Annotated in this window: 52 protein-coding genes, 1 tRNA gene and 1 pseudogene (1 of these 54 running past the window's edge); 23 read left to right on the forward strand and 31 right to left on the reverse strand. The window is 61.6% G+C overall.

What is annotated here, in order from left to right; all coding sequences use genetic code 11:
- Positions 1-395: 395 nt before the first annotated feature.
- The 4 genes from prpD to A9O65_RS03980 form a co-directional block, all read right to left on the reverse strand.
- Positions 396-1,880 carry a 2-methylcitrate dehydratase gene (prpD, locus tag A9O65_RS03965; protein WP_064701436.1) on the reverse strand — a complete coding sequence of 495 codons (1,485 nt, stop codon included), beginning with the start codon at positions 1,878-1,880 and terminating at the stop codon, positions 396-398.
- Between the two features lie 99 nt (positions 1,881-1,979).
- Positions 1,980-3,107, reverse strand: a complete 1,128-nt coding sequence (prpC, locus tag A9O65_RS03970) for a bifunctional 2-methylcitrate synthase/citrate synthase (protein WP_064700789.1) — start codon at positions 3,105-3,107, stop codon at positions 1,980-1,982.
- A gap of 38 nt (positions 3,108-3,145) precedes the next feature.
- Complete coding sequence (gene prpB / locus A9O65_RS03975) at positions 3,146-4,036, reverse strand: methylisocitrate lyase (protein ID WP_064700790.1); 891 nt, start codon at positions 4,034-4,036, stop codon at positions 3,146-3,148.
- Position 4,037: 1 nt separating this feature from the next.
- Positions 4,038-4,778, reverse strand: coding sequence for a GntR family transcriptional regulator (locus tag A9O65_RS03980; RefSeq protein WP_064701437.1), 741 nt, complete (start codon positions 4,776-4,778; stop codon positions 4,038-4,040).
- Between the two features lie 227 nt (positions 4,779-5,005).
- Between A9O65_RS03980 and pabB the strand changes: the two genes are divergently transcribed.
- Positions 5,006-6,364, forward strand: a complete 1,359-nt coding sequence (pabB, locus tag A9O65_RS03985; protein ID WP_064700792.1) for an aminodeoxychorismate synthase component I — start codon at positions 5,006-5,008, stop codon at positions 6,362-6,364.
- A gap of 119 nt (positions 6,365-6,483) precedes the next feature.
- A complete protein-coding gene (locus A9O65_RS03990; protein ID WP_064700793.1) occupies positions 6,484-7,104 on the forward strand; it encodes a phosphoadenosine phosphosulfate reductase domain-containing protein in 621 nt (206 codons plus the stop codon).
- An 83-nt stretch (positions 7,105-7,187) separates the two neighbouring features.
- Here the strand turns inward: A9O65_RS03990 and cysB are convergent, their stop codons facing one another.
- Positions 7,188-8,159: an HTH-type transcriptional regulator CysB gene (gene cysB / locus A9O65_RS03995; RefSeq protein WP_064700794.1), complete on the reverse strand. Its 972-nt coding sequence runs from the start codon at positions 8,157-8,159 to the stop codon at positions 7,188-7,190.
- A gap of 233 nt (positions 8,160-8,392) precedes the next feature.
- Between cysB and trxA the strand changes: the two genes are divergently transcribed.
- Positions 8,393-8,716 (forward strand): thioredoxin, encoded by a 324-nt coding sequence (gene trxA, locus A9O65_RS04000; RefSeq protein WP_064700795.1) that lies wholly within the window; start codon positions 8,393-8,395, stop codon positions 8,714-8,716.
- Between the two features lie 72 nt (positions 8,717-8,788).
- On the opposite strand, the gene A9O65_RS04005 is transcribed toward trxA, so the two are convergent.
- Positions 8,789-9,916 carry an AI-2E family transporter gene (locus A9O65_RS04005; protein ID WP_064700796.1) on the reverse strand — a complete coding sequence of 376 codons (1,128 nt, stop codon included), beginning with the start codon at positions 9,914-9,916 and terminating at the stop codon, positions 8,789-8,791.
- Positions 9,917-10,112: 196 nt separating this feature from the next.
- Here A9O65_RS04005 and A9O65_RS04010 point away from each other — a divergent pair, with 196 nt between their 5' ends.
- Positions 10,113-10,904 carry an SIMPL domain-containing protein gene (locus A9O65_RS04010; RefSeq protein WP_064701438.1) on the forward strand — a complete coding sequence of 264 codons (792 nt, stop codon included), beginning with the start codon at positions 10,113-10,115 and terminating at the stop codon, positions 10,902-10,904.
- Between the two features lie 51 nt (positions 10,905-10,955).
- Here A9O65_RS04010 and orn read toward each other — a convergent pair whose 3' ends face one another.
- Entirely contained in the window at positions 10,956-11,549 is a 594-nt protein-coding gene (gene orn / locus A9O65_RS04015; RefSeq protein WP_064700798.1) for an oligoribonuclease, read from the reverse strand.
- Positions 11,550-11,635: 86 nt separating this feature from the next.
- Here orn and rsgA point away from each other — a divergent pair, with 86 nt between their 5' ends.
- The 3 genes from rsgA (at position 11,636) to asd (ending at position 14,558) form a co-directional block, all read left to right on the forward strand.
- Positions 11,636-12,688, forward strand: coding sequence for a small ribosomal subunit biogenesis GTPase RsgA (gene rsgA, locus A9O65_RS04020; RefSeq protein ID WP_064701439.1), 1,053 nt, complete (start codon positions 11,636-11,638; stop codon positions 12,686-12,688).
- Between the two features lie 14 nt (positions 12,689-12,702).
- A complete protein-coding gene (locus tag A9O65_RS04025) occupies positions 12,703-13,530 on the forward strand; it encodes a sulfurtransferase (RefSeq protein ID WP_170825700.1) in 828 nt (275 codons plus the stop codon).
- 137 nt (positions 13,531-13,667) lie between these two features.
- A complete protein-coding gene (asd, locus tag A9O65_RS04030) occupies positions 13,668-14,558 on the forward strand; it encodes an archaetidylserine decarboxylase (protein ID WP_064701440.1) in 891 nt (296 codons plus the stop codon).
- Positions 14,559-14,653: 95 nt separating this feature from the next.
- Here asd and epmA read toward each other — a convergent pair whose 3' ends face one another.
- Both epmA and efp read right to left on the reverse strand, forming a co-directional pair.
- Positions 14,654-15,628 carry an EF-P lysine aminoacylase EpmA gene (gene epmA, locus A9O65_RS04035; RefSeq protein WP_064701441.1) on the reverse strand — a complete coding sequence of 325 codons (975 nt, stop codon included), beginning with the start codon at positions 15,626-15,628 and terminating at the stop codon, positions 14,654-14,656.
- Between the two features lie 144 nt (positions 15,629-15,772).
- On the reverse strand, positions 15,773-16,339 hold the full coding sequence (gene efp, locus A9O65_RS04040) for an elongation factor P (RefSeq protein WP_064700803.1): 567 nt from the start codon (positions 16,337-16,339) through the stop codon (positions 15,773-15,775).
- Between the two features lie 108 nt (positions 16,340-16,447).
- Here efp and epmB point away from each other — a divergent pair, with 108 nt between their 5' ends.
- Entirely contained in the window at positions 16,448-17,473 is a 1,026-nt protein-coding gene (gene epmB, locus A9O65_RS04045) for an EF-P beta-lysylation protein EpmB (RefSeq protein ID WP_064700804.1), read from the forward strand.
- A gap of 66 nt (positions 17,474-17,539) precedes the next feature.
- Here epmB and leuA read toward each other — a convergent pair whose 3' ends face one another.
- The 10 genes from leuA to pgi all read right to left on the reverse strand — a co-directional run bounded on the left by leuA (position 17,540) and on the right by pgi (position 29,989).
- A complete protein-coding gene (gene leuA, locus A9O65_RS04050; RefSeq protein WP_064700805.1) occupies positions 17,540-19,246 on the reverse strand; it encodes a 2-isopropylmalate synthase in 1,707 nt (568 codons plus the stop codon).
- On the reverse strand, positions 19,233-19,403 hold the full coding sequence (locus tag A9O65_RS17325; protein ID WP_170825699.1) for a hypothetical protein: 171 nt from the start codon (positions 19,401-19,403) through the stop codon (positions 19,233-19,235). The genes leuA and A9O65_RS17325 overlap by 14 nt, the downstream gene beginning before the upstream one ends.
- Before the next feature lie 147 nt (positions 19,404-19,550).
- Positions 19,551-19,907, reverse strand: coding sequence for a protealysin inhibitor emfourin (locus A9O65_RS04055; RefSeq protein WP_069383402.1), 357 nt, complete (start codon positions 19,905-19,907; stop codon positions 19,551-19,553).
- On the reverse strand, positions 19,904-20,929 hold the full coding sequence (locus A9O65_RS04060; protein WP_064701442.1) for a M4 family metallopeptidase: 1,026 nt from the start codon (positions 20,927-20,929) through the stop codon (positions 19,904-19,906). Before A9O65_RS04060 ends, A9O65_RS04055 begins: the two co-directional genes overlap by 4 nt.
- A gap of 90 nt (positions 20,930-21,019) precedes the next feature.
- Positions 21,020-21,880 (reverse strand): ion transporter, encoded by an 861-nt coding sequence (locus tag A9O65_RS04065; protein ID WP_064701443.1) that lies wholly within the window; start codon positions 21,878-21,880, stop codon positions 21,020-21,022.
- A gap of 10 nt (positions 21,881-21,890) precedes the next feature.
- The gene (gene serB, locus A9O65_RS04070; protein ID WP_064701444.1) at positions 21,891-23,102 is read right to left on the reverse strand and encodes a phosphoserine phosphatase SerB; all 1,212 of its coding nucleotides are present in this window, start codon (positions 23,100-23,102) and stop codon (positions 21,891-21,893) included.
- Positions 23,103-23,190: 88 nt separating this feature from the next.
- Positions 23,191-25,449 carry a DNA topoisomerase IV subunit A gene (parC, locus tag A9O65_RS04075; protein ID WP_064699395.1) on the reverse strand — a complete coding sequence of 753 codons (2,259 nt, stop codon included), beginning with the start codon at positions 25,447-25,449 and terminating at the stop codon, positions 23,191-23,193.
- 150 nt (positions 25,450-25,599) lie between these two features.
- Positions 25,600-27,480, reverse strand: a complete 1,881-nt coding sequence (gene parE / locus A9O65_RS04080; RefSeq protein WP_064701445.1) for a DNA topoisomerase IV subunit B — start codon at positions 27,478-27,480, stop codon at positions 25,600-25,602.
- A 140-nt stretch (positions 27,481-27,620) separates the two neighbouring features.
- Positions 27,621-28,247, reverse strand: coding sequence for a YqiA/YcfP family alpha/beta fold hydrolase (locus A9O65_RS04085; protein ID WP_175473441.1), 627 nt, complete (start codon positions 28,245-28,247; stop codon positions 27,621-27,623).
- A 56-nt stretch (positions 28,248-28,303) separates the two neighbouring features.
- Entirely contained in the window at positions 28,304-29,989 is a 1,686-nt protein-coding gene (gene pgi, locus A9O65_RS04090; RefSeq protein WP_064699397.1) for a glucose-6-phosphate isomerase, read from the reverse strand.
- A gap of 86 nt (positions 29,990-30,075) precedes the next feature.
- Between pgi and cmoA the strand changes: the two genes are divergently transcribed.
- A complete protein-coding gene (cmoA, locus tag A9O65_RS04095; protein ID WP_064701446.1) occupies positions 30,076-30,819 on the forward strand; it encodes a carboxy-S-adenosyl-L-methionine synthase CmoA in 744 nt (247 codons plus the stop codon).
- Positions 30,820-30,821: 2 nt separating this feature from the next.
- The gene (gene cmoB / locus A9O65_RS04100; protein WP_064701447.1) at positions 30,822-31,814 is read left to right on the forward strand and encodes a tRNA 5-methoxyuridine(34)/uridine 5-oxyacetic acid(34) synthase CmoB; all 993 of its coding nucleotides are present in this window, start codon (positions 30,822-30,824) and stop codon (positions 31,812-31,814) included.
- A gap of 109 nt (positions 31,815-31,923) precedes the next feature.
- Here cmoB and cysN read toward each other — a convergent pair whose 3' ends face one another.
- From cysN to A9O65_RS04130, 6 genes are all read right to left on the reverse strand, one after another.
- Complete coding sequence (gene cysN, locus A9O65_RS04105) at positions 31,924-33,351, reverse strand: sulfate adenylyltransferase subunit CysN (protein ID WP_064701448.1); 1,428 nt, start codon at positions 33,349-33,351, stop codon at positions 31,924-31,926.
- A 203-nt stretch (positions 33,352-33,554) separates the two neighbouring features.
- Complete coding sequence (gene cysD / locus A9O65_RS04110) at positions 33,555-34,526, reverse strand: sulfate adenylyltransferase subunit CysD (RefSeq protein WP_073292092.1); 972 nt, start codon at positions 34,524-34,526, stop codon at positions 33,555-33,557.
- Between the two features lie 114 nt (positions 34,527-34,640).
- Complete coding sequence (locus A9O65_RS04115; protein WP_064701449.1) at positions 34,641-35,372, reverse strand: metallophosphoesterase; 732 nt, start codon at positions 35,370-35,372, stop codon at positions 34,641-34,643.
- On the reverse strand, positions 35,372-35,818 hold the full coding sequence (locus A9O65_RS04120) for a DUF1249 domain-containing protein (RefSeq protein ID WP_064699403.1): 447 nt from the start codon (positions 35,816-35,818) through the stop codon (positions 35,372-35,374). The genes A9O65_RS04115 and A9O65_RS04120 overlap by 1 nt, the downstream gene beginning before the upstream one ends.
- Position 35,819: 1 nt before the next feature.
- Positions 35,820-36,467, reverse strand: a complete 648-nt coding sequence (locus tag A9O65_RS04125; RefSeq protein ID WP_064699404.1) for an NUDIX domain-containing protein — start codon at positions 36,465-36,467, stop codon at positions 35,820-35,822.
- A gap of 74 nt (positions 36,468-36,541) precedes the next feature.
- Positions 36,542-37,174 (reverse strand): TRAP transporter TatT component family protein, encoded by a 633-nt coding sequence (locus A9O65_RS04130; protein WP_064701450.1) that lies wholly within the window; start codon positions 37,172-37,174, stop codon positions 36,542-36,544.
- 184 nt (positions 37,175-37,358) lie between these two features.
- Between A9O65_RS04130 and greB the strand changes: the two genes are divergently transcribed.
- Entirely contained in the window at positions 37,359-37,898 is a 540-nt protein-coding gene (greB, locus tag A9O65_RS04135) for a transcription elongation factor GreB (protein ID WP_073292096.1), read from the forward strand.
- Positions 37,899-37,915: 17 nt separating this feature from the next.
- Here the strand turns inward: greB and A9O65_RS04140 are convergent, their stop codons facing one another.
- Together A9O65_RS04140 and A9O65_RS04145 are read right to left on the reverse strand one after the other, a co-directional pair.
- Complete coding sequence (locus A9O65_RS04140; protein WP_064701451.1) at positions 37,916-38,905, reverse strand: methyltransferase; 990 nt, start codon at positions 38,903-38,905, stop codon at positions 37,916-37,918.
- Positions 38,902-39,699 (reverse strand): methyltransferase domain-containing protein, encoded by a 798-nt coding sequence (locus A9O65_RS04145; protein WP_064699407.1) that lies wholly within the window; start codon positions 39,697-39,699, stop codon positions 38,902-38,904. Before A9O65_RS04145 ends, A9O65_RS04140 begins: the two co-directional genes overlap by 4 nt.
- A gap of 110 nt (positions 39,700-39,809) precedes the next feature.
- On the opposite strand from A9O65_RS04145, the gene A9O65_RS04150 reads away from it, so the two are divergent.
- From A9O65_RS04150 to A9O65_RS16890, 12 genes are all read left to right on the forward strand, one after another.
- Positions 39,810-39,886, forward strand: a tRNA-Arg gene (locus A9O65_RS04150).
- 165 nt (positions 39,887-40,051) lie between these two features.
- On the forward strand, positions 40,052-41,257 hold the full coding sequence (locus tag A9O65_RS04155) for a tyrosine-type recombinase/integrase (RefSeq protein WP_064701452.1): 1,206 nt from the start codon (positions 40,052-40,054) through the stop codon (positions 41,255-41,257).
- A 57-nt stretch (positions 41,258-41,314) separates the two neighbouring features.
- Positions 41,315-41,953, forward strand: a complete 639-nt coding sequence (locus A9O65_RS04160; RefSeq protein ID WP_064701453.1) for a hypothetical protein — start codon at positions 41,315-41,317, stop codon at positions 41,951-41,953.
- On the forward strand, positions 41,946-43,127 hold the full coding sequence (locus tag A9O65_RS16885) for a helix-turn-helix domain-containing protein (RefSeq protein ID WP_074749278.1): 1,182 nt from the start codon (positions 41,946-41,948) through the stop codon (positions 43,125-43,127). The genes A9O65_RS04160 and A9O65_RS16885 overlap by 8 nt, the downstream gene beginning before the upstream one ends.
- 302 nt (positions 43,128-43,429) lie before the next feature.
- Complete coding sequence (locus A9O65_RS04165; RefSeq protein WP_064701454.1) at positions 43,430-43,735, forward strand: helix-turn-helix transcriptional regulator; 306 nt, start codon at positions 43,430-43,432, stop codon at positions 43,733-43,735.
- The gene (locus A9O65_RS04170; RefSeq protein WP_064701455.1) at positions 43,732-43,983 is read left to right on the forward strand and encodes a hypothetical protein; all 252 of its coding nucleotides are present in this window, start codon (positions 43,732-43,734) and stop codon (positions 43,981-43,983) included. Before A9O65_RS04165 ends, A9O65_RS04170 begins: the two co-directional genes overlap by 4 nt.
- A gap of 450 nt (positions 43,984-44,433) precedes the next feature.
- Complete coding sequence (locus A9O65_RS17330) at positions 44,434-44,607, forward strand: hypothetical protein (protein WP_175473440.1); 174 nt, start codon at positions 44,434-44,436, stop codon at positions 44,605-44,607.
- On the forward strand, positions 44,600-44,881 hold the full coding sequence (locus A9O65_RS04175) for a hypothetical protein (protein ID WP_064701456.1): 282 nt from the start codon (positions 44,600-44,602) through the stop codon (positions 44,879-44,881). The genes A9O65_RS17330 and A9O65_RS04175 overlap by 8 nt, the downstream gene beginning before the upstream one ends.
- Positions 44,874-45,869, forward strand: a complete 996-nt coding sequence (locus tag A9O65_RS04180; protein WP_064701457.1) for a toprim domain-containing protein — start codon at positions 44,874-44,876, stop codon at positions 45,867-45,869. Before A9O65_RS04175 ends, A9O65_RS04180 begins: the two co-directional genes overlap by 8 nt.
- Entirely contained in the window at positions 45,862-47,640 is a 1,779-nt protein-coding gene (locus A9O65_RS04185; RefSeq protein ID WP_064701458.1) for a DUF927 domain-containing protein, read from the forward strand. The genes A9O65_RS04180 and A9O65_RS04185 overlap by 8 nt, the downstream gene beginning before the upstream one ends.
- A gap of 439 nt (positions 47,641-48,079) precedes the next feature.
- Entirely contained in the window at positions 48,080-49,009 is a 930-nt protein-coding gene (locus A9O65_RS04190; protein WP_064701459.1) for a hypothetical protein, read from the forward strand.
- Positions 49,010-49,613: 604 nt separating this feature from the next.
- Positions 49,614-52,238 (forward strand): ATP-binding protein, encoded by a 2,625-nt coding sequence (locus tag A9O65_RS16890; RefSeq protein WP_254783079.1) that lies wholly within the window; start codon positions 49,614-49,616, stop codon positions 52,236-52,238.
- A 27-nt stretch (positions 52,239-52,265) separates the two neighbouring features.
- Here A9O65_RS16890 and A9O65_RS04195 read toward each other — a convergent pair.
- From A9O65_RS04195 to A9O65_RS04210, 4 genes and pseudogenes are all read right to left on the reverse strand, one after another.
- Positions 52,266-53,267 (reverse strand): annotated as a pseudogene (locus tag A9O65_RS04195) (DDE-type integrase/transposase/recombinase).
- A gap of 261 nt (positions 53,268-53,528) precedes the next feature.
- Positions 53,529-55,511, reverse strand: a complete 1,983-nt coding sequence (locus A9O65_RS04200) for a sensor domain-containing diguanylate cyclase (RefSeq protein ID WP_064699765.1) — start codon at positions 55,509-55,511, stop codon at positions 53,529-53,531.
- 233 nt (positions 55,512-55,744) lie between these two features.
- A complete protein-coding gene (locus tag A9O65_RS04205) occupies positions 55,745-56,800 on the reverse strand; it encodes a hypothetical protein (RefSeq protein ID WP_064701460.1) in 1,056 nt (351 codons plus the stop codon).
- A 100-nt stretch (positions 56,801-56,900) separates the two neighbouring features.
- Positions 56,901-57,671, reverse strand: partial view of a porin gene (locus tag A9O65_RS04210; RefSeq protein ID WP_064701461.1) — the 3' portion only. Its footprint extends 342 nt past the window's final position; 771 of the gene's 1,113 nt are visible here — the last part of the coding sequence; its start codon lies beyond the right edge, outside the window; its stop codon occupies positions 56,901-56,903.

The raw sequence follows: 57,671 nt of genomic DNA on the forward strand, positions 1-57,671 counted from the left end.
CGTATTCTACCGATTCGATGCCTGGCGTCAAGCTCGATCTTCTCCGAGAGCGACGCACCTCATGGAGGCGACTTCGAATCGAGCCCTCAGCGGGCCCTGTAGCGAGTGGCGAGCATTTTACCGAAATCGGCGTTCCTGTCAACCGGCGAATTCCGAAGCGATTCGAAAAACCCTAAGTAAAACAGGCGCTTCCACCACCCTTCACCGCTTGCGACGTTGCCCGTCGCCGGCAGCGGATGCGTACTTTACGGATACAGCGCCGAGGACGCAAGCCCTGCAGACAAAAAATATAGCCCAGTCGCAAGCATCCCGCCATGGGCACGTCGTGCCTGGCAGGATGCATCACGGCCAAATGGGCACCCGGCACCGCCATGCCGGCCAGGTGTGGCGGGCCTTCAGATCACGAACAGGTCGACGAACTTGTTGACCGGCGTCTCTTCGAGCCTCGGCTGATCCTTGCACAATGCCATGATCGCCTCGCACCGCCCTCCCGGAAAACGGGTCGCCAGGTTGCGCTTGAACTTTTCTTCCAGCACCGGGATACCCTCGGCACGACGGCGACGATGGCCGATCGGGTATTCGACCTCGACCTTGTCGGTGGCACTGCCATCCTTGAAGAACACCTGGATGGCATTGGCAATGGAGCGACGCTCGGGATCGTAATAGTCGCGGGAGTAGCGCTCGTCCTCGACGACTTCCATCTTCTCGCGCAACTCATCGATGATCGGATGGGCAGCGTGGAAGTCATCTTCATAGTGCTCGGCCACCAGGTTGCCGAAGATGAGCGGTACTGCCGTCATGTACTGCAGGCAGTGATCGCGATCGGCGGGGTTGGCAAGCTTGCCGGACTTGGAAATGATGCGAATCGCCGAGTCATGGGTCGTCAGCACGATCCGGTCAATGTCGTCCAGGCGGTCCTTGACCTGCGGATGCAGGGTCACGGCTGCCTCGCAGGCGGTCTGGGAATGGAACTCGGCAGGGAAGGAAATCTTGAACAACACATTTTCCATGGTGTAGGTGCCAAACTCGCGCTGGAAGGTGAACTTGCGCTCTTCCAGAGGCTTGAGAGATAGATCCTTGTTGGAATGGCTGAAAGCCACGTCGTAGAACCCCCATTGCGGCGCACTCAGCACGCCGGGGATGCCCATCTCGCCGCGCAGGGCGATATCGGCAAGCCGCACGCCCCGGGACGTCGCGTCCCCTGCTGCCCAACTCTTGCGGGACCCGGCATTGGGGGCATGACGATAGGTTCGCAGGCTCTGGCCGTCGGCCCAGGCATGCGACAGGGCAGACAACAGCTGCTCACGATCGGCCCCCATCATCTTGGCCGTCACGGCGGTGGTGGCCACCTTGACCAGCACCACGTGATCGAGCCCGACGCGGTTGAAAGAGTTGTCCAGCGCCAGGATGCCCTGAATCTCGTGCGCCATGATCATGGCCTCGAGCACATCACGCATGGTCAGCGGCGCTTCTCCCTCGGCGACACGCTTCTGTGACAGATGATCAGCCACCGCCAGAATGCCGCCCAGGTTGTCGGAGGGATGCCCCCACTCGGCAGCCAGCCAGGTATCGTTGTAGTCCAGCCAGCGGATGATGGCCCCGATGTCCCAGGCGGCCTTGACCGGATCCAGCCGGAAGGAGGTGCCCGGCACACGAGCGCCGTGCGGTACAACCGTGCCTTCGACCAGTGGCCCGAGGTGCTTGGTGCATTCGGGAAAGCGAAGCGCCAGCAACCCACACCCCAGCGTATCCATCAGGCAATTGCGCGCGGTATCCAGCGCTTCGTCACTGTCGATGCGGTAGTCGAGCACGTAATCGGCGATCTTGCGCAGCTCAGCGTCATAGTCCGGACGGACATTGCTTTCGACGGTCTGGCTCATTGGGACGGTTTCCTCATTGTGAAAGGGATCGGGGCAGGCCTCGCCACCGTCGAGACGCACGGTGGCGATAACCGGGTAGCCGCCAAAAAGGCGAAACGATCAGTCGCGCTGCTCGATCGGCACCCACTCGCTCTTCTCGGGGCCGGTATAGTCGGCGCTTGGACGAATGATGCGATTGTTCTCGCGCTGCTCGAAGACATGGGCACACCAACCGGTGACCCGCGAGCAGACGAAGATCGGCGTGAACAGCTTGGTCGGGATGCCCATGAAGTGGTAGGCGCTGGCATGGAAGAAGTCGGCATTGCAGAACAACTTCTTCTCGCGCCACATGACGTCTTCGACGCGCTCGGATACCGGATAGAGAACGCTGTCGCCCACATCCTCGGCGAGCCGGCTCGACCAATGCTTGATGATGGCGTTGCGCGGATCGGACTCGCGATAGATGGCATGCCCGAAGCCCATGACCTTCTCCTTGCGCTCCAGCATGCCAAGCAGTTCACGCTCGGCCTCATCGGGCGACTGCCAATTCTCGATCATCGCCATGGCCGCCTCGTTGGCGCCACCGTGAAGCGGACCACGCAATGAGCCGATGGCACCGGTCACGCAGGAATGCATGTCGGAAAGCGTCGAGGCGCAGACCCGAGCGGTAAAGGTGGAAGCGTTGAACTCATGCTCGGCATAGAGAATCAGCGAGACGTTCATGACCCGGGCGTGCAGTTCCGAGGCCGGCTCATCACGCAGCAGGTGCAGGAAGTGGCCCCCCACGGACTCGTCATCGGTCTCGGTGTCGATGCGCACGCCATCGTGAGAATAGCGATACCAGTAGCAGATGATCGAGGGCAGCACGGCGAGCAGGCGATCGGCGGTGTCCTGCTCCTGCTCGAAACTCTCCTCGGTCTCCAGGTTGCCGAGCATGGACGCGCCGGTGCGCATCACGTCCATGGGATGGGCACTGGCCGGAATCTGCTCGAGCACTGTCTTGAGCGCGGCGGGCAGCCCTCTCAGGCCCTGAAGCTTGGCAACATAGGCATCGAGTTCGGCCTGATTGGGCAACTTGCCTTTCAACAGCAGGTAAGCCACTTCCTCGAAGCGCGCCTTGTCGGCCAGTTCCTTGATATCGAAACCGCGATAGGTCAAGCCGGAACCGGACTTGCCAACGGTGCATAGTGCCGTGGAGCCGGCGCTTTGGCCACGTAGACCGGCACCACCAATCGGTTTGTCTGCCATCTCGTGTCTCCTCGTGATGAACGGATTAGGCGAACGCCCTACTCGTTACCGTCGTTGCCGGTGAACAGGGCATCGAGCTTGCGTTCGAAATCGTGATAATTGAGGAAGTCGTAGAGTTCCTCCCGCGTCTGCATCTGGTCCACCACCTCACGCTGGTGACCGTTGTCGAGAATGCTCCGATACACGTTGAGCGCCGCGGCGTTCATGGCACGAAAGGCGGAAAGCGGATAAAGCACGATCCGGCAGCCCACCTCGGCCAGCTCCTGCTGCGAGAACAGCGGCGTCGCCCCGAACTCGGTAATGTTGGCCAGGATCGGCGCATCGACGCACTCGCAGAAGGCGCGATAATCGTCCAGGGTATGCACCGCTTCAGCGAAGATGGCATCGGCACCGGCCTCGATGCAGGCGTTGGCACGCTCGATGGCCGCCTCCAGCCCCTCCTTCTGGAAGGCATCGGTGCGAGCGATCAGATAGAAGTCCGGATCCATCCGGGCATCCGCCGCCGCCTTGATGCGGTCGACCATCTCCTGTCGAGAGACAATGGCCTTGTTGGGGCGATGTCCGCAGCGCTTCTGGGCTACCTGGTCCTCGAGATGCACGGCGGCCACACCGGCGCGTTGCATCTCCTTGACGGTACGCGAGATGTTGAAGGCCCCTCCCCAACCGGTATCGATATCCACCAGCAGAGGCAGATCGGTGGCACCACAGATGCGATGCGCATCCTCGACCACATCATTCATGGTGGTCATGCCGAGATCGGGCAGGCCGAAGGAGGCATTGGCCACGCCGCCTCCGGACAGATAGACCGCCTGGTGACCGACCCGCTCGGCCATCATCGCCGTATAGGCATTGATGGTCCCGACGACGGGCAACGGCCGATTGGCGTCCAGGGCAGCACGGAAACGCGCACCGGGTGTGGGGTGTGTCATGTCAATCTCCATTATGAGTCGGACGTGTCCTCTCGGACATTTCTCCGTCCTGATTCAAGGCAGCGGCGTAACGGTCGACGACGTTTTCCCGGGAGGCGCTGACGTGACGACGCATCAGCAATTCGGTAAGCTCGGCGTCTCCGGCCTCGATGGCATCGACGATGCGATGGTGTTCGACGAAGGCTCGCTGGGGCCGGGTGCCACTGGCGCTGAACTGGGTGCGATACATGCGGACCAGGTAATAGAGGTCATCGCACAACAGCCCCATCAGCATGCGGTTGTGGCTGCCCTGAACGATGCGGTAATGGAAGTCCAGGTCGCCTTCGCGCTGGTAATAGGCCTCCCCGCGACGCAGGTCCGATTGTCGCTCGTGCACGGCCAGCACCTCGCGAAGGCCGGCGATTTCCTCGGCATTCATGTGTTCGGCCGCCAGGCGTGCCGCCATGCTCTCCAGGGCCTCACGAACATCGAAGAGCTCCAGCAGCTCCTTGATCGACAGCTTCACCACCCGGGCGCCGACATGCGGCACCCGTTCGATCAACCGGTGCGCCTCCAGACGCCGCATGGCCTCTCTCAAGGGGCCGCGGGAAATCCCGTAGGCCTGCGACAGGCCGGGTTCGGTAATCTTGCTGCCCGGCGCCAGCTCACCCCGCACGATGGCATCCTGCAACTGTTGAAAGACCCGTTCCGCCAGGGTGCGGACTTCAGGCGTGGCGACCGTTCCGGGTAGGGCGTTGTTCATGGCAATTGTCGACAATAAGGTGAATGAAAGCACTCTAGCCAGCCCCCATTATCGGGTCAACACGCCGCCAAATGGAATCCCCTCCCCCTTTGGTTGTAGACAACCAAGCCGACCCTCGCAGAAATGTCGACAATGAATGCGTCGCGTTGATCCAGGCTGCCGGTTCGGCTGGGACAAATGCCGTCAAGGCGCCTAGAATATTGCGCCTGTTGAGGTAAGGCGCGCCCATGACATCACCACTCGAAATCACCCCACTGCCGTACCGGACCTCGCCTCTGGAGACCTTTGCGGTCCTGCGTCATCGCCCAGGTGCCGTGCTGCTCGACAGCGGCCGTCCCGAAGCCCCTGGAGGGCGCTACGACATCCTGTCGAGTGACCCACTGGAAACGTTCGAGCTGTCGGGCAACAGTCCGGCCACCGCCCATGAACGGAGCGCCCCCTTCCAGGCCCAGAAGGCTCTGCTGGAACGGCTGCCTCACGTGGTTCCCGACAGCGACCTGCCCTTTCTCGGTGGCTTGATCGGCTACTGGAGTTACGACCTGGGACAGCAACTCGAACCGATCCCCGGCAACGCCACGACGGTGGCCAAGCTACCGGCCAGCCGCGTCGGCCTCTATGACTGGGCCATCATCCAGGATCATCAACGCCATGAGGCCTGGCTGGTGGCCAGCGCTCCGCGGCGCGCCCAGGTGCTGGCATGGTTGAACGCCTCCCCGCCCGCGAGCGAGACCTTCCGCCTGACCGGCCCCTTCCAGCCCGAACAAAGCCGCGATGACTATCTGGCGCGTTTCGATGCCGTGCAGCATTACATTCGCGCGGGCGACTGCTACCAGATCAATCTCGCCCAGCGTTTCAGCGCCCCCTACAGCGGCGATCTGTGGCACGCCTATTGCCGTCTGAGGCGCGCCACGCCCACGCCTTTTGCCGGCTTCATCGCCTGGGGCGATCAGGGCATCCTCTCGCTCTCGCCGGAGCGTTTCCTGCATTGCGCCGATGGCCATGTGGAAACCCGGCCGATCAAGGGCACCCGTCCGCGCGGGCATACCGACGCCGAAGACCAGGCGCTCGCCGAGGCACTCACTTCCAGCGTCAAGGATCGTGCCGAGAACGTGATGATCGTCGACCTGCTGCGCAACGACCTGGGACGGGTCTGCCGCCCCGGCAGCGTCCGGGTACCGCAGCTCTGCGCCCTGGAGAGCTATGCCAACGTTCATCATCTGGTCAGCGTGGTCACCGGCGAACTGGACGCGGCACACTCGCCGCTCGATCTTCTCGCCGCAGCCTTTCCGGGCGGCTCCATCACCGGCGCCCCCAAGGTGCGCGCCATGCAGATCATCGACGAGCTGGAGCCTTCCGAGCGCAGCGCCTACTGCGGCAGCCTGGGCTATGTCGACGTGCGGGGCCGCATGGATACCTCCATCGCCATTCGTACCGCCGTGGCCGACGCTGGGCGACTGCACCTCTGGGGCGGCGGTGGCCTGGTGGCGGACTCACGCGGCGATGAGGAGTACACCGAGACGCTCGACAAGATCCGTCACTTGATGCAATCCCTGGCAACATCGGAAGAACAACACCACCAGGAATAAGAAAACACCACCCTTAAACCCCAAAGGAATAAACATCCAATGAATCGGTATTGGGGAAGCCGGTTGCAGCTCTGCTAGTGTGGCATCCAGATTGAATGTCACCATCCGGGAGCTTCCCTATGGAGCCGCAACTCGACGTCATCAACCGTGATCTCGGCAACGACCCCGAGGCCTTGATTCGCTGGTCCCTTCAACAGGGCAGCCAGCCTATCTGCACCACCAACTTTCGCCCCTTCGAGGCGGTCATCCTGCACATGGTGGCGCGTCAACGGCCGGATATTCCCGTCGTGTGGATGGACCACGGTTACAACACCGAAGCGACCTATCGCTTCGCCGATGCGCTCGTCAAGCGCCTCGGACTCAACCTGATCACCTATCTTCCGAAGCGCTCGCGGGCCCATCGCGAGGCGGTCGAGGGGCCGACGCCAGGCATCGACGATCCGCGTCATGCAGCCTTCACCGAAGAGGTCAAGCTCGAGCCCTTCAATCGCGCCCTGCGCGAGATGGCGCCGGATGTCTGGTTCACTGCGCTGCGCGCCGAGGACACACCGGAACGCGCTCGCATGGCGCCGGTGACGCGCAATGCCGATGGCCTGCTCAAGATCGCCCCCTTGCTACACTGGACGGCACGCGACATGTACCAGTACCTGCAGGCCCACGATCTGCCCAACGAATTCGACTACTTCGACCCCACCAAGGTCGAGGAAAAGCGCGAGTGCGGGCTGCACCTGCAGCACTGAGTCGACCTGCCCCGAACGCCAGCGCCCGTCCATATGGACGGGCGCTGGCGTTTTGACATGGCGACATCACGAATGGGGAAGTGTCACCTCACCGGCAACTCGATATCCCGGAACAACGCCTCCTCATGGCGAGGCCCGGCCTCCAGGGCAGCTTCCACCAGCTCGCGCTCCAGATGCCCGGCGAAGCCCTTGAGGAAGTCATACATGTAACCACGCATGAAAGTACCTCGCCGGATACCGATCTTGGTGGTGGAGCTGGCGAACAAGTGGCTGGCATCCAGCGCCACCAGATCATCGTCCTGGTCCGGGTCGAAGGCCATGTGAGCCACGATGCCCACCCCCATGCCCAGGCGCACATAGGTCTTGATCACGTCCGAATCGGCGGCGGTCAGCACCACATTGGGCGAGAGTCCCTTGGCCCGGAAGGCATCGTCGAGTTGCGAACGCCCAGTGAAACCGAACACATAGGTCACCAGCGGATGCTCGGCCAGGGCCTCCAGGGTCAGTGGCTCGACTTCCGCCAGCGGATGGCCCCGGGGCACCAGTACGCAACGGTTCCAGCGATAGCAGGGCAACAGCACCAGATCGTTGAACAGATCCAGCGACTCGGTGCAGATCGCGAAATCAGCCTGGCCGTCACTGACCATCTGGGCAATCTGGCGGGGCGTGCCCTGCTGCATGTGCAAGGCCACGTCCGGGTAACGGCTGGTGAATTCTCGAATCACCGGCGGTAGGGCATACCGGGCCTGGGTATGAGTGGTCGCGATGGCCATGCTGCCACGCCGCTCATCGCTGTGCTCCTGGGAGACATGCTTGATGTTGTCCGTCAGTCGCAACACCTGGCCGGCCAGCTCGATGATCGCCTCCCCGGCCGGCGTCACCCGAGTCAGGTGCTTGCCGCTGCGCGCGAAGATCTCGACACCGAGCTCATCCTCAAGCAGACGTATCTGTTTGGAAATGCCGGGTTGCGAGGTATAAAGGCTTTGGGCGGTCGCCGAGACATTGAGATTGTGGCGCGAGACTTCCCAGATGTATCTCAACTGCTGGAGCTTCATGACCCTCCCCCTTGCATGCCGCGACAGCAACGACAGTCCATTGCGACATAAAAAAATAGTTTATGATTACTTTATAGCATATCATTGTTGCCGTCACCTGAACGACCCGGCATGCCTCCCAAGTCGCACGCGGATTTGCCAGCATCCCGGTCGACCGCTACCATCGACCGACCAGCATGCTTGCATGCTCGATCTTCCGCGCGATACGCGCAACGTAGTAACTGGAGAATCCCATGGCCAATAACGTCGATGTCACCAACGCCAACTTCGAGCAGGAAGTCCTCAACGCCGAGACCCCGGTCCTGCTGAAGTTCTGGGCTCCCTGGTGTGGTCCCTGCAAGGTCATGGCACCGGTGGTCGACGAGGTCGCCGAGGAGCGCGAAGGCAACCTCAAGATCGTCAGCATCAATGTGGACGACGCGCCGGAAATCGCCGCCGAGCAGGGCGTACGAGGTGTCCCCACCGTGATGCTGTTCAAGTCCGGCGCCAAGGTCGCCTCTCTGGTCGGAGCTCAGTCCAAGTCACAGTTGATCCAGTTCATCGACCAGAACGCCTGATCGACTCCGGGTCAGCTCAGCGACACGACGCGCCCCGGGCCTGCCCTGGGGCGCGTTCGTTGCATGTGACGCTCAAGCGCTCGTCTCTTCCCCTGTTTCGCCCTTGTCATCATTATCATCACGTCTGGAGGGCGGCTGGTCGGCCTTCTCGATAGGTGACGTGCCCGGCCCCAGCAAGTGGGCGATCCAGCGCGTCTGCGGATGACTGTCCAGGGCGATCTTGAGGGTCATCGTCAACACGACCGACAAGAGCATGCCCACCACGCCGAACACCCAACCCCAGACGACCAGTGACAGAAAGGCCACGAAGGTGGACAAGCCCAGCGCTCGCCCCATCACCCTGGGCTCGATGATATTGCCGAGCACGAAGTTGACGCCCAGGTAGGCACCACTGAGGATCAGCGCCTTGACGAGACCACCGTCAGGGGACACCAGCAACAACAGGACCGGCGGCACGGCAGCGATCGCCGAGCCGATGTTGGGAATGTAGTTGAGCGCGAACGCCAGCACCGCCCAGAGCAACGGGAATTCCACGCCCACCAGTTGGCAGGCCACCCAGATCAAGGCGCCGGTCGCCAGGCTCACCAGTGTCTTGACCGCCAGGTAACGTTTCAGGGTCATGCTGAATTCCTGAAAGCGACGCAGGCTCGGGGCGGGATTGGCGAGTGCGCGCGACAACTTGTCGCGGAAGTTCAGCGTCTCGAAGAGCAGGAACATGACCAGCAAGGCCACCACCACGCTCTGCATCATCAGGTTGCCCACCTGGCCGAGCAGCGCCGGAATCCAGTCGCCGAACCTGTCGGCATCGAACAGGCCGGACAGCCAGCCAGTGTCGATGGCCAGCCCCAGGTTGGCCAGCCCATCGAGAATGCCGAGATAGTACTGGTAGAGCTTTTCCTCGATGCCCGGCAGTTCCTCGACGAAGGTCCCGAAGCTGTTGACCAGCAGAATGCCCAGCAGCGAGATGAAGCCCCCGATCACCACCAGGGTTAACCAGACCGACAACCGCCGGCTCAGGCCCAGGCGATGCAGCCACTGCACCGGGGCCGTGCAGACCACCGCGATGAACAGCGACAGCAGCAGGGGAACCAGCAACCCCGCCCCGACCCGCATGCCGGCGATGATGATGACCAGGGCGGCCAGCGCCAGCGTCAGATTGAGAGGAATGCTACGCTCGAAATCGTCATCGGGTCGCGCCATGCCCGCCATACTCCACAGGTGATAGGAGTGCTCATGATGCCGCCTGCCTTGTCAGGGTACAAATGCGCCGACGCCAGGTTGCGGTCGTGGATCGTGCAGCAAATACGCAACTCGACATCGGCACTCAGACATCAGGGAACCCGACCCAGCTCCGTGAGTTCCAACCACAGACCTTAACCGCGAAAAGGAAAGCGCCATGTCTCTCGTTCGTCGACACTCGCTACTACCGGGCGCCCTGCTCTCCGCCCTGCTGCTCGCCACTCCCCTAGTGGCCGCCGCGCAACAGGACACTCCCCGCAACCGGCTGGATGTGCAGGCTCGGGCCGAACTTCAGGTCGTACCGGATGAAGCCACCCTGAGCGCACGCCTCTGGGAACGCACCCCGGCCATCGCTCAGCGCGAGGAAGCCAAGGCCGATCCCGAGGCGCTGGCCGAGGCACGCAAGCGCCTCGAAGAGCGTGCCGCCACCCTGATCCAGACCCTGGAGGATGCCGGGCTGGAACGTGACGCCATCAGCGCAGGATCGCTGCGCGTGCAACCCGAGATCCTGCAAGGCCAGCGTAAAGAAGAGTCAGAGCCTACACCGCTGGTGCGGACGCGCCTGGAGCGCCCCTTCCAGATCGAGATCAGTGATCTCGACGATCTGCCGATGATGCTCGATGCCCTCACCGAGGCCGGCGTCAATGCCCTCGACGGCGTGACCTACGACCTCTCCGACCGCGAACAGGCCACCGACGAGGCACTGACCAAGGCACTGGAAAAGGCACGCCACAAGGCAGAGCTGATGGCCCGGACCCTGAACGTGACCCTGGGTCCGGTGATCAACGTGAGCGAGAATCAAGCCCCGGTGTTCCAGCCCCGCATGATGGCCATGAGCGCCGATGCCGTCCAGGAAAGCGCCGGCGGCGCCAACGCGGAATACCGCCCCGGCACCATCACGCTCGATGCCATGGTCAATGTCAGCTGGGAAATCGAATCCGAGCAGTAAACGACCGTCGACGGGCAAGTCCTCCAGGGGCTTGCCCGCCCCGCCGAGGCGTCACTCCTCCTCGTCGCTGTCCTCGTCATCCAGGCGCAGGAACGTACGGCGATAGTGCGCCAGCTCGGCAATGGATTCCTTGATGTCGTCCATCGCCAGATGCACGTTGCGCTTGCCAAAGCCGACCAGTGCCCCCGGGTTCCAGCGCTTGGCCAGTTCCTTGAGCGTGGAGACATCGAGATTTCGATAGTGGAAGAAGGCCAGCAGCTCGGGCATCTCCCGCTCCAGGAAACGCCGATCCTGATGCACGCTGTTGCCGCACATGGGCGATGTGCCAGGCGTCACATGCTCGTGCAGAAACGCCAGGGTACGCCGCTCGGCCTCGGCGGTATCGATGTCGCTGGTGCGCACCCGCTCGGTCAGCCCCGAGCCGCCATGGGTCTTGCGGTTCCAGTCGTCCATGGCCTCGAGCAACGCATCGGGCTGATGGACGGCAAGTACCGGGCCCTCTGCCACTACGTTCAAATCGGCATCGGTCACCAGCGTGGCGACCTCGATGATGCGCTCGCGCTCGGGATCGAGCCCTGTCATCTCCAGATCGATCCATACCAGGCGCTGGGCACGGGGATCTTGCGTATCGTTCATTGCAGCCATGAGGGTTCCTCGCTGGACGGCCGGCTGGCGACAGCCAGGCCCGTTGGTGAGTACAATGCCGTCATTGTACCGACCTTCGGGCCACCATGAGCAAACGCAAGCTGAGCCGCCAGCAGCGCTGGCGCATCGAGAAGACCCAGGCCGAACGCGCCCGACGCGCCAAGCAGCGCGACGATCACGATACCGAACGGCTGGCCGCCGGCGAATACGGCCCCGAACAGCCCGGCCGGGTGATCGCCCACTTCGGCCACAGCCTGGAAGTGGCGCCGGCAGACGGCGGCGCCACGACACGCTGCCACCTGAGAGCCAACCTCGAAGGGCTGGTCACCGGCGACCGGGTGATCTGGCGAGCCGGAGAGGACGGCAGCGGCGTGGTCGTCGCCCGGGAGCCGCGCGATACCGTGCTGGAGCGCCCCGATGCCCGGGGCCGCCTCAAGCCGGTGGCAGCCGGCATCGACCAGATCCTAATCGTCTTCGCCGTGGAGCCGGAGCCCCATGCCAACCTCATCGACCGCTACCTGGTCGCTGCCGAAGCCACCGGCATTCCTCCGGTTCTGGTGCTCAACAAGATTGACCTGCTGCCCGATGAGGGCGGCGAGTTGCGCTCCCTGCTGGATCGCTATGCGACACTCGGCTACCCAGTAGTGACCACCACCACGGCCACCCGCACAGGTCTCGAGGCTCTGCAGCGCCAGTTGAAAGGCCGCACCTCGGTATTCGTCGGCCAGAGCGGCGTTGGCAAGTCCTCGCTCATCGACCGCCTGCTGCCCGATGAGGAGCTGCGCATCGGCGCCCTGTCCGAGGACAGCCGCAAGGGAACCCACACCACGACCACGGCGCGGCTCTACCGCTTCCCGGGCAGCGCACCCCCGGACAGTGCACTCGGCGAGGACGACAGCGGCGGGGAGCTGATCGATTCCCCGGGAATCCGCGAATTCGGCCTGACCCACCTCGATGCGGACCAGATCGCCGATGGCTTCATCGAGTTCCGCGACTATCTGGGTCGCTGCCGCTTCCGCGACTGTCGGCACCGCGCCGAACCGGGCTGTGCCCTGCTTGCCGCCGTGGAGCGCGGCGAGATCCATGCCGACCGCTTTGCCAGCTATCGACGTATCGTCGATAGTCTCGAAGAGACCTGAGTCAGGAGAACGCCATGAGTTCCGAAGACAACCTCTTGCCCTTGATCATCGAGCCTGAACAGCTCGCCGAGCATCTCGATGCACCAGAACTGTTGATCATCGACGTCCCCCTCAAGGCCGAGAGCCATGAGCAGGGACACGTTCCCGGCGCCGTTTACCTGGATCATCGCCGCCTGCTGCGCGGAGAAGGCGAGGTGCCCAACGAGGTGCCTTCGGAGGAAGCCCTCTCGCGCCTGTTCTCGTCTCTGGGCCTGACCCGGGATACCCATGTGGTCGCCTACGATGACGAAGGCGGCGGCTGGGCCGGTCGACTGCTGTGGACCCTGGAGCTGCTCGGCCACACCCGCTACTCCTATCTCAACGGTGGCATACATGCCTGGCGGGCCGCGGGCCAGGCAGTCTCGACCGAATCACACACACCGACCCCGAGCGACTACGAAGCCGAGATCCGCCACTCCGATGTCGCCATCGATCGCCACGAGATCGCCGAACGACTGGGCGAGCCGGGTTTTGCCATCTGGGACGCTCGCAGCCGGGACGAATACCTCGGCCACAAGGGCAACAACCAGCGGCTCGGCCATATCCCGGGCGCGGTCAACCTGGACTGGACCGACGCCATGGACAAGGAACGCCAGTTGCGCATTCGCGACTATGCGGAATTGATCACCGAACTGGAGGCTCTTGGCCTGACGCCCGACATGGAAATCGCCACTCACTGCCAGAGCCATCACCGAAGCGGCTTCACCTGGCTGGTTGGCAAGGCACTGGGGTTCAGGATGCGCGGCTACGCCGGCTCCTGGCAGGAATGGGGCAACCGTGACGATACGCCGATCGAAAAATAAGCGGCAAGACGCGGCTACGCCGCTTGAAGACGGAAGACCGGCGCTTCGCGCTTTGAAGAGGGAAGAAAACCAAGTCGCTGTCTTCCTTCTTCATTCTTCCCGCTGATCACTCATGCAATTGACCGGAACGTTTCCACGTGACCCTAGCCAAACTCTTTTCCCTGATTCAATACCCGTTGCCCCACCACGCCCTGTCACGCCTGATGGGACGACTCGCCGATTGCCGGGTGACCTGGATCAAGGACCTGGCCATCCGCACCTTCATCCGCCGCTTCGGTGTCGACATGACAGAGGCACGGCAACCGGATCCGGGAGCCTATGCCAGCTTCAACGACTTCTTCACCCGCCCCCTGAAGGAGGACGCCCGCCCGATCGGCGAAGGCCTGGTATCGCCTGCCGATGGTACCCTGTCCCGCTTCGGCGCCATCGAGTCAGGGCGGCTGATCCAGGCCAAGGGCCGCGAATTCACCGTCACCGAGCTGCTCGGCGGAGACAGCACCGCCGCTTCCCGCTTCCATGGCGGCAGCTTCGCCACGGTCTACCTCTCCCCCCGCGACTATCATCGCGTGCACATGCCGGTGACCGGCACCCTGCGCGAGATGACCTATGTGCCGGGGCGGCTGTTCTCGGTGAACACCGCCACCACCGGGCATGTGCCCCGACTGTTCGCCCGCAACGAGCGCCTGGTCTGCCACTTCGACACCGAGCACGGGCCCATGGTCCTGGTACTGGTCGGTGCCATGATCGTCGCCGGTATCGAAACCGTCTGGGCCGGCCAGATCACCCCGCTTCCCCGCCGCGGCATCCAGCGCATACGCTTCGACACCCCGGTGCATCTGGCAAAAGGAGCCGAGATGGGCCGCTTCAAGCTCGGCTCCACCGTGGTGATGGCCTTTGCCGAGCCGGTCGATTTCGTTTCCGGAAAACGGGAACGCAAGGTGCAGATGGGACAACGCCTGGGCAGCCTCAGTCTTTCCGAGCCCGCCCAGACGTTGTCTGAAAAGACGGGCCCGGAGAGGACAAGGTGAGGCCCGAGGAAATGCGGAACCAATAGCCGAACATGGTGATGAAGTGCACGGCGCGCCTTGCGCTCCACGACACCCGATAAGCTCTTCAGCGTTTCCTACGCTCGCGGCGTGGCAAACGCCATCACGTCGGCCACGGACGCCTTGCCCAGCGCCAACTGGATCAACCGATCGAGCCCCAGCGCGACACCGCTGCCCGCCGGTATGCCTGCCTCGAGCGCGGCCAGCAGGCGTTCGTCCACGTCCACCTCGGGCAGGCCGGCGGCACGACGGGAGGCATTGTCCTCGGTGAAGCGGGCTCGCTGCTCCCCGGCATCGGTGAGCTCGTCATAGCCGTTGGCGAGTTCCAGCCCACCAAGATAGATCTCGAAGCGTGAAGCAACCCACTCGCCATCCTCGGGATCCTGGTGGCGCCGGGCCAACGCCGCCTGGCTGGCCGGATAATCGATCACCACATCGAGACCATCACGCCCCAGCATCGGCTCGATGACCAGGCTCATCAGCAGATCGAGGCAGTCATCGCGGGACGCCTGCGCCATGTCGAGCTCGCCCCACTCGGCGGCCAGCCGACGCAGTGCATCGAGAGGCTCGCGGAAAGGATCGAGCGCCAGGTGCTCGCGGAACAGCTCGCGATAGCGTCGGCGACGCATGGCGCCAGGAGCTTCGGGCAGCACTCGCCGAATCAACGCCTCGGTCTCCGACATCAACGCGTCGAGGGTGAACCCGGGGCGATACCACTCCAGCATGGTGAACTCGAGGTTGTGGCGTCTACCCACTTCGCCGTCCCGAAAGCTTCTGGCCAGCTGGAAGATCGGACCGCTGCCGGCCGCCAGCAGCCGCTTCATGTGGAACTCCGGCGAGGTCTGCAGCCACAGGCGCTCAAGCCCCGCCGACGTCGAGGCCCGGCAGGCCAGCGAGGCTAGATGCACATCGGTGCTGCCGCCGTGACCGAGCACCGGCGTTTCCACTTCCAGCACGCCACGCTCGGCGAAGAAGGCACGCACCTCGCCGAGCAACCTCGCCCGCTCACGCAGCGTCGCGACCTCGGCGGTAGGCCACCACTCGATGGACATCAGGAACTCCTCCAGAAACGCGAAAGCCACGCCGAAGCGTGGCCATCAATGCCGTAACAAGCCGGAAGGCGACTACCACGCCGAAGGGCACCGGAAAGGCGTCTTCTTGGCGCTCACCGCTCACGGCGCTGGACGCAACCCGACTCACGCACGGCCGACATACTCGCCGGTACGTGTATCGACCTTCAGCACCTCGCCCTCGTTGATGAACAGCGGCACGCGCACCACGGCGCCCGAGGAGAGCGTGGCCGGCTTGGAACCACCCTGGGCCGTATCGCCCTTGAGACCGGGGTCGGTCTCGGTCACTTCCAGCTCGATGAAGTTCGGCGGCGTGACGTTGATGACGTTGTCGTTCCACAGAGTAACGGTGTAGACCACCTGCTCCTTGAGCCACTTCTCGGTATCGCCCAGGGCCTTCTTCTCCACCGGATACTGCTCGAAGGAACCATCGTTGAGCATGAAGTACCACATCTCGCCATCGGTATACAGGTACTCCATGTCCAGCTCGAGGACATCAGCCCCTTCCAGAGACTCGCCAGACTTGAAGGTACGCTCCCAGACACGACCGGTCATCAGATTGCGCAGCTTGACCCGGTTGAAGGCCTGGCCCTTGCCCGGTTTGACGTAATCGTTCTCGAGGATGGCACAGGGATCGCCATCCAGCATGACCTTCAAACCGCCCTTGAATTCGTTGGTAGAATAGTTCGCCATGATGTTTTACCCATATTCGAGCGCGCCACCGACCGGGGTCGAGGGCGCGCACAAGCAAGAGACATGTCTCGAGGGCCTATCCCTCGCACGTATCGACTGGTGTCGCGCATGATAACCCGAAGCCCTATCCCTTTGCAGCGCCAGGCCCCGACACCTTCCCCCGGCGCCTGGCAGGCCCAGCTCAGCGGCGCCATTCGTGATCCTCGCGAGCTGTGTCGTCGCCTGGCACTGGACGAACGCTGGTGGCCTGGCGCCGCAACCGGCCATGCGCTGTTCGAGGTACGCGTACCCGAGGCCTATCTGGCGCGCATTCGCCCGGGCGACCCACACGACCCCCTGCTACGGCAGGTGCTGCCTCTGGATGAGGAAAGCCGTTCGATACCGGGCTTCGTCACCGACCCGCTGGAAGAACGCGAACATACCCCCAAGCGTGGCCTGATCCACAAGTACGCCGGGCGCGTGTTGCTGATCGCCAGCCCTGCCTGTGCGATCAACTGTCGCTATTGCTTTCGCCGGCATTTTCCTTACGACGAGAATGCACCTTCGCGTGCCCAGTGGGCCAACACCCTGGACTACCTGCACGCCGACGATTCGATTCGCGAGGCCATTCTCTCCGGCGGAGATCCGCTGGCAGCCAGCGATCGACAACTCGGCTGGCTGGTGGAACAACTCGAGGCGATTCCTCATCTCAAGCGCCTGCGTATCCACACCCGCCTGCCGGTGGTGATTCCCGACCGCATCGACGAGGCCCTGCTCGATTGGCTGGGACGCACACGTCTGCAAAAGGTGGTGGTGCTGCACATCAACCATCCCAACGAGATCGACGAAGCGGTGATCGATGCCTGCCGCCGGCTACGCGGCGCCGGGGTCACCCTGCTCAACCAGAGCGTGCTGCTGGCCGGCGTCAACGACGACGTGCCCACCCTGGCAGCACTCTCCGAGCGGCTTTTCGAGGCCGATGTGCTGCCCTACTACCTCCATGTGCTCGATCCAGTGGAAGGAGCTGCTCATTTCGAGATCGACGACGCTGCAGCGCGTATGCTGGTCGACACCCTGCGTCGCGAGCTGCCAGGTTTTCTGATGCCGACACTGGTACGCGAGATACCCGGCGAGGCCAGCAAGACACCGCTCTGAAGAGGAAAGGGAGAAGAAAGAGGGAAGAATTCTCTTCCCTCTTTCCAGCGGCGCACAACGCCAGACTCAGGCCAGCGTCTCGGCCGTCACGTTGGGCGCCGGCGCTTCGGTGGAAAGTTGCCGGTTGATGGCACTCAGTACTCCCTTGATCGAGGCACTGGTAATGCTCTCATCGGTACCAACACCAAACACGGCCTCGCCATTGATCCTGACCTCGACATAGGCGATCGCCTCGGCGTCCGCCCCCTGGCCTCGGGAGTGCTCGTGGTAATCGATGATCTCCACATCATGCCCTTCGGCGGCCAGCGCCTTGATGAAGGCAGCCAGCGGCCCGTTGCCCTCTCCCTGGATGGTCCTTCGCGCCCCGTGCTCCTCGATGGTTGCCTCGAGATTCACCACCGGGCTGTCGGGCTCTGAGGACATGCGATGGCTGGCCAGGGAGAAAGGCTGATCCTTCTCCAGGTACTCGTCGCGGAATGCCTGGTAGATCATCTCGGAGGTGATCTCGCGGCCCAGCCGATCGGCCACTTCCTGGACCACCTGGCTGAACTCGATTGACAGCCGGCGCGGCAGCTCGATGCCGTGCTCCTGTTCCAGCAGATAGGACACGCCGCCCTTGCCGGACTGGCTGTTGACGCGGATCACCGCCTCGTAGCTACGGCCCACATCCATCGGATCGATGGGCAGATAAGGCACCGCCCAGACACCATCCGGATCTTCGCGGCGCGCCGCCATGCCCTTCTTGATGGCGTCCTGGTGGGAGCCGGAGAAGGCGGTGAACACCAGGTCGCCCACATAAGGATGGCGCGGGTGTACCGGCAGCTGGTTGCAGTACTCCACCTCGCGCATGATCGGCGTGATGTTGGAGAAGTCGAGCTTCGGATGCACACCCTGGGTATAGAGGTTCATGGCCAGGGTGACGAGATCGACGTTACCGGTGCGCTCGCCATTGCCGAACAGGCAACCCTCGACCCGGTCGGCACCGGCCATGACCGCCAGCTCGGCGGCAGCCACGCCGGTGCCGCGATCGTTGTGCGGATGCACGCTGACGACCAGGCAGTCGCGACGCGCGACGTGGCGACAGAACCACTCGATCTGGTCGGCATAGTTGTTGGGCGTGGCGCACTCCACGGTGGCCGGCAGGTTGACGATCATCGGCGCCTCGGCAGTGGGGCCGAACGTCTCGCTCACCTTGTCGACGATCTCCACCGCGAAGTCCATCTCGGTGGTGGAGAACAGCTCCGGCGAATACTGGAAGGTCCAACGGGTCTCCGGTGCCGCCGCCATGTGCTCTCGGATGCGAGTGGTGGCATCCACGGCGATCTGGATACACTCGGCCTTGTCGACGTTGAACACTACCCGACGGAAGACCGGGTCCGTGGCATTGTAGACGTGAACGATGGCCTTCTTGGCGCCCTTCAACGCCTCGAAGGTCCGATCGATCAGGTGCGGGCGCGCCTGGGTGAGCACCTGAATGGTGACATCGTCCGGCACCTTGTCGTCCTCGATCAGCGAACGCACGAAGTCGAAGTCGGTCTGCGAGGCCGAAGGGAAGCCGACCTCGATCTGCTTGAAGCCGATCTTCACCAGCAGATCGAAGAAGCGCTGCTTGCGCTCCTGGTCCATGGGATCGATCAGCGCCTGGTTGCCGTCACGCAGGTCGACGGCACACCACTGGGGCGGCTGCTCGATGCGTCGGCTCGGCCACTGCCGATCCGGCAGGTCGACGGCCACGAAGGGGCGGTACTTGGTGGAGGGGTTATCGAGCATCATGGCGGCATTCTCCCTGGGGCAGTGACGGATACAAACGACAACGCCCCGCCTGCCGGATGGCAAGCGGGGCGCCGAGAAAGTCGAAACGCATTTCAGATCGACGGACGATGGCGTCGCAGGAAATGGCAATGTCGGTGGAAATGATGGCGGTAGACATGGAACAACCTCGTTGTCGACGTTACGAATGGGCGACGCAAGCGCCGTCGCCCGGCGCGCTCAGCGGCGGGCTAGTAGTCGTAGGTCGAGAACGAGGTTGTACGATGTCGTGTTCATGACTCTAGAAAATCAGGACTCGTGGCCCGTGTCAAGCGGGGCCACTTTCATCCGCCGAAAAAGGCTCGCTGAGGGCGAGTCGCCACCAGCGCAGCAAGCTGTCGGATACGGAGTCCTCGGCGACCGTCAGGCTCCAGACCGGCGTCTCGCTCCCGTCCTCTACCCCAAGGTGCAGCAACCGCCGGTCAGCTCCCGGTACCTGACGCTCTCCATATCTCGCCGCCTCGTCCAGCAAGGCCTGCAGCTCGGCACGCTGCGCCTCGCTGCAGCGATCGCAACGGATCCGACGCGGCCGGGCCAATCCCGGCATGTGCGCCACGCCACCCTCACGACTCAGCCGCAGCACACTAGCTCGAGTCAGGCGCGGTGCCCCATCGTCAGCATTCACGACAGCACTCCCACCGCCCGCCAGGCCTCGTGGACGGCACGCCTCACCTCGCCGTCGGTCCCGAAACGCCGGCCGGCATTGTCCAGGGTCAGCTCGGCGAAGGCCACAAAGTCACTGTTCCGGGCCAGGCGCTCGTCGACGAGAGTGTCGTACCAGACCTGCCCCGCTTCTTCCCAGGCATGCCCGCCTAACGCCATGGCAGCATGATGGAAGGCACGATTGGGGATCCCCGAGTTGATGTGCACCCCGCCATTGTCGTCCTGGGTCTCGACGAAATCCCGCATGTGCCCCGGCTGCGGATCACGGCCCAGGAGCGGATCGTCGTAGGCGGTACCCGGTGCTGCCATGGAGCGCAGCGCCTGCCCCTCGACCCGATCCGTGAACAGACCGGCGCCGATCAGCCAGTCGGCGCTCTCGACATCCTGTCCCAACCGATGCTGCTTGACGAGGCTGCCGAAGACATCCGCCAGGGATTCATTGAGAGCACCGGCCTGATCCGCGTAGACCAGCGCAGCCTCGTGCTGGATCACGCCATGCGTCAGTTCGTGCGCAATGATGTCCAGTGCGATGGTGAAACGATTGAAGAGCTCGCCGTCTCCATCACCGAAGACCATCTGCCGGCCATCCCAGAAGGCATTCTCGTAATCCTCGCCGTAATGCACGGTGGCCAGCAACGCCATGCCCCGATCGTCCAGGGAATGACGCTGGAAGGCCTCCCAGTACAGTGCGTAGGTCGCTCCCAGGCCCTGATAGGCCTCGTCCACGGCGGGATCACCGCTGGCCTCTTCCCCCTCGCTGCGCACCCGCTCGCCCGGCAGCTCGCGGGTATGACCGGCGGAATGGACATGGCGCACGGGCTCGCCGCGTCGAGCGCTGCCTTCCGGCAGCTCGGCAGCACCGGCCCGGGCACGGAACCCCTGATCGTCATGAAGCGTTCGGTAGGCACGATCACGCTGTCTGGCATTGCGCGAACCCGCAATGCGCTCAAGCAGGTAGGGGGGCAAAAAAGGGCGAATCGGCATAGTCCTCACTCACATCCTCCTTGGCGTTCCATCCGGCCTCGATCACTTCCCTTTTGGAGGTCCACCGGGCCGGTTTCGTTCCATGGCTCGTCAGGACGAGTCTGCCAGTTTTCTGGATGACGCCTCCCCATGCTGCTGAATCAACAGGGTCTCCAGCCTCGCCACCTGCTCGTGCAATTCACGCACGTCGCCACGCAGGCCCTGTATTTCGGCCGCTTCGCCCTCGCCGCTTTCCAGCTCGATCGCCATGCTTTCCTTCTGCATCACATCCAGCACGATACCGATCATCATGTTCAGGAAAATGAAGGCAGTGAGGAAAATGAAGGTCAGGTAATACAGCCAGCTCCAGGCGAAATCTTCCTGGGTGGCATACATGATATCGGTCCAGTCCTCGAAGGTCGCAATGCGAAACAACGTCAGCATGGCAACGGCGATGTTGCCCCAGAGATAATCGTCGACATCAGCAAAAAGAAAACTGCCGATCGCGGCGTAAATATAGAAGATGATGAACATCAACAACGCCACATAACCCATCCGCGGAATCGACTTGACCAGCGCGGCCATCAACATGCGCAGTTCGGGAATCATCGAGACCAGTCGCAAGACCCGGAAGATCCGCAGCAATCGCGCCAGCAGGACCATGTCCGACTCGCCCATCGGGATCAGGCTTGCCGTGACGATCAGGAAGTCGAAGACATTCCAGCCCTGTTTGAAGAAGTCACGTAGGCGTTTCTCCGCCGCCATGCGAATCAGGATTTCCACGAGGAAGAACACCGTGACCGCCATGTCCATTGCCAGCAGCCAATAGTGAAAGCGGCTGGTTTCCTCGTAGGTCTTGGCGCCGATCAGCAAGGCCGACACGACGATGATGGCAATGACCACCGCCTCGAAGAACTTGTTGGCGCGGATGCGTTCGAAGCGGTCGCGCCAGGTCAATAACTGCGTACTCACGCCGATACCCTCACCCCCGTTCCTCTAGATCCACCTGTCGATAACCGATCAGATAGAGCACGCCATCGAGGCCGAGCGTCGAGATGCTCTGCCTGGCCTGCTGCCGCACCACTGGCTTGGCGCGGAAGGCAATCCCCAGGCCGGCAGCGGCCAGCATCTTGAGATCGTTGGCACCATCGCCCACGGCAATGGTCTGCTCCATGGCCAGTCCTTCCCGCTCGGCAATCTCGTGCAGCAGTTGCGCCTTGCGCTCCGCATCGACGATGGGCTCAAGAACCTCGCCGGTCACCTTGCCATTCTCGATCACCAGCTCATTGGCATGCACTTCGTCGAAGCCGAGCCGTTGCTGGAGATATTCGGCGAAATAGGTGAAACCGCCGGACAGGATGGCGGTACGATAGCCAAGCCGCTTGAGATGGCGCATCAGGCGTTCCACGCCATCCATCAGGGGTAGTTGCTCGGCGATCTCGGCCAGCACCGACTCATCGAGGCCACGCAACTTGGCCATGCGTTCGCGAAAGCTCTGCTGGAAGTCCAGTTCGCCGCGCATGGCACGTTCGGTGACCTCGGCGACTTCCTCGAAGACACCATGACGACGCGCCAGTTCATCGATGACCTCGGTCTGGATCAGGGTCGAGTCCATGTCGAAGCACACCAGGCGACGATGGCGACGCCAGATGGAATCTTCCTGCAGAGCGATGTCGATACCATGGGCGGCCCCCAGCGCCAGGGCCTTTTCGCGCAGCGTCTCGATCTCCACGTCGTCGCCACGCAGCCAGCACTCGATGCAGGCGCCATGCTCCGGCACCTCGCCATCCAGCGGTTCGCGCCCGGATAACCGATGGATCAACTCGACGGTCAGCCCCTGCTCGGCGGTCAGTGCCCCGACCTCGGCCAGAATCCCGGCCGGCAGATGTGGCGCCAGCAGCGTCATGATCAGGCGCGGCTGACCGGCCTGCAGACTCCAGCGGTGATAATCCTCGGCACTGACCTGGATCGCCTGGACATCCAGCCCCAGCTCGTCTCCGGCCGCCGACAAAGCGCCTTCGAGATCGGCCTCGCGCTCCAGCCCCACCAACGCCTCCAGGGAGACGATGCCGAAGGTGACACTCTGGTTGATGTCCAGCAGCCGAGCGCCGCTGTTCGCCAAGGCTCGCCCCAGCCCCGCCAGTTGGCCGGGGCGGGCGCTTCCGGTCGCGCGAATCAAAACTCGTCTTGTCATATTAACCCTAGGTGGAAGAAGGAAGAACGGCGCTGCGCGCCTGGAAGAAGGCAGAAACCACTATACCTCACCTCTCTTCTTCCCACTTCTACCCTCCGTCTTCCGCCTCAAGCCGGTCGACCTTCTGCAGTCCTCGCGGCAACTTGCTGCCACGACGACCGCGCTCTCCTCGATAGTAATCCAGGTCGCTGGCCCGGAGCGTGAGCTTGCGTTTACCGGCGTGCACCACCAGGGCCTGTCCGGGCCCCAGCAGGGTCAGGTCGCGCAGGAATTCCTCGCGACGGGCGGCACGGGCGCCGGGGATATCGATCATCTTGTTGCCCTTGCCCTTGGCCATCTCGGGCAACTGGTCGAGGGGAAAGACCAACAGGCGCCCTTCATTGGAGACCGCCGCCACACTGACCCCCTCGCCTTCGGGGACCATCAGCGGCGCCAGCACATTGCAGCCCTTGGGCACCGACAGCACGCCCTTGCCCGACTTGTTCTTGCCGGTCAGCGCCTCGAGCGGCGCGATGAAGCCATAGCCACCGTCCGAGGCCAGCAGGTAGCGCGTCCCGGGCGGTGCCAGCATCACGCCGGCCATGTGGGCACCGGCCGCCACATTGACCCGGCCGGTGACCGGCTCGCCCTGACTGCGTGCACTGGGCAGGTTATGGGCGCTCAGCGTGTAGGCACGACCGGTGTCATCCAGCAGCACCAGAGGCTGGTTGGTCTTCCCGCGGGCAGCCAACGCGAACCGGTCGCCGGCCTTGTAGGAAAGCCCGGCAGGATCGATATCGTGGCCCTTGGCACTGCGGATCCAGCCTTTCTCGGAGAGCACGACGGTGACAGGGTCGGCACCAACGAGCTCCACCTCGGAAAGCGCCCGGGCTTCCTCGCGCTCGACCATCGGCGCACGACGCGGATCACCATATTGTTCGGCGGCTTCACGCAACTCACGCTCGATGAGGTCGGTCAGGGCTGCCTCGTTGCCGAGCAGTTCCTTCAGACGCTTGCGCTCTTCCTCCAGCTCGTCCTGCTCGCCACGGATCTTCATCTCCTCGAGCTTGGCCAGGTGGCGCAGGCGCAGCTCGAGGATCGCCTCGGCCTGGCGCTCGCTCAGACCGAAGGCCTCGATGAGTGCGGGCTTGGGTTCATCCTCTTCACGGATGATGCGGATGACCTCATCGATATTGAGATAGGCGGTCAGCAACCCCTCGAGGATGTGCAGCCGGTCCTCCACCTTGCCGAGACGATGCTCGAGACGTCGCCGCACCGTGCTGCGCCGGAAGTCCAGCCATTCGCCGAGCAGGGCGGCCAGCGACAGCACCCGGGGACGACCGTCCAGGCCGATCACGTTCATGTTGACGCGGATGTTCTTCTCGAGGTCGGTGGTGGCGAACAGGTGCGCCATCAACGACTCGATGTCCACCCGATTGGAGCGCGGCTCGATGACCAGCCGCGTCGGCTCCTCGTGGGTGGATTCGTCACGCAGGTCGGCCACCATCGGCAGTTTCTTGGCCTGCATCTGGGCGGCGATCTGCTCCAGCACCTTGGCACCACTCACCTGGTAAGGCAGGGCGGTGATCACTACATTGCCCTCTTCCCGCTCGAAGCGGGCCCGCACTTTCACCGAGCCCCGGCCGCTCTCGTAGATCTTGCGCAGGTCGGAGGCCGGCGTGATGATCTCGGCTGCAGAGGGGAAATCGGGCCCGGGCAGGTAGGCCATCAACTCGGCGGTAGTCGCCTCGGGCTGGCGAAGCAGGTGACAGGTGGCCTCGACGACCTCACCCACGTTGTGCGGCGGGATATCGGTCGCCATGCCCACGGCAATGCCAGTACCGCCATTGAGCAGCACATGCGGCAGGCGCGCGGGCAGTACCACCGGCTCGTTCATGGTGCCGTCGAAATTGGGCGCCCAGTCGACGGTGCCCTGACCAAGCTCGCTGAGCAGCACCTCGGCGAACTTCGACAACCGCGCCTCTGTATAGCGCATGGCGGCGAAGGACTTGGGATCGTCGGGGCTGCCCCAGTTGCCCTGGCCGTCCACCAGTGGATAGCGATAGCTGAAGGACTGCGCCATCAGCACCATGGCCTCGTAACAGGCGCTGTCGCCGTGAGGGTGGAACTTGCCCAGTACATCACCGACGGTACGCGCCGACTTCTTGTACTTGGCATTGGCGCTGAGCGCCAGCTCGCGCATGGCATAGACGATGCGCCGCTGCACCGGTTTCATGCCGTCACCAATGTGCGGCAAGGCCCGGTCGAGGATGACGTACATCGAATAATCGAGATACGCCTTCTCGGTATACTCGCGAAGGGACAGGCGCTCGACGTCGCCCTCCGCTACCTGGATATCCATGGTCATAGCACGGTGACCTTTTTATACGATCGTGGGATCTTTGAGGAGAGTGCCCTCTTCAACCTCTGTGATGAACTGTAAGCCGGAAGCTTGAAGCTGGAAGTTACCCCTGGCCATCGCGGGTTTTCTTCCAGCTTCCGGCTTCGAGCTTTCAGCTCATACCTCTATCTCCGCGAGGTTGCCGTAGTCTTCCAGCCAGCTCTTGCGGTCGGCGGCGCGTTTCTTGGCCAGTAGCATGTCCATCATCTCCAGGGTGCCGTCGCCAACCTCGCGGGTCAGCTGCACCAGCCGTCGGGTCTCGGCCGCCATGGTGGTCTCGCGAAGCTGCAGCGGGCTCATCTCGCCGAGCCCCTTGAAGCGCTGGACATTGGGCGTGCCGCGCTTGCCCTCGAGCCGACGCAGGATGGCAGCCTTCTCGCTCTCGTCCAGGGCGTAGAAGACTTCCTTGCCGAGGTCGATGCGATACAGCGGCGGCATCGCCACGAAGACATGACCGGCATCGACCAGCGCCGGGAAGTGGCGCACGAAAAGCGCGCACAACAACGTCGCGATATGCAGGCCGTCGGAGTCGGCATCGGCGAGGATGCAGATCTTGTGATAGCGCAGCTTGGAAAGATCGTCGCTGCCCGGCTCCATGCCGATGGCAACGGCGATGTCATGAACCTCCTGGGAACCGTAGATGTCGTGGGCCTCGACTTCCCAGGTATTGAGGATCTTGCCACGCAGCGGCAGGATCGCCTGGGTTTCGCGCTGGCGGGCCTGTTTGGCGCTGCCGCCGGCGCTGTCGCCCTCGACCAGGAACAGCTCGCTGCTAGCCGGATCCTGGCCACTGCAATCGGCCAGTTTGCCGGGCAGCGCCGGGCCGGACGTGACCTTCTTGCGCGCCACCTTCTTGGCACTCTTCTGACGCCGCTGGGCCGCACTGATCACCAGCTCGGCGAGCGCCTCGCCCTGGTCGACGTGATGGTTGAGCCACAGCGAGAAAGCGTCCTTGACCACCCCGGAAACGAAGCCCGCCACGGTGCGCGACGACAACCGCTCCTTCGTCTGGCCGGCGAACTGTGGCTCCAGCATCTTCACCGAGAGCACATAGGAAACCCGTTCCCAGAGATCCTCGGCGGTCAGCTTCACCCCGCGCGGCAACAGGCTGCGGTATTCGCAGAATTCTCGCAACGCCTCCAGCATGCCCGCTCGCAGGCCATTCACGTGCGTGCCGCCCAGCGGCGTGGGAATCAGGTTGACGTAGCTCTCCAGCAGCGGTTCGCCGCCCTCGGGGAGCCACTGGATGGCCCAGTCCACCACCTGCTCGTCATCGGCGAAGTGCCCCACAAAGGGCGAAGCCGGCAGCACCTCGTAACCATCGGTGGCCTGGGCGAGATAATCGCGCAGGCCATCCTCGAACTGCCAGACGCTCTCGGTGCCATCGGCCTCGACGAGTGTCACCTGCAGCCCCGGGCAGAGCACCGCCTTGGCGCGCAGCAAGTGCTTGAGCCGAGGCAACGACAGTTTCGGTGAGTCGAAATAGCTCGCCTCGGGCCAGAAGCGAACCAACGTGCCCGTAGCGCGCTTGGCGGCAGAGCCGATCACCTTCAGCTCGGAGGCCGGCTCGCCATGCTCGAAGGCCATCTGGTAACGGCTGCCGTCCTTGACCACTTCCACCTCGAGCCGACGGGACAAGGCATTGACCACCGAAACCCCGACACCATGCAACCCGCCGGAGAAGCGATAGCTGGACGCCGAGAACTTTCCGCCGGCATGCAGCTTGGTCATGATCAGCTCTATCCCGGAAACCCCGTGTTCGGGATGGATGTCGATGGGCATGCCGCGCCCGTCATCACTGACCTCGACACCACCATCCTCGAACAGGCGCACGGCGATCGCCTTGGCATAGCCGCCCAGTGCCTCGTCGACGCTGTTGTCGATGACTTCCTGAATCAGATGGTTGGGCCGGGAAGTGTCGGTGTACATGCCGGGGCGCTTGCGCACGGGCTCGAGCCCGGCAAGCACCTCGATCGAACTGGCGCTGTACTGTGTCATGCGTCACCCAGACTGGTTACGGTCATTCGGCTCTCTCCTGAACGCGGGCGCGTCCTTTCCATGAAGGCTCGTTCGTGAATGCTCGATCTCTCCTCGCCTGCCACGTCTCGACATGATGCCTCATGGGGCAACTCCGCCACTCAACGCAGTGATGCCACGGCCCCTACCGACAGGGAATGGCCCCCATGGGCCAGAATGGCCGGCAGGTAATCGGCCAGGGCGGAAAACCCATGGTCTCCTCCAGGGTGCAGGATGCTGGCCGCCCCTCGGTAGAACGCCCAGGCATCGCGGGCGTCCAGCGTTTCGTCGGCCGTACCCAGCAGCAGCAGGTAACGCCATGGCGTGACGCGCTCGGGCGTCAGCACTTCCAGTTCTCGACGGTGAGCCTCTTCGACCTGGAAGCGTTCTCCGCTGTACGGGTTGACGAGGGCTTCGCCGATCCAGGCCGTTACCAGCCGGGCAGGCGCGACGGCGGGATTGATCAGGGCCGCCGGCAGGTCATGGCGCTCGGCGACCAGGGTCGCCAGGAAACCTCCCATCGAGCTTCCCACCACCATGGGCACCATGCCGAGCTCGTCGAGGCACGCTTCGGCCACCGCCAGCGCTCGATCCGGCCGATGCGGCAACTGAGGCGTCACGCAGGGCAACGACAGATGCTCGCAGGCCGCCCGCATCAGCGCCGCCTTCGGGGAGGCGCTGCCGCTGTTGAAGCCGTGCAGATAGAGTATGCCACTGGCAGGTGTCGAGACTTGCATGGCATTCAGCATACCCGAACCCCTGTATATATGGCCAGCATCCGTCATATCGATGACAGCTGCTCGACTTACTCCGGCTCCCGCGACTCGGCCGCCCAGACGGCCTCGATGAGACCTCGGGTGGAGTCGTCCATGCCGTCCAGCCCGGCCTGGTGTTCAAGGATACGCTGCGTCTCGCCGGCCAGCGTCTTGCCGAGCTCCACACCCCACTGATCGAAGGGGTTGATGTCCCAGATGGTCGCCTGGACGAAGACCTTGTGCTCGTACAGCGCCACCAGCGCCCCCAGGGTTCGGGGGGTCAGGCGATCCAGCAGCAAGGTACTGGATGGCTGGTTCCCGGCATATCGCTTGTGGCCTGGACGCGGCCCCTCGTCCTCGAGGGCCGCATCGCCCAGCATCAAGGCTCTGGACTGGGCGAAACAGTTGGACAGCGTCAAGCGATGCTGACTCATCAGGTGATCGCGGGTCGCCGGGTCGGCCACGTCATCATAGCGCACCCGGGGGGCGATGAAGTCACACTCCACGGATTGCGTGCCCTGGTGCAACAACTGGTAGAAGGCATGCTGGGCATTGGGACCGAGCTGCCCCCACAGCACCGGGCAAGTGGAATAGCCCACCGGCTCGCCGTCATGATTCACCGACTTGCCGTTGGACTCCATCTCCAGCTGCTCGAGGTAGGCGGCGAAGTATTCCAGGCGCCCATCATAGGGCAGGATCGAGTGTGCCCGGATATCCAGGAAGTTGACGTTCCAGATGCCCGCCAGGGCCAGCAACACCGGCAGATTGTCGCTCATCTCGGCTTCGCTGAAGTGACGATCCATGTCGTGGGCACCGGCCAGCAGCTCGCGGAAGTTCTGCATGCCTACCACCAGGGCAATGGGCAGACCGATCCCTCCCCACAGCGAGTAACGTCCGCCGACCCACTCCCAGAACTCGAGCTGATGCTCATCGGCGATGCCCCATTCGCGCATCTTCTCGGGACTGGCCGACACCCCCACGAAGTGCTGGCGCATGACCAGAGCCTCGTCGACGCCCTCTTCGCGGTCACCGCCCAGCAGCCTGGCCTTTAGCCAGTCACGCGCGGTACGGGCATTGGTCATGGTGTCGATGGTGGTGAAGGACTTCGAGGACAACACGAACAGCGTCGTCTCTGGATTGAGCCGCGACAGGTAATCGGCGAGCTGCGAGCCATCCATGGTCGAGGCGAAATGAACATCGATGCGATGGACCCCCTCGGGCCGATAGTCGGCCAGTGCATGGGTGACCATCAAGGGACCGAGATCCGAACCGCCGACCCCGAGGTTGACCACATCGCGGATGGGCTTGCCGGTAGCCCCACGCCACTGGCCCGAATGGAAGCGCTCGACCATGCTCGCCATGCGATCCAGGGTAGCGTGCACGGAGGTCACCAGATCCTCGCCCTCCACGTCGAGCCTGGCATCGGCTGGCAGTCGCAGCGCGGTATGCAGTGCCGGTCGGTTCTCGCTGAGGTTGAGTCGCTCGCCGGCCAGCAGGCCGCGGATGGCGTTCGGCACGCCAGCGTCACGGGCCAGCTCCAGCAGCAGCGAGAGCGTCGTTTCATTCCAGCGCTGCTTAGAAAGATCGAGGGTCAGGCCGGCGGCCTGTCGGCTGAAAGTCGCGAAGCGTCCCTGCTGATCGGTGAAGAAGTCGCGCAGGTGCCTCTGGCCTATCTCGTCGGCATGGTCGGCCAGGGCGCGCCAGGCGCCCCGCTGTTCGACGGGGGGGTGGCTCATGGATGCCCTCCTGGTGATCCTGTCGTGCAGCCCAAGGCAGGGAGGCGTAGAATAGCGGGCTTCCAGCCCAACGCCTCGACCTACCCATGAGTGACGCATCTTACCGTGACGCCATCTTTTCGACACCCCTGGACCGGGTGGCTCGTTTCTCCTTCGACGAGCGCGTGGTGGCCTGCTTCCCCGACATGATCCGCCGCTCGGTGCCGGGATATGGCCAGATACTCGCCATGCTCGGCCCCCTGGCCCGTCGCCACCTGCGCCATGGCGGCCATGTCTATGACCTGGGCTGCTCCCTGGGCGCTGCGGGCCTCGCGCTGGCCGGCCAGTTGCCGGAAGATGCCTTCCGCTACACCGGTGTCGACCTCTCGCCGACGATGGTCGAGCGCGCCCGCCAGACCCTGCATGACGAATGCCCCGGCCACGACATGACGGTGATCGAGGGCGATATCCGTCACCACGCCTACGATGCCTCCGGCATGATCCTGCTCAACTTCACCCTGCAGTTTCTCGACCCGGCGGATCGCGACGCTGTGATCGCCCGCCTCTACGAGGCCCTGGAGCCTGGCGGCGTACTGATCCTGTCCGAGAAGATCGTCGCCGACGACGAACAGGACAACGCCTGGCTGGTCGAGCGCTACCATGATTTCAAGCGCGCCAACGGCTACAGCGAGCTGGAGATCAGCCAGAAGCGCACCGCCCTGGAGAACGTCCTGGTGCCGGACACCCTGGCGGCCCATCATGAACGGCTCGAACGCACCGGCTTCCACCGCTCGCTGACCTGGTTCCAGTACCTGAATTTCGCGTCGCTGATCGCTTTCAAGGAGGCCTGACGTTGAGTATCCCCGAGATTCACCGTCCCCTCTACCAAGCCTTTCTCGACCAGGGGCTCGACACCTGGCTGGCCCGGCTGCCCGAGCAACTCGCCCGGGGGCTCGATCCCAAGCGACATGGCGACCTGAGGAGCTGGGAAAAGGCCGTGGCCAAGCTGCCTCCCCTGCCCGAGCCACGCCACGTCAGTCTCGATACCGACAGCGTGACGGTCGAGTGCGAACTGGATGACGCCCGGCATCGCCAGTGCGAGAACCTGCTGCGCGTCCTTGCCCCCTGGCGCAAGGGCCCCTACCGCCTCGGTGGCGTGAGTATCGACACCGAATGGCGTTCCGACTGGAAATGGCAGCGTGTCGCCCCCCATCTGGCGCCACTTCGCGGACGCCGAGTGCTCGACGTGGGCGGCGGCAACGGCTATCACGCCTGGCGCATGACCGGCGCCGGAGCCGCCTTCACCTTGGTGATCGATCCCTCTCCGCGCTTCTTCTGGCAGTTCCAGGCCGTGCGCCACTTCGTCGGTGACGCCGACGGCGGGCGCACCCATTTTCTGCCGGTCGGCATCGAAGCACTTCCCGACAACCTGGCCACCTTCGACACCGTCTTCTCCATGGGCGTGCTCTACCACCGCCCCTCGCCGCTGGAACACCTGACCCAGCTCAAGGCCGCCTTGCGGCCGGGCGGGGAACTGGTGCTGGAAACCCTGGTGGTACGCGGCGATGACACCACGGTGCTGCTACCGGGCGAGCGTTACGCCGCCATGCCCAATGTCTATTTCCTGCCTTCCTCCGCGGCGCTGGTCGGCTGGCTCGAGCGTTGCGGCTTCGAGAACGCACGCGTGGTCGACGAAGCCGACACCAGCCTCGACGAGCAACGCACCACCGACTGGATGACCTTTCAGTCCCTGGCCGACTTCCTCGCCCCCGACGATACCACCCGGACCCGCGAAGGCTACCCGGCGCCGCGCCGCGCCGTGGTGGTCGCCAACCGTCCGGCCTGAGCCACTCGCCGCCATGCAACGACAAGGCCCCGACGCGATGCGTCAGGGCCTTGTGCTCTTCTTACCAGGCACCATCTTCCCGTCGTGCGGCCGGGATGTGTACCACCGCTCAGCGATTCAACAGCTGGCTGATATCCTTGGCCTCCCAGTGCGGGAAGTACTTGCGCACCAGGGCATTGAGCTCGATCTCGAAACCGGCCCAGTCGACCTCGCCCGGCGTTGTCTCCGTCGCCTCGGCCGCACCACGGATCATGCCGGCCCCCACGGTGACATTGGACAGTCGGTCGATGACGATGAAACTGCCCGTGCCCGGACTGACGGCATAATCATCCAGGGCGATATCCTCGGTCAGGGCTACCCGGCAGCGCGCGATGGCATTGAGCTCGAGACGCTCGGCCGGGTGATGCGTCAGCGTATTGACATCGACCTGGTACTCGATGGCCTCGACACGTCCCGCCACGGAGCGCCCGGCGAGACGAATGTCGACCTGCCGTCCCGGCTCGAGCGGCTGCTCGTGCATCCACACGATATCGGCATCGAAGGCGTTGGAACGCACCACCTCGGCATCCTCGGCCACGATCCAATCACCGCGCGAGATGTCGATCTCATCTTCCAGCGTCACGGTGATCGCCTGACCGGGCCAGGCAACCTCGAGATCGCCATCGAAGGTGACGATGCGCTCGACCCTGGAACGCTTGCCCGACGGCAGTGCACGCACCGCCTGGCCGGGACGCAGGATGCCCGCTTCCAAGGTGCCGGCATAGCCTCGAAAGTCCAGATTGGGGCGATTGACGTACTGTACCGGCAGGCGCAGGTCGCTCAGGTTCTGATCATGGCGCACCTCGACGGTCTCGAGCAGCTCGAGCAGCGCCGGCCCCTCGTACCAGGGCATCGAGCCGCTCTTGTTGACCACGTTGTCGCCCTTCAACGCCGAAAGCGGTACGAAGTGAATGTTCTCGGCGCCAAGCTGCTCGGCAAACGCACGATACTCGGCGGCGATCTCCTCGAAGCGCGCCTCGCTATAGTCGACCAGATCCATCTTGTTGACCGCGATGACCAGATGGCGAATGCCGACCAGATCGGCAATGAAGCTATGCCGACGGGTCTGGGTCTGCACGCCGTGACGCGCATCGACCAGGATCACCGCGAGCCCCGCCGTCGAGGCTCCCGTGGCCATGTTGCGGGTGTACTGCTCGTGCCCCGGCGTATCGGCGATGATGAACTTGCGCTTGTCGGTCGAGAAGAAGCGATACGCCACGTCGATGGTGATGCCCTGCTCCCGCTCCGACTGCAGGCCATCCACGAGCAAGGCCAGATCCACCTCGTCGCCGGTGGTCCCGCTGGTCTTCGATGCCTGAGTGATCGCCGCCAGTTGATCGTCGAAGATCATCTTGGAGTCGTGCAGCAACCGCCCGATCAAGGTCGACTTGCCGTCATCGACGCTGCCGCAGGTGATGAAACGCAGCAGGTCCTTGTTCTCGTGCTCTTTCAAGTACGCTTCGATATCGTCTGCAATCAATTCCGACGCATGTGCCATGACACACCTTAATAGCTGTAAGCTGTAAGCCGGAAGCTGGAAGAACCCGCAGCACGCCGACTCACCGCTGAAGATCTTTGGTTGGAGAACCCCGCCGGTGACCTAGATGCCTGATGCTTCCCGCTCCCCACCAGGCGTTTCGCTCGGGAGGACGTCCAGCTTCAGGCTTGGGGCTTCCGCCTTTCTAACGCGCCGAAAGCGCGTTAGAAGTACCCCTCCCGCTTCTTCTTCTCCATGGAGCCGGCCTGGTCGTGATCGATGGCGCGGCCGCTGCGCTCCGAGGTCCGGGTCAGCAGCATTTCCTGGATGATCTCGGGCAGGGTGGCGGCCCGGGATTCCACGGCACCGGTCAGCGGATAGCAGCCCAGGGTGCGGAAACGGACCCACTTCTCCTCGGGCACCTCGCCGGGCTCCAGCGGCATGCGGTCGTCATCGACCATCACCAGCATGCCATCGCGCTCCACCACCGGGCGCGGGGCAGCATGGTAGAGCGGGACGATGGGGATGGATTCCAGGTAGATGTATTGCCAGATATCCAGCTCGGTCCAGTTGGAGAGCGGAAAAGCGCGGATGGACTCGCCCTTGTTGACCCGGGCGTTGTAGAGATTCCACAGCTCGGGACGCTGGTTCTTGGGGTCCCAGCGGTGATGCTTGTCGCGGAAGGAGAATACCCGCTCCTTGGCACGCGTGGCTTCCTCGTCGCGACGCGCCCCACCGAAGGCGGCATCGAAGCCGTACTTGTCCAGCGCCTGCTTGAGCGACTGGGTCTTCATCACATCGGTGTAACCGCTCGAGCCATGATCGAAGGGATTGATCCCCGCCTCGACACCTTCCTGGTTGATGTGCTCGATCAGTTCCATGCCGGATTCCGCTGCCATGCGGTCACGGAACTCGATCATCTCCCGGAACTTCCAGGTGGTATTGACGTGCAGCAAGGGGAACGGCGGCGGCCCGGGATAGAAGGCCTTGCGCGCCAGGTGAAGCATCACCGAGGAGTCCTTACCGATGGAATAGAGCATCACCGGATTGGAGAATTCGGCGGCCACCTCGCGGATGATATGGATCGACTCGGCTTCGAGCTGCTGCAGGTGAGTCATCCGCTGCGGCGTCAACCCCGGGGATGATTCCTCATTTCGGCGGTCGTGCTGGCGTGTGGGGGCATCAAGACTGCTCATGGCCCGGCTACCTCGCATGATTTGGGCGAAAACGCATCATGCGGGCCAGCTTATCGTGCTGAATATAATAACGTGAAAGAATTAATATCTATCTTTTTATTCTTTAAAAAGATATCAGGGTTCCACTCGCACCACTTGGGTGCTCAGGTCGCTTCCCAGTTCGAGCACACGGAATCCCGGCCAGGCCGCCTCGTCCACGGCGAACGTCTCGGCGCCGGGCAGGAATTGGTCGGACGTGGCGGGACAGGCGTAGATGGACACTTCGCCATGTGGCGTCGTCCGACGGTGTTCGAAAGCCTGGTGAATATGGCCGCACAGGATCGCCTCGATCCGCTGGTGCGTCGCCAGCAGGTCCCAGAACGCCTCGGCATCGGCCAGGCCCAGCGCATCCACCCAGCGCGACCCGACGCTGATCGGAGGATGGTGCATGGCGATCAGCGTCGGTCGGTCGTCCTCCGCCAGGCGTTCGGCCAGCACTTCGAGGCGAGTTGCCCCCAGCGCGCCATGGGTCTGGCCAGGAATCCGGGTATCGAGCAGCAACAAGCGCCGTTGCCCCAGGTCCACGCTCTCCTGAAAGGCACGGCACTCGGCCATTAGGACCGGCTCGTCATGATTGCCGGGCAGCCAGAACCAGGGACAGTCGATTCGATCCAGCTCCCGCCGGGCCAGCGCATAGGAAGCCACCGTCTCATCCTGGCTGACATCGCCGGTGACCAGCACCATGTCGGGACGCCAGGACGCGACCGCCTCGACCACGCGGACGAACTGGCGATGAGGAACCCCGGTGCGCGAACGAGCGGCGGGATCGGCGTGCAGATGGCAGTCGGAAATCTGGACCAGTCGCATCAGGGCAGTTCGGGCAAGTCGATGGAATGACCGTGAGCCAGGCCATGATCCAGCCATTCGCCGAGGAAACGATTGAGCTGAAGTTTCTCGTCGGGCTGGTGCATACGGGAGTTGGGATAGCGATAGCGACCGTCGAAGTGCCGTTGCCGCTGGAAATCGGTCACCTCGGCCATGCGCACATCGTGATAGAGATGCACGCGCATGCGCGGCGTATCCAGCACGGCGTCGAGCACGCCTCGCTGGGACACCCGCACGATACTGGTGTAGGGCGCACGTTCCTGGAGCTCGAGACACAGCACTCCCAGGCGCCGGCCATGGCTGACCAGCTCCACCTCTCGGGACTCGCCAGCCTCCAGATCGCCCAGCAAGCGGGTCAGGCGCACATAGTTGGCGGTGCACTCGCCCTGGAGGCCTTTCAGATCGGTGACATAGGCGCTTCTCGACACGCTACCTCCTTGCTCTCAGCGAGGCCCTCTCCGCGGCCAGCCAATGAAAGGCGATCAGACACATGGCATTGTCGAGTCGTCCGGCCAGCAGGAGTTCCCAAGCCTGGGCGAACGATAACACATGCACGCGAATATCCTCGTTCTCCTCGGCAAGACCGTGCACGCCTCCCAGGCCACGGCTGTCGATCAGGCCGCAGAACAACGAAACCCGCTCATTGCAGGCACCGGGGCTGGGATAATAGGTATGTAGCTCGATCAGGTCGCCGACTGGGCAGCCCGCCTCTTCCATGGCCTCGCGGCGCGCCACGTCGGCGGCACTCTCTCCGCTCTCGACCAGGCCCGCCACGATCTCGAGCTTCCATGGCGAGGCCGGGTCGTCGATGGCGCCGGCACGGAACTGCTCCACCAGGACCACGGCATCTCGTTCCACATCGTAGAGCAACACGCCCACGGCGTCATGGCGATGATGCACCTCGCGCGTCATGGGCGCGCTCCAGCCCCCCTCGAAAAGACGATGGCGCAGGTGCAGCGCCTCCAGACGAAAGAACCCTTCGTGCAGACAGCGGCGCTCGATCAGCTCCACATCGCCGACATCAAAGGTCGCCTGCGCCAGCGCGCTCGATCGGTCGGCGGCATCGGTCTCCGACATGCGGACCTCCGGTGTTCGCGAAAGCTCCATTATCGTGATCCCGGAGCGCGTTCACAATGGGAGCGCCGCCCGCTTCACTTCTCCAGACGCTCGACCATGACACGGGCCTGACGGCGCAGCGCCTCGTCGGAGGTCTGCCGCTCTTCGCGGGCCTGCCCCTCCAGGGCACGGCGCGCGTGCGTCAGGGCCTGCTGGTCACGCCCTTCGTCAGCCAGGAAAGCGGCATAGTAATAATTGACGTCGATGCCCTTGGGGCGAATCTCCAGGGCACGCTCGAACATCCGCTCGGCGGTGTCGTCATCACCGAAGGCCACCGGCCAGCCGGGCGCCCGGGCATACAGTGCCCCGAGGGTGACATAGGCCGAACCGTGATGACCTTCGGGGTCGAGCTCGATGGCACGCTCCAGCACCCGGCGAGCCTCCTTGGCCGGCCCCAGGGCATCCAGCCCGCCGACTTCACGCGCCAGGGAGGCCAGAATGATGCCTTGCCAGACCAGCACGTCGCTGGCGTCGGGATGAGCATCGGCCAGCGCCCCGGCCTCATCGGCCAGCGCCGACAAGGCATCGGCGCGGCGAGCCTCGTCCATGGTGGTGATATTCTCCCAGCGGTTGCGTAGCGAGAAGACCTCGTTCTCCCAGGCCTGGGCGACCGATACGCTGCCCAATGCCAGGCACAGGGCAATCGCGAGTAGATGACGTCTCGACATGATGGCTTCCTCGAGTTGTGGTTATCGGAATGGCCTTTCTTCCTAGAATGTAACGAACGTTTGATTTATTCTCCAGCCAAACGCTTCTCCCATACTCCCCGAGCACGCTACAAGAGGGGCGGATTGCCTGCCGGCGGGTGCATGTCGTATGTTGCAGCCCTTCGACGAGCCAGAGGCGCGATTCATGAAAGGCCGCAACATGACCCGTTGGCGCGATCCCGCCAAGGACCCGCGCCAGGAACCCAAGAGCAACCTGATCACCGCCGAAGGTGCTGAACGCCTGCGCGGCATTCTCGACCACCTGTCGCGCGTCAAGCGCCCTGCCCTGTCCACCAAGGTGGGCGAAGCCGCTGCCCTCGGCGACCGCAGCGAGAACGCCGACTACACCTACAACAAGAAGGAACTCAACCGCGTCATCGCCCGCATCCGCTACCTGACCAAACGACTCGACGAACTACAGGTGGTCGACCGCCTGCCGGCGGATACCGATCGCGTCTTCTTCGGGGCCTTCGTCACCCTGGAGGACGAGAATGGCGAGGAGCTGCGCCTGCGTATCGTCGGCCACGACGAGACCGACACCAGCAAGCACTGGATCAGTGTCGACGCCCCTCTGGCCAAGGCCCTGCTTGGCAAGGGGATCGACGATGAAGCCACGGTGGCCGCACCCGGCGGCGAGACGACCTACCTGATTACCGAGATCGACTATCACGATCCTCAGGCGTGAAGCGACCCACTGGAACGTCAGCGCTTGACCGCCCGATAGACGCGGAACCGGCGGTCATCGGCGAGAATCTCGAAGCCCCCGAAGGCACGCTCCAACAAGTCCGGATACGGCAGAAAGGCATTGGCCACCATCAGAAGCTGGCCCCCGGGCCCGAGACGCGCCGGGGCGCCGGCGATCAATCGCCCGGCGGGGCCATAATCGACGGCACGCTCCTGATGGAACGGCGGGTTGCTGACGATGGCATCGAAACGCTGCTCCGCGAGCCCGGCATAGACATCGGCGTGGTATACCTCGCCTTCCAGGCCGTTGGCCGCCAGGGTTCGACGAGTCGCCTCCACCGCAAAGCCATTGACGTCCACCGCCGTGGTCGTGAGCCCGCGCCGGGCCAGCCAGGCCGCGAGAATCCCGTCGCCGCACCCCATGTCCAGCACCGCGCCCTGCCTCGGCAGGCAGGCATCGAGCTGCGCCAGTAACAACCGGGTGCCGTCGTCCAGCTTGCCATGCCCGAACACCCCGGGATGGCTGGCAAGCGTCAGGCCCTCGGCCTCAAAGGTCGTCCAGGCGGCATCCGGATCGATATCGACCCGCCCCAGCCGAGAGGCGAACAGGCTGCACCGACGAGCGCTGTCCACCTTCCGGCAGCCAAGCCCCAGCGCCGCCAGCACCTTGAGCACACGCTTGATGCCTCCCTGATTCTCGCCGACGACATGCAACGGGGTGCCCGGCTCGAGCCGAGCACATAGCCACAACAGCCACCATTCCCCCTGAGCGTGCGCCTTGGGCCAGAACAGCACCACGCCTTCCGGCGCCAGCTCCTCCGCCGAAAAAGGGGAGCAGGCCACACCGCCACGCTCGCGCCAGGCCGAGAGCAGCGCCCTGTCGGCAGAAAGCAGCCCCCCCTCGGCTGCTTCCAGCCAGCGATCCCGGGGCGGCGACACCCACAACCAGCCGCGATAATCGGTCGACTGGCGCTCGAGCAATTGGCAGACAGGCGTTTCGGCACTCACGGTCGCGTCTCCTCGGCAGGCACCAGGGTATAAAGCAGATAACGGCCCAGTCGCCAATGCGGCTCGGTGCGACTGTAGCGCCATTCCAGTTCGAGCAACTTGCGGTACGCCTCATCGTCGCCGGCCGGGTGCTGCAGATAATCGTGAAAGATCCTCACGCCGGCACAATGCTGGACGACCAGGCCGTTCTCCTCGGCCCAGGCAAGGATCTCGTCATGGCTCAGCGGCGAGATGGGCGTCAGGCGCGTGCGGCGCCCCTGGCCGGCCAGGCGATCGGCCAGCACGCGGTCGAGATTGCCCTTGACCACATTGGAGAAGCGCAGGGCATCGCGGTTGAAGACCATCAGCGACAACTGCCCCCGGGGCGCCAGCAAGCTCGCCAGGGTGGCGAGGGCCGCTCGCGGGTCGGCCATCCACTCGAGCACGGCATGGCAAGTGATCAGCGGCCAGGGACCGGGAGCCCGCTCGGGCAAGGCCTGCAACGGCAGCGACATCGACGTCACCGAGGTTCCGGCAAGTCTCTCACGAGCGCGCTGGAGCATGTCGGCGGCGGGCTCGCTCAGGGTGACAGCGTGACCTCGCATTGCCAGCCAGCCGGATAGCTGACCGAGGCCGCCTCCCACGTCAAGGGCCGGCTGGCCATCGAGCGTGAGCATCTCGGGCAATAGCCGATCGAGCAAGGCCAGGCGCAGTTCACCACGCCGCTTTCCGTAGAGACTGTCGGCGAACTTGTCGGCCATGCCATCGAAATAGCGATCACCGTCCGTCGAGAGATGTGTCGCGATAGCGGTCATTCCCGTCGTCGTCTGGATAGATGGGCCCATTCTACCCGGGAATGCCGAACAACTCATGGGCACCGCGGGTTTATCTTGCGCGGTCAGATGCTTATACTACGCCCCGTTTCGCCCTCTTAGCTCAGCAGGATAGAGCAGCCGCCTCCTAAGCGGCAGGTCGCAGGTTCGAATCCTGCAGAGGGCGCCAACTCAGCTTCCCGAGCCTTCCAGCCAAGGCTAGCCGAAGACAAAAAATCACGCAAAATCAGCACCATCCTTTCCCTACCCTTCCTGACAATTCCTTCCCAAACCCGCCGCAAGATGGTATAGAGCTTGGCATATTCCTCTATTCGAAGATGCTCGCTATACCACGATGGCGCTAACTATCAGAAAAATCGAGACAACCAAGCCAGGAGCCAAGGAGATCAGCCTATCCGACGGGCAGGGACTCGAACTCAGGATCTCGCCTAAGGGCCGTAAGGGCTGGCGGCTGCGTTACACCCGGCCGAACGGCAAGCGCAACATGATGAGCCTGGGTAGCTACCCCGAGGTCAGCCTGGCCGAAGCCCGTGAAAAGCGCACCGACGCGCGCCGCTTGCTCAATAAGGGGATTGATCCCGTCGAGCAACGCAAGCAGGAGAAGCGCGAGCGACGCCTCGCCACCGAGAACACCTTCAAGGCCCTCGCCAGGGAATGGCATGAGACCATGGCGAAGCGCTGGAAGGCCTCCTCCAAGCGAGCCCCGCAGAGCTGGAGCGCCCTGGAGAGTCATATTTTCCCCTATGTCGGCGACCTGGCCATCGACAGCATCAAGCCCCTGGAGTGGCTCGAGGTGCTGCGTCGCGTCGAGGAAGCGGGCAAATTCGAGCAGCGGCGCAAACTGCACTCCTTCTGCCGCGACATCTACCGCTTCGCCATCATCACCGGCCGGGCCAACTACAACCCCCTGACCGATCTTGGCGCCGCCCTGGAGAAGCAGAAGCACCGCCATTTCCCTCATCTTGCACAGGACGAGCTCCCAGAGCTCGTGGGCGCCATACGCAGCTACGACAAGAGTCCCCTGGTCAAGGCGGGCCTCGAACTACTGCTGATGACGGCCGTGCGGCCTGGGGAACTGCGCATGGCTCGCTGGGAGGAGATCGACTTCGAGGCAGCGGTGTGGAAAATCCCGGCAGACCGAATGAAGATGGGCCGGGCTCATCAAGTCCCCTTGCCCACCCAGGCCCTCGAGGTGCTGAAGAAGCTGCACGGCATGACGGGAAGCTATGGTCTGCTGTTCCCGGGGCGGAATGATCCCGCCAAGCCCATCTCCGATGCCGCCTTCGGCATGGCGCTCAAGCGAATGGGGTTCGAGGGCCGGCATGTCCCCCACGGTACCCGCCATGTTGTGGCCACCGGCCTGAAGGAAATGGGATACCCGCGGGAGTGGATCGAGGCCCAGCTTTCACACAAGCTGCCGGGCCTCGAGGGTGTGTATACCCATGCGGAGCATATGGCACCTGAGCAGCGCCCGGCTATGATGCAAGCTTGGGCAACCCGCCTCGCAGGCCTGACGGAGGCTGGTACGCACGACAGTTGACAAAACATGGCATTTTTCGGCTATAGTTGCGCTAGGTGTCCATGGAGTATGCTGCCGATGTCGAGCCAGATCGAAGGTTTCTTAGCTAACCAGCTTCCTATCCGCTACCAGCTGCACATCCCTGCCGCTCTTAAGACTGCGTATGAGACAGCAGCTCAAATTGCAAAGGAAGAACCAGTTTTCTCCATGGCATCCGCCCAGGACAACCATGGAAGACTCATTTCATGGGCGACCGATTTTGCAATCCTTAGACTCATCGAGTCTGGCTCTTGGCCATTTGATTACAAATGGGAAACATTCAACAAGCCTACTGGCCGCTACCTGAAAGTCTTGCTTCCCGAATCCACATTATCGATAAGCCAAGTACAAGACAGGCATCACCCCCCCAGGAAAGTTGGCTTTCGGGGAAATGCAGCACTATCTAACCAGCCTTACCTTTTCCCGCAAATGGAAGAGGAGAGAAAGAGAATTATCGGGCTACCCTCTTTCATATTAATTCACGGCCATCAAGGGTTAAAGTTTGCTCATATTGGAATGAGCAAACCTGATCAAAAAGCCTGGATGTACAGAACAGAGAATTTGTTAGACCTACCCAGCGAGGTCGGTGACAGCGAAGTCCCACCGATTGAATATACAGAAGAATCAGTCCTGACATTAAAAGAGGACATAATGAAGTGGCGTAGAGATAATGGTTAAGAAAGTTGTCTCAATCAATAGCAATGGAACGGAGCTAGCTAAGCGCCGTATAATCCCTGAGCGTTTGATTATGGCCAGAAAGTCTGTCCGCCTAACCCAAACAGACCTGGCCTCTGAAATTGGAGTCACCAGACAGTCCGTTTCTGCTTATGAACAAGGAGCCAAGTCCCCGGACAGCCAAACATTACTTTCATTGGCAAAGGCTTTGGATCAGCCTTTGCAATACTTCACGGGATCAATGCCTGATCCTATTGGTCCGCTCAGTGTAAAAACATTTCGGGCTTTTGGTGCTTCTACGAGACGACGCAACGATCAGTGCGAAGTCCTTTCTGAGTGGGTTTCCTCCATCGTTTCGCTGTACCAAAAATTTATAAACTTCCCTGAATTCGATCCTCCTAGCATAACTCCAGACTTGCCTAATGGCCGGTATTCGTTCGAAAAAATCGAAGAAATCGCCGACTCCCTAAGAAAACAATGGGGACTAGGAAGCGGCCCCATTGGCAATATGATAAAGCTCGTTGAGGCCAAGGGAATAATAGTTTCACATCTCCCCATATCCGAAGAAAGAATAAATGCCTTTTCTTTCTGGAGCGGAGAGCAGCCCTTTATCTTCATGGCTTCTGACAGTACGACTGCTGTCAGAACCCGATTCGACATTGCCCACGAACTCGGGCACTTAATACTTCACCAAGGGATTAGCGAAGAAGAGCTTGAGGACAAAAAAACACTAAAACAAATCGAAGCTGAGGCAAACAGATTTGGAAGTGCCTTTTTGATGCCTGCAAAATCTTACATAAATGAGGTGTACACGACTCGCCTTGACTCCTTTATACCATTAAAAAAACGCTGGCTTACATCAATCGCATCTCAAGTATATCGTTGCAGCGACTTGGGGATATTTTCTAGCGATCAAGTATTAAATCTGAGAAAACAAATAAGCGCTAAAAAGTGGAGAACTCACGAGCCTTTGGACAGCGAGCTAAACAACGAAAAGCCTGAGCTTCTCAAGAAAGCTGCCACGATGCTTATAGAGAACAAAGTCATCTCAAAACAAGACATAACCCAAGAAATAAAATTCAACCCCGCGACAATTGAAGTTCTATCCAACCTTCCTCCAGGCTTTCTGAATGAAGGTGCAGCAGAAAACCCAATAGCAAAACTAAAACTCAAGTAGACATGAAGCCGCAGCATTAAGCTGCGGCTTTTTTCATCATCATTAATCTCTCTTAAACAGTCACGTTGTAGATGGGCAATCTACAACGCCACCTCATCGCACGAACCTCAATTCCCTTGCAAGCTGATCATGTCCCGGGCGGATTTGTGGGAGGCCCGCCATACAACGTCAGCTGCTCGCGCAGTTATGGCTTCCCCCGCAAGCTAGAAAACGTCCACCGAGGCGTGCTTCTGAAGGCCGGCAAACACGGTCCGAGAGCCGCTCAAGGACAGATCCGAATAGCCACGCAAGAGGAACGATGAATGATCACGCAACCCCACCACTCCTCATCCCGCTTCAAGGCGGTCGAGCGGATCAAGCTGGGGAACCGGCTGCTGCGCCGCAAGGAAGTCGAACAGAAGACGGGAAAGAGCCGGTCCGCCATCTACGAGGGCATCCGGCAGGGCACCTTCCCTGCCCCCGTACCGATCGGCGAGAACAGCGTCGCTTGGCTGGAAGAGGAAGTCGACGGCTGGATCGCCGCGCGCCTCGAGGAACGTAACCGCTCCCTGGCGAGCCTTACCAAGGCACGCACTCACACCATGATCGACCAAGGGGTACGGGCATGAAGCACTTCGTGATGACCATCAAGGGCCAGTCGCTCTCATTCTCGGCAGGCGATATCAAGGCCATGCAGGAAGTCTTGTCCGTGGCGACGCAGCAGCAAGACGGCAAGGCGCAGCGGTTCGGGCAAAGTGGCCACATCACTATCGAGCCGGACCAACGGGCTAGCACCGACCACCACGCCCGGCAGCCCGACAGTCCCAACGTTCATCGCCTGAACGATACCCGGCAGGTAGTACTGACCGACTGCTAACCCGCCTTCTCAGACCGCAATACGCATGACGCTGCCCGGCAAGAGCCGGGTGGGTATGGGGAGCTTTTACGCTCGGAAAACGGAAGGCCCCTGCGGCGGAGCAACGCAGCAGGGGCCAGAGAGACACAATACATGCTCAACGATACCACAAAGCTCAAAGGTGTGAAGCCAAGGCACTTGCGCAGGAGCAACGCGAGTCCTTATGATGATCGTGCTGCTGCAAAATCAGCAGCCGACCTTGGCCGGTCGAATTCCAAAAGGCGCATAAGCGCCCCTTCCATAGCAGGCGCTATTTTTGTGCCCGCTATGCGCTATGGCGGCTGTGCGTGGGACACCTTCGGGTGTGCCGGGTTTACCTTTTGGACCGGTCGGCCAACCCGCGTACAGTCGCCCCCATCGCTGCTTGGCCGCAGCCGGGGACGACTCCTAAACCCAAAAGGATCGTCACCGATGGCACTTCTCCTATTCCCTACCCGCAGTCCGTCTGCGCGTGCCAGCGCCCATCGCGCCATGGCCCGTGCGGCTCTCTTCTCCAATTCCAGTACCCGTACACGACTCAAGCGCTATAACCACCACATGCAACAGGCCCGTCGCCTCGAAGGCGAGGAGGTGCATCATGGTTAAGCGCCTCGAAGACGCCAACTGCCTCTCCGCAACCGAGACACTGCTGATTGACCCGCGAGCCCAGCAATCACAGCTGTTCGACCATGCCGAGCAGCGGCTCGATGCCGCCAAGGAGTTGATGTTCACCATCAGTGCCATGGACAGCCCTAGTGGCGACATGATGTCCCTCGACATGGCCAACCTCGCCACCGCTGCACATCTTCTGCTCAGTGACGCCAGCGACCTCCTAGTCGCGGCTCGGCGTATCTCCCCGCAAGGAGGTAGCCATGACTGACACGGTTATCGCCAAGATCCAGAGCGTCGCCATGGCGGCACTCGGCGCGGCCGAACGTCTTGTATCCGAGTGGCTTCCCGAGGGCGAGCGCCAGGGATCGGAATGGGTGGCCCGAAATAGCGCACGTAGCGACCGGACACGCGGCTCGTTCGGCATATCCCTAGTCACCGGCAAGTGGAACGATTTCGCCGACAATGATGCCCATGGTGGGGATCTCGTATCCCTGCTGAGCTACCTGCGCGGCTGCCGACAGGTCGACGCCGCCATCGAGATAGACCGACAACTTCGACTTGACATCTTCCGGCACACCGGCGCCTGCCAGGAAAGAAGAAACATGCCCTCCCCTTGGCTCGACAAGGTCAGCCTGGGCCAGCAGGTAGAGGCTGAACGGAGACAGGTACAGCAGCAAGCCGCCGCACTGGCCAAACGTCTCTGGCGAATATCGCAACCCGCCTACCCCAGGCATCCCTACCTTATCCATAAGGAGGTGCCCCGCTATCTACTAAGGCAGTCTCCTCAAGGGCAACTACTGGTTCCCCTTTACGCGGAGGGCCAACTGGTCAACTTGCAGTGCATCAATGCTCAAGGGGACAAGCGCTTTCTCAAGGGTGGCCAAGTCTACGGTGCTTACTCCCCCCTAGGGCGTATCGCCCATCATCGACAGCTCTATGTCTGCGAAGGCTGGGCGACAGGCGCCACCCTGCATGCCTACACCCGGGAACCCGTGGCATGCGCGATGAACGCTGGCAACCTCAAGCCCGTCGCCAAGTCACTCCGCGCACGCTACCCCGGCCTGGATATCGTCATCGCCGGGGATGATGACCGGCAGACACCGGGTAACCCAGGACTCATGGCTGCAAATGAAGCAGCGCTGGCCATCGGTGCTCTAGTGGTCCTGCCCGTATGGCCGGAAGGGGTGCCTGACTCTCTCAGTGACTTCAACGACCTCGCCCGTTGGTATAAGCGGCAAGGAGGTGGTCATGAGTGAGCAACAATCGCACCTTGCACTCGTCAGTAATCCCCGCGCTCCTCAGATCGACAGCCTCGAACGCCCTTCCTATGCCGTCTACGAGGGGCCAACCACGGCCGACGGGAAGCTCTTTCGCGCCGGAACGTGGTATCACGGCATCAAGCACACCAATGGTGAAGAACCGGGGCAACCTTACGACCTGTGGATCTGCGCGCCCCTCCACGTGGATGCAGAGACGGTCAACAGTGATGACGGCAGCGTCGGTCGCTTGCTTCGCTTTCGTCATCGCGGCCGGGTAATTGAGTACGTCATGCCTATGGAGGCCCTAGCCGGTAAGGGCGAGGAAGTGCTCAAGGCCCTGATGCGGCAGGGACTCGAGGTCGAGTACCACCAGCGCCGACATGTACCCGCCTATATCGCCAGCCACCACGGCTTGAGCAAGATCCTGGCCACTACCACGAAGCCCGGCTGGCATGATCAAAGCGGCGCATTCGTGCTGCCCAACCGCATCATCGGCGGTGAAAACGTGCGGTATCAGGACACCGGCAAAGGCGCCAACCTGTACACCGCCAAGGGAACTCTCGAGGGTTGGCGGACTGAGGTAGCGCCCTACTGCGAGGACAATCCGGTACTGATCCTCGCGATCTGCTGCGCGCTTGCCGGACCATTGCTAGCCAAGGTCGGCGTCAACGGCGGCGGCGTGCATCTAGTCGGAGACTCCTCGAGCGGCAAATCCCTGGCCCAGGCCATTGCCGCTTCTGTGTGGGGCAACCCCGGGGTATTCGCCGCCTCTTGGGATATGTCACGGGGCGGCATCGAGATCGAGGCCTCATCTCGCAACGACACTGTGCTGATCCTCGACGAGATCAAGCGTGCCGATCCCAAGCGAGTCCAGGAGATGGCCTATGCCATCGCCAATGGCACCGGCAAGGGCACCATGACCCGTGAGCGCGAAGGTCGTCCCAAGCTGTACTGGCGGGTGCTGGCCCTCTCCAGCGGCGAGAGGTCGCTCTCGGAACATGCCGCCATCTCGGGCAATGCTGCCCATGCGGGGGCTGAGTTACGGATGGTGGATGTCAACGCCGGCACACGAACCCATCGAGCATTCGATGAACTCCACGGCATGACCGGTGAGGCATTCCACCGCATGCTCACGGCGGCCGCCTCGCGCCACTACGGGCATATAGGGCCGGCTTTCGTGACAGAACTTGTGAAGGAGACTGAGCCGGAGGTCTTCTATCAGCGCTTCGGGGAGGTACGCTCCCGCTTCGATGCCGAGGGCTCCCAAGCCGGCCGGGTCGCCGACCGCTTCGCCATCATCGGGCTAGCTGGGGAACTAGCCATCGAACATGGCCTGCTGCCCTGGGCATCGCATAGCGCTGCCGATGCGGGACGCCTGCTGTTTCGCGAGTGGGTCGCTAGAGTCGGCGATGGGAACGCCGAGGACCGACAGATCCTGACCGCCATTGCGGACTTCATCGCCCTCCATGGTGACAGCCGGTTTTCCGACATCTCCGCCCTTCTCCCCAACCCTAACGTCCGCCACCGGGCCGGCTACTTCGAGATCGAGGACGGAAAACGGCTTTATCTCTTCAACCGGGCGTCTCTGGCCGAAGCGGCTGCCGGCTACGGCCGGGATCGGATTCTCCGCGCCCTGGACACCTACGGCGTCCTGGCGAAAACCGATAGTGGCAGACGCCAGAAGAACTATCGCCTGCCAGGAGGAGGGAGTACGCGCTTCTTCGTCATCGATCCCGACAAGCTAGACATCGAACGGAGCGCGACATGAGCCAGGTGACTTTTTCACAGGAACCTGATTCCCGTGGCAACACCGGCAACAGTGGCAACGCCCAGCAACCATGCGGGGTCGGAGCGTTGCCTATGGATAGGAGGAGTGGCAACAACGGCAACACATCTCTTTCTATACCAATATCGCCCCCTGTGTCTGTTGCCGATTCAAAAATACTGGCTACAGGTTTCCATTTTCAATGCATTGAAAATAAAGAGATTTTCCACTGTTGCCACGTTGCCAGTGATTTCGAGAATCAGACAGCGGAACAAGGGTGGTCACACGGAACAGAGCTTCCATGCGCTCTCATCGCCACACCGGCGCCCACGCCTTCCCTCTTGGCAGGCGCAGGGAGAGTCCCTGGCTGCCGCTCTCCCCCGAGCAAAGAACTTCGCCGAGAGCCACACACACCATGCCCGACATAACCGAGGAGCCTGAGATGGCCGCACAAGCCCAGATCACCGAGACCACCGCCCAGCAAGGAGTCAAAACCATGCAGCATCAGGAAACCAACAACCAAAGCCAAGACGTTCCGCGAGACCACCTGGAGAAAATGAAGTACGTGCCCACCCCCATCAGCGTGAAGGCGCTGACATGCGAGAAGGCTGCAGCGAACAAGGCCAAAGCCCGTGCAGACTATCTAGAGAAGCGTGAGCGGCTCGCAGCCGCGAGTCAGGAACTCAGCAAACTGCAAAAGACGCTCAATGCCCTGCAGGAGCAGGGCAAGATCGCCGAGAAGGCATGGAAGCAGGTCTTCGTGACCGGCCTAGGGAGGCAGAGTAAGGAAGTAAGAGAGCAGCAGAAACAGCAGACACAGTGGCGTCTCGAGGCGGAACAGCACGAGGAGATGATCAAACTGATCGAGCCCCAAGTGGAGTGGCTGCAGATCCACACGAACGTTGCACGCCAGACCTATCGCAAAGCCTGCCGGGATGAAAAGGAGGTGAGGGCCTACAGCGCCATGCTGGAGAGCGTGAAGGGACTGACCACCAGTGAGCACGCGGCGATGCTCCGAGAATCCCTCGGACCACTGTTCGAGCAAATCGCCGACGATACCTGTAACAACGCCGTCTTCATGGCCCAATTCAACGTGGACGTCAACAGCGAGCCCGGGCAAGGGATCTTCAGCTATCTCAGCCAAGGGGATACCAGAACGGTAAAGCAGGAGATCGAACGCCGGCAGTTGGCCGCAGTCGGTGAGCTATTCCTGAGCCAGCTTGATAAGAACCAGACACAGCGTACCCAGGACGACGCCGAGGAGCTTCCCGTACTGGGCTGTGAAGCTACCCACGAAACCATGCAATCCAGCGCGAGCGTGGCAAGGCGGCTGCGAGAGCTTGAAGCCCAGATGGAGTACCTGCCGCACTAGCCAGTCCGGTCCACCACCCTCCAACAACCAGCCCCGCCTCAAGCGGGGCTCCTTGTGTCTGTCTCGCCCATCACTTACCGGAAGCACGGACGTAGGAATCGGGCAGTCGCCAAGCATATAGCCATACAGCGTTGCCATCCCCTCCCCCTACCCCGTCCGCCACGGCGGCGCGCTGTCGTCACCCCTCCCCGCCCGCGCGCTAAACGTGTCGGTTTTTATGCACTCATGCACTTGGCTTGGGAGCCCACCATTACCGAGCCTGCGCAGGATCCGATGACGCCTACATTTATGCGAATTTATGCAGTTTCATACAGCGCTTGGCCGTCCCAGACCAGCCGTTGATGGATGTAGCGTGGATTCTATGACACATTTACTAGGGGAGTAGTACTGAGCAGTCCCAGCAGGTCCTAGACCAACGACTCCATTGACGCGGAAGCTACGGGTGCCGTCGCATTGGTAAAGGGTATGAAAGGGAATAGACATCTCGATCAACGCTAGGAAACACCAATCTCGCTGAGGAACAATGGTTTCGGCCAAAAAGTAGAACAGTGCGAAAAGCCGTCATTATTGAGTTTTTATATACAAAAATTAAAGGAGCGTCATTGTGAGCATTCAAATGGAGTATCAAGAATTTCTTTCACACCTAGACCAAAAAGAGGTTCATGATGACGTGCGTAGGATGGCAAACTTAATTGGCACCCATCTATCTACTTTGTCAGAGGTAGGAACCGCTCGACGTGCTAGATCTTCTCGCCTCGCCCCAATAGCCACTCAACTCCTGGACGAAACACCAGCTCAGCCGTCCCCCCGAATACAGTCACAAGCTTCTCACCAGACATTAGCTCGCCTGCATGAACTGAAAGTCGGCCCTTTTCGCGGCTTCATGAATCAAGAGGCCTTTGATCTCAGCAGTGAAATAACTCTTATATATGGAGCTAATGGAACAGGAAAGAGCAGCCTCTGCGAAGCACTTGAGGCGGCAATGCTGGGTTCCATTGTCGAAGCTCAAGCCAAGCGACTAGACCATCGCACGTATTGCAATAACGCGCGATTACGCCGCCACACCCCACCTGAACTGACAATGATCAATCAGGCAGGAGATATTGAGCTCGTCCAACCAAACGAAAGTGAGTACAGATTTTGCTTTATCGAAAAAAACCGACTTGACGACTTTGCAAGAATAGCTGCCAAAACCCCAGGAGACCAACGGCAACTAATCGCTACACTGTTTGGAGTTGAGCAATTCAGCGAATTTGTCCGTGGCTTCAATGCATCGCTTGACGACAATCTCAATCTGACAGGGATGAAGTCGCTACAACTCGAACAACGCCGCTCTCAGCTTGCCAGTTCTGAAGAGGTTATTCGGAAATTCCCGGAAAACCTGATGCAATTAGAAGCTGATGAAAATGAGCTTGCAAATCGCATTTCATCAGGAGTTACATTCAACGATTGCTGTGATTGGTTGCTGGGAAGACCTGACCAACAGGGGCGTTTGCCCTATGTTCAGGCACAGCTAAATGCGGTGCCGCCACCCATTCACGGAGCCACTCAAGAGCGGCTTGGAAAACTATTAGAGGATGTTTTCCGACTCCAAGCTCTTTGGGAAGAAAAATATCGCATGTTGGCCACACGTGCCAGTGATGTATCTTACGCTCAACTTTACGAAACCGTGCTGGAGCTTGCTGATGGCCAAGAAAACTGCCCGGCATGTGGCACATCACTGGGAGAAGTTGCTGAGAACCCGTTTGATCGTGCTAAAACAGGATTACAAAAACTCGCAGAACTGAAAGAAATCCAAGAACAAGAGCAAGGACTGCGAGGTCAACTCGATGAATCGGTCCGTGCTACCTGGGAAGAAACGAGAAGAATCATAGCCATCGCAACCACCGATTTTCCAGAAGCTTTGCATGCAAAGGACTTGCCTCCTCTTCCTCCATCACATACGGGAGATTGGTTAAAAGTTTGGATAGATGGGGATCAAAGGTATTGGAAGGCTCTTCTTGAGATTACCTCACTAATTGAAGAGTCAGATGCAAGGGCAAGTCAGGAGCATGAAAGGAGAGCGTCCCTCGCTCAGGAACGAGAAAGGCTTGATGGATTCCGCCTCGAGATTGAGAGGATAAAGCTGAGAAGAGATTCACTACAGCAGGAATATGATAAAGCTCAACGGACTGTGGCACAGTTCGAAGAAGAAAACCGGGAATTGATACAAGAAGCGGAATCAGAATCTGCTGTAATTGCCCACCATAAAAGAATAAAAGTTGCTTATGATCACTTCCTTTCTGAACTACAAAGTTACCTAAAAACATTACCAGGGCGTCTACTGGAAGGACTAGGTGAAAAAGCAAAAGAGCTCTACAACTCTTTTAATCGTAGCGATCCTCAGACCGAGCTTCTGCATGCGCTGTGGCTGCCCCTTGCGGAAAACGGCAAAATCGAAATTGAGTTCACTGGTGAGCCCGGCGTACGCTACAACGCTTTGATAATTCTCAGCGAAGGACACATAAAATGCCTTGGGCTGGCTATTCTCCTTGCAAAAAACATTACCCAAGGATGCCCATCAGTCATCTTCGATGACGTTGTGAATGCGATTGATGATGAACATCGCGACGGTATCTGGCGCACTTTTTTCGAAGACGGCCATTTAGACAACAAACAAATAATCTTAACATCTCATGCTGAAGAATTTTTACATCGCATACAGCAAGAATTGGGGGCAGAACGTGCAAGCGCTATCAAACGATACAAATTCCTTCCTCACGTGGGAGAGTTTGATCTTCGCATAGATTCTGACCCACCTACCAAGAACTACGTACTATTGGCCCAACAAGCTCTTGAAGCGGATGAAAAACGTGATGCACTTCGCCATGCGCGCCCTGCTCTTGAAAGCCTGACCGACCGACTCTGGGTTTGGCTTGGTCGGCGAACCGATGGTCGATTAGAGCTCAAATTAGGTGGCCCCAGGTCACTTTGGGAGTTGAACAACAAGTGCACTAAAATCCGGTCAGCAATGAGAAAGATCGCTGACCAGCATGAAGGCGGTAGAGAAGCAGTAGAGGCACTTGACAGCCTACTTAATGTTGGCAATGACTCCATCGAATGGGGTTATCTCAATAGTGGCGTTCACGACTCTCAACGTGATCACGAATTTGATAGGGCTACAGTGAGTACTGTCATAGAAGCAGTGGTATCGCTGGACAATGCTTTAAATTCTCAGCTTCGACGATGACGAAAAAACCAGAAGATGCAGGGCTAGTCACAACGATATCACTTTAGTAGCGGCCAATGGACCGGGCAAATACCTGGATGGAACCAAACTGTCTGGGCCCGGATGATTGATTACTCGTTTTGACATAAGTCAGGCTGCATCTCCTGCTACTGTTTCATGACATAAATCTGTGACTGCTAATGCTGCACATTCTGAGCAATGTGGTGATTGTACACCTCCTCCTGAAACATACCGCCGTGTTGCTAGGACGTCACTGATACGCCCATTGGAGCGCTCGACCATGCCGTTGCTCCGGCTTGATCAGGCGATGCTGAATGCCGTGCTGCTGGCACTCCTAATCGAAAGGATGTTGACCGCTGGGTGTCCGTTCGCTCACACGGGTGAAGCGGTCCGTGAAAGACTTGCCGTTGTCAGTCAGCACTTTCTGGACCTTGAACGGTGCCTTTTCGAGCACTCGCTTCATAAAGATCCGAGCCTCCTGAGCTGACTGACTATGCCGCACTTCTAGGTAAACCCAGCTCGTGGCGCGATCAATGGCGACGTACAGATAGCGCTTCCGCTCCTCATCCGGCATCTGCGGAAAGTGCTTGATGTCGACATGCACGAAGCCCGGTGTATAGTTCCGAAACGGCTTGGGCTTGGGGGGCTCGTCATCAGCGGCATCTTGCCGAGCCAGTTTCGTCAGAGTCGATACCTCACGTCGCTTCAACATGCGATGAAGCCCAAAGCGCGAGAGGCGAAGATGTAGGAATTCACGCACGACCACCAGCAGGTCATCGAGGCCCAGCCGTAAGAACTCCCGAGCGGCAATGAGCACCTCTTCCTGCTCGAGCGTCAGCGTGACCAGCAGATTATGCCGAGTATCCGGGCGGTCATGGGTATCCTAGCGGAGCCGCCAGCGATGAACGGTAGTGTCAGCGACACCATACCTCCTTGCCAGCTCGCTCTGCTGATGCTAGGTGGCCCAACCTATATCTCGGAGCAGATCTTGGGTGTGTTCGTCGCCTGTTTATGCAGCTTGATGTCCATATCCTTGCTCCCGAATGACCTGGTAAAGAAGCTCCTTGGCAGCCAGCAAAGGACAGCTTCTATAGCTCAGTCGATCATCGAGGATCCGGCACCTAACATGGATAGGTCATTCGATTGGGCCTTTTAGATTTAGTGATCACATCACAATGGTATATAGAATGGTATAAACCCCTCGGAAAAGAAACCAAAGTTCTTGTATATACAACAACTTGATCAACCATTTCGAATCCTGCAGAGGGCGCCACCTTCTATGCCTTCCGTCTACGCCCTTCCGTGCATGACTACCCGGTCACGTCCCAGGCGCTTGGCACGATAGCTGGCGGCATCCGCTCGTTGCATCACACTGCTGATGCGTTGGTCACCGCGCTCGAAGCTGGTCACGCCAATGCTCAGGGTCACGCTGAATTCCTGCTTTTCGTGAACGACCTTCAATGCGCTGATGGCATCGCGCAGCGACTCGGCAATATGACGTGCCTGCTCGAACGTACAACTCGGCAGCAAGATGGCAAATTCGTCTCCACCCTGGCGTGCGGCGTGGTCGCTGCGACGAATCATCCAGGAAAGCATCCCGGCGACCTGGCACAGCATTTCGTCGCCCAGGGCATGGCCCCCGACATCGTTGATCGGCTTGAAGTGATCCACATCGATGACCAACAACACCGAGGGCGTGCCGGTCTTGCGCCAGTCGGCCAGCGCCTCTTCCAGGCGACGTTCCAGGCCACGACGATTGAGCAGCCCGGTGAGCGGGTCATGTTCCGCTTCCCACTGGCGTAGCGCCTCTTCCTCGCGTCGCTCGGTGATATCCTTCACCGTCCCCACGAACCCTAGATGAACGTCGCCGGAGACGACCCGCCTGGCGTGCACCTCGAGCCAGAGCATGTCGCCGTCCTGGCGATAGTAGCGATACTGCTGGAGGAAATCCTCGCCACTTTCCAAGCTGTACTGCCAGAGGTCCAGCGCCGACTGCCGATCATCGCGATGAATGCGCTCCAGCCATGACGCTGCGTGATGGTGTTCGGCATCGTAGCCCGTCAACTCTTCGAGTGCCGGGTTCACGTAGGTCACCCCCCCGCCCTTGTCGGTCACGAAGATGCCAACCGGCGACGAGGACAGGGTGGCATCGAGAAAGGCCTGGCGCTCCCGCAGCCGGGCGATCGCGCGCCCTCGCTCCACCTCGACCCGATTGAAGGTCTGCGCCACACGCTGCAGTTCCTGCATTCGCGTTGCCAGGGAAACCTGGGTCCGCCGCCCTCGCCCAACCTCCTCCATCTGGGTCTCCAGCCGATAGAGAGGGCGCAGCGACACCCACACTAGCCATCCCACAGCCGGTACCAGCAGGCCGGCGAGCAGCAACGCCCACCACCCCAGGCGGTTCACCAGCGCCTGCAAGGGCGCCATGACCTGCGACCGGGGCAGGATGACACCGACGATCCAATCCGCCGGCCAGATCTGGCGATACGCCTGATATGCCCGATCGTCGTTGATCAGTCTCCCGAGCACCTCGCCTTCCCAGCCATACAGCGCCAGGTCCACCCATGGGTTGGCATGCGTCTCGGGCATGGATGACAGGATCAACGAATCATCGGGGTGATAGAGAATGTGACCAGATGAGGTGATGACGGCGGCATAGCCTCGAGCCCCCAGGCGAATGCGCCCCAGGCGATTGAAGAGTTCACCGCCACGAATGTTGACGACTCCCCCCACCATGCCCTGGAAATCGCCGGCCTCATCAAGTCGCGGCACCAGAAACATCACCTGAGGAACACCGTCGTTCCGCCCGCGGAACGGTTCACTGACGTAAGGACGCTTGAACGCCCTGACATGCCGAAAAAACGCTCGGTCCCCGATATACCGGCCGGCCCGACCCTCGACTCTCGGCCAGTCGGACACGATCCAACCCTCGGCATCGGCCACGACCAGGCCATTGAACCATTCGAGCAAGGCATCACTCTGGCGCAGGGCATCGCGGCCCTCTGCCTCCGCATCCGCCGCGTCGAGCCGATCCGCCAGGCGCTCCAGCGCCGATAACCGGGTCTCCACCTGCTGGGTCAGCTCATCGGCAATCAGCCTCGCCTCGTAACGCAGGTGCGTACGACTGGAATCGCCGACCAGGGCCTCGCCGGAACGCCATCCGAAGCCCAACAGCAAGGCCACGACCAACGTCCAGATCACCAACAGCCCCAGCAGAAGCCGCCCCTTGAGTGACAGGGCTCCGTGCAGGTAGCGGGAGAAACGCGTCGGCACCACAGCACCTCTCAACGACAAGACCCATCGTGACGATGTCGAGAAGGCAGCCTAACAGATGGCTCGAGATCCATCGGTACACCGGCGAGCCGCCCCTCCCGAAGGCTTCCGATCCGACAACGGGCCTCTCGCTCTTGGCACGCTGTCGGATGGTGAGGATGCCGCACGATGGACGCCCATCACTACCCCGCACGGGCGCAGCAAGCACCGGTGGGGCGTCCACCCACTCTCGATCAGCGGCGGTCGATCTGCTCCACCTTCAGCTCGTAGTTGTTGACGCCGGAGTGCGCCGAGCCGAACTTCTGGCCCTGCACTCGAATACGGTAGCGTCCCGGTTCAAGCACGGTCTGCATATCGACATCGCCATCGAAGCCTTCCCCGGCGCCTTCCGCCACGACGCGACCGGACTCGTCCAGCACATCCAGTGTGAGCCGGTAAGTATCCTCGAAGCCGGCCGGATAAGTGGACGTCTCGATGGAGATGGTGCCGGCCTCGGCCACATCGAAGGTCAACACCTCGCCCTTGGCACGAATCTTCACGTCGGTGACGATGGTCTCGAAACCATCCTGCTCGGAGGCTTGCTGTTGCTGGCCGGTGGTCTGCTGTGCCTGACCGGCGCTAGACGCTGCTTCGCTCTCCGTGCTGGAGGCCGAGGCCGCGGCCGCTGCGGTGGCACCTGCCGCGGCCGCATTGCCCGCTGCGTCGTCAGACGCGCGCACCGTGGCCACGGCATCGTCTCCGCGCACGAACACCGATCTGCCCCCCGTCCGGTTCTCGCCGACGAACTGGATATTGCCGCCGTCGTCGACAGCTCTCTCGATGCGCCGCCCCTGGTCGTCCAGCCCAGCCACCTGGATGGAATAGGCATCCCCGGCCTTGCCCCGGGTACCGAAGCGCTGACCCTCGACGCGCAGCACATAGTCCCCCGGCTCCAGTTCCGTCTGGAGTTGCAGTCCACCATTCTGTCCCAGCGCCTGGGAGCGTGCGATCTCACGGCCCTGGCTGTCCAGCAGCACGGCGGCGATGCGGTAATCGTTGGAATAGCCAGCGGTCACATCGCTGGTGAAGCGATAGGTGCCGGCCTGCTCCACGCTGAAATCGTGCTCGTTGACGCCACCGAACAGGAAGCTGCGGCTATAGGCATCGGTATCCGCCTGGAAGAAGCCGGTCAGGTCCATTTCCTTTCCTTCTTCCCGGAACCTGTCCTGCGTTTCGCTGGCCACCGTCGGCACGGCTACAAGGCTCAAGCCCAGGGCCAGCAAACCCGCGGTTACGATCGGCTGTTTCATGGAACCTCGCTTGCGTCATTCTCGCCAATGAAAAAAGCCGACCCCGGGGGATCGGCTTTCGTTTTGCAACCCTTCGGGCAGGTTACCCTGCAACCGGGGTTTAGAACATGTAGGTCACACCGGCGGCAACACCGTCGCCTTCGTCGTCTTCGCGATCGTAGAAGGCAGCTTCGAGCCAGGTGTACATGGCGTCGGAGATGTTGTAGGTACCGCCAACGATGAATTCGTTGTAGGTGTCGTCACCACGACCGGATGCGGTTTCGCTCGGGGAATCGCCGCTCAGGCTGTCGTCGACGACATTACCGAAGGTATCGCCACCCACATCGACGTACTGGTAGGCGCCGTAGATGTCGCCGTTGCCATAGCCGTAGCGAGCGCCCAGGCCGTAGAAGTTGGTGGAGTCGACATTGTCGATATCAGACTCGAAACGCTCGTACTTGAGCGCGACGCGCAGGGTGTTCCACTGGTACTGACCCGTCACACCATAGCGGTCACCGAACTCCTGGTTGTTGGCCATGCCAGCTTCAGTCACCTCGTAGTTATCGAGGTTGTCGTACATGGCGGCCACGGAGAAGTTGCCGACGGTGTACTTGGCACCACCGAAGACGGAAGCGTTACCGCCGTTGTCGACGTTCTCGCTTTCCATGTCGCCCTTGTACTGGGTACCGACAGCCAGCTGGAGGCCGCTGAAGGACGGGGAGACGTAGGTCAGCTGGTCAGTTTCGACCATGCCATCGACAGCTGTCTCATAGGCACCGCTGCCGCTGGTGTCACTGAGGTCGAAGTATTCGTTGTTGGTGACAGGATCCTGGATCCAGTCGTCCATCAGGGTGTCATAGGAACCCAGCTTGAGGTCACCGAAGTTGCCCTT

It is taken from the genome of Halomonas caseinilytica (assembly GCF_001662305.1).
Classification (GTDB): Bacteria; Pseudomonadota; Gammaproteobacteria; order Pseudomonadales; family Halomonadaceae; genus Halomonas; species Halomonas caseinilytica.

Bases quoted from the DNA above. Each gene is read 5' to 3' on its own strand.
- efp (WP_064700803.1), bottom strand. From the start codon at position 16,339: ATGGCGAACTATTCTACCAACGAATTCAAGGGCGGTTTGAAGGTCATG.
- A9O65_RS04155 (WP_064701452.1), top strand. From the start codon at position 40,052: ATGGCGCTAACTATCAGAAAAATCGAGACAACCAAGCCAGGAGCCAAG.
- A9O65_RS04175 (WP_064701456.1), top strand. From the start codon at position 44,600: ATGGTTAAGCGCCTCGAAGACGCCAACTGCCTCTCCGCAACCGAGACA.
- parC (WP_064699395.1), bottom strand. From the start codon at position 25,449: ATGACCATGGATATCCAGGTAGCGGAGGGCGACGTCGAGCGCCTGTCC.
- cysD (WP_073292092.1), bottom strand. From the start codon at position 34,526: ATGAGCAGTCTTGATGCCCCCACACGCCAGCACGACCGCCGAAATGAG.
- pabB (WP_064700792.1), top strand. From the start codon at position 5,006: ATGACATCACCACTCGAAATCACCCCACTGCCGTACCGGACCTCGCCT.
- A9O65_RS16885 (WP_074749278.1), top strand. From the start codon at position 41,946: ATGGTTAAGAAAGTTGTCTCAATCAATAGCAATGGAACGGAGCTAGCT.
- A9O65_RS04010 (WP_064701438.1), top strand. From the start codon at position 10,113: ATGTCTCTCGTTCGTCGACACTCGCTACTACCGGGCGCCCTGCTCTCC.
- A9O65_RS04025 (WP_170825700.1), top strand. From the start codon at position 12,703: ATGAGTTCCGAAGACAACCTCTTGCCCTTGATCATCGAGCCTGAACAG.
- rsgA (WP_064701439.1), top strand. From the start codon at position 11,636: ATGAGCAAACGCAAGCTGAGCCGCCAGCAGCGCTGGCGCATCGAGAAG.
- A9O65_RS04130 (WP_064701450.1), bottom strand. From the start codon at position 37,174: ATGTCGAGACGTCATCTACTCGCGATTGCCCTGTGCCTGGCATTGGGC.
- A9O65_RS03990 (WP_064700793.1), top strand. From the start codon at position 6,484: ATGGAGCCGCAACTCGACGTCATCAACCGTGATCTCGGCAACGACCCC.
- A9O65_RS04115 (WP_064701449.1), bottom strand. From the start codon at position 35,372: ATGCGACTGGTCCAGATTTCCGACTGCCATCTGCACGCCGATCCCGCC.
- A9O65_RS04060 (WP_064701442.1), bottom strand. From the start codon at position 20,929: ATGCCGATTCGCCCTTTTTTGCCCCCCTACCTGCTTGAGCGCATTGCG.
- A9O65_RS04185 (WP_064701458.1), top strand. From the start codon at position 45,862: ATGAGTGAGCAACAATCGCACCTTGCACTCGTCAGTAATCCCCGCGCT.
- A9O65_RS04160 (WP_064701453.1), top strand. From the start codon at position 41,315: ATGTCGAGCCAGATCGAAGGTTTCTTAGCTAACCAGCTTCCTATCCGC.
- A9O65_RS04145 (WP_064699407.1), bottom strand. From the start codon at position 39,699: ATGACCGCTATCGCGACACATCTCTCGACGGACGGTGATCGCTATTTC.
- A9O65_RS04170 (WP_064701455.1), top strand. From the start codon at position 43,732: ATGAAGCACTTCGTGATGACCATCAAGGGCCAGTCGCTCTCATTCTCG.
- trxA (WP_064700795.1), top strand. From the start codon at position 8,393: ATGGCCAATAACGTCGATGTCACCAACGCCAACTTCGAGCAGGAAGTC.
- A9O65_RS04125 (WP_064699404.1), bottom strand. From the start codon at position 36,467: ATGTCGGAGACCGATGCCGCCGACCGATCGAGCGCGCTGGCGCAGGCG.
- prpC (WP_064700789.1), bottom strand. From the start codon at position 3,107: ATGGCAGACAAACCGATTGGTGGTGCCGGTCTACGTGGCCAAAGCGCC.
- parE (WP_064701445.1), bottom strand. From the start codon at position 27,480: ATGACACAGTACAGCGCCAGTTCGATCGAGGTGCTTGCCGGGCTCGAG.
- A9O65_RS04165 (WP_064701454.1), top strand. From the start codon at position 43,430: ATGATCACGCAACCCCACCACTCCTCATCCCGCTTCAAGGCGGTCGAG.
- A9O65_RS04205 (WP_064701460.1), bottom strand. From the start codon at position 56,800: ATGAAACAGCCGATCGTAACCGCGGGTTTGCTGGCCCTGGGCTTGAGC.
- A9O65_RS17330 (WP_175473440.1), top strand. From the start codon at position 44,434: ATGGCACTTCTCCTATTCCCTACCCGCAGTCCGTCTGCGCGTGCCAGC.
- A9O65_RS04005 (WP_064700796.1), bottom strand. From the start codon at position 9,916: ATGGCGCGACCCGATGACGATTTCGAGCGTAGCATTCCTCTCAATCTG.
- leuA (WP_064700805.1), bottom strand. From the start codon at position 19,246: ATGATGCTCGATAACCCCTCCACCAAGTACCGCCCCTTCGTGGCCGTC.
- cysN (WP_064701448.1), bottom strand. From the start codon at position 33,351: ATGGCACATGCGTCGGAATTGATTGCAGACGATATCGAAGCGTACTTG.
- pgi (WP_064699397.1), bottom strand. From the start codon at position 29,989: ATGAGCCACCCCCCCGTCGAACAGCGGGGCGCCTGGCGCGCCCTGGCC.
- cmoA (WP_064701446.1), top strand. From the start codon at position 30,076: ATGAGTGACGCATCTTACCGTGACGCCATCTTTTCGACACCCCTGGAC.
- epmA (WP_064701441.1), bottom strand. From the start codon at position 15,628: ATGTCCATCGAGTGGTGGCCTACCGCCGAGGTCGCGACGCTGCGTGAG.
- A9O65_RS04190 (WP_064701459.1), top strand. From the start codon at position 48,080: ATGGCCGCACAAGCCCAGATCACCGAGACCACCGCCCAGCAAGGAGTC.
- A9O65_RS03980 (WP_064701437.1), bottom strand. From the start codon at position 4,778: ATGAACAACGCCCTACCCGGAACGGTCGCCACGCCTGAAGTCCGCACC.
- A9O65_RS17325 (WP_170825699.1), bottom strand. From the start codon at position 19,403: ATGTCTACCGCCATCATTTCCACCGACATTGCCATTTCCTGCGACGCC.
- greB (WP_073292096.1), top strand. From the start codon at position 37,359: ATGAAAGGCCGCAACATGACCCGTTGGCGCGATCCCGCCAAGGACCCG.
- A9O65_RS04085 (WP_175473441.1), bottom strand. From the start codon at position 28,247: ATGCTGAATGCCATGCAAGTCTCGACACCTGCCAGTGGCATACTCTAT.
- cysB (WP_064700794.1), bottom strand. From the start codon at position 8,159: ATGAAGCTCCAGCAGTTGAGATACATCTGGGAAGTCTCGCGCCACAAT.
- serB (WP_064701444.1), bottom strand. From the start codon at position 23,102: ATGACAAGACGAGTTTTGATTCGCGCGACCGGAAGCGCCCGCCCCGGC.
- prpD (WP_064701436.1), bottom strand. From the start codon at position 1,880: ATGAGCCAGACCGTCGAAAGCAATGTCCGTCCGGACTATGACGCTGAG.
- epmB (WP_064700804.1), top strand. From the start codon at position 16,448: ATGATAACCCGAAGCCCTATCCCTTTGCAGCGCCAGGCCCCGACACCT.
- prpB (WP_064700790.1), bottom strand. From the start codon at position 4,036: ATGACACACCCCACACCCGGTGCGCGTTTCCGTGCTGCCCTGGACGCC.
- orn (WP_064700798.1), bottom strand. From the start codon at position 11,549: ATGGCTGCAATGAACGATACGCAAGATCCCCGTGCCCAGCGCCTGGTA.
- A9O65_RS04180 (WP_064701457.1), top strand. From the start codon at position 44,874: ATGACTGACACGGTTATCGCCAAGATCCAGAGCGTCGCCATGGCGGCA.